75 protein-coding genes and 1 pseudogene (3 of these 76 cut by a window edge) are annotated in these 51,832 nt (G+C 58.9%); 55 read left to right on the plus strand and 21 right to left on the minus strand.

Going from position 1 to position 51,832, the window contains the following annotated elements; genetic code table 11:
• The 5 genes in view from EC919_RS08210 to EC919_RS08230 are tightly spaced (at most 54 nt apart) and all read right to left on the minus strand, a layout consistent with a single transcriptional unit that may run on beyond the window.
• On the minus strand, nt 1-270 hold the 5' portion of the coding sequence (locus tag EC919_RS08210; RefSeq protein WP_133772879.1) for a hypothetical protein. 312 nt of this gene lie to the left of the window's left edge; the window shows 270 of its 582 coding nt (coding positions 1-270); the start codon lies at nt 268-270; the stop codon falls past the left edge of the window.
• Entirely contained in the window at nt 267-1,244 is a 978-nt protein-coding gene (locus tag EC919_RS08215; RefSeq protein ID WP_243842222.1) for a DUF4406 domain-containing protein, read from the minus strand. The genes EC919_RS08210 and EC919_RS08215 overlap by 4 nt, the downstream gene beginning before the upstream one ends.
• 46 nt (nt 1,245-1,290) lie before the next feature.
• Nucleotides 1,291-2,064 (minus strand): hypothetical protein, encoded by a 774-nt coding sequence (locus EC919_RS08220; RefSeq protein WP_133772881.1) that lies wholly within the window; start codon nt 2,062-2,064, stop codon nt 1,291-1,293.
• Nucleotides 2,065-2,118: 54 nt separating this feature from the next.
• Complete coding sequence (locus tag EC919_RS08225; RefSeq protein ID WP_133772882.1) at nt 2,119-4,377, minus strand: DNA cytosine methyltransferase; 2,259 nt, start codon at nt 4,375-4,377, stop codon at nt 2,119-2,121.
• A 46-nt stretch (nt 4,378-4,423) separates the two neighbouring features.
• Entirely contained in the window at nt 4,424-5,278 is an 855-nt protein-coding gene (locus tag EC919_RS08230; RefSeq protein WP_133772884.1) for a DNA adenine methylase, read from the minus strand.
• Between the two features lie 54 nt (nt 5,279-5,332).
• Between EC919_RS08230 and EC919_RS08235 the strand changes: the two genes are divergently transcribed.
• The gene (locus EC919_RS08235) at nt 5,333-5,530 is read left to right on the plus strand and encodes a hypothetical protein (RefSeq protein ID WP_133772887.1); all 198 of its coding nucleotides are present in this window, start codon (nt 5,333-5,335) and stop codon (nt 5,528-5,530) included.
• A 4-nt stretch (nt 5,531-5,534) separates the two neighbouring features.
• On the opposite strand, the gene EC919_RS08240 is transcribed toward EC919_RS08235, so the two are convergent.
• From EC919_RS08240 to EC919_RS27580, 10 genes are all read right to left on the minus strand, one after another.
• The gene (locus tag EC919_RS08240; RefSeq protein WP_133772889.1) at nt 5,535-6,287 is read right to left on the minus strand and encodes a hypothetical protein; all 753 of its coding nucleotides are present in this window, start codon (nt 6,285-6,287) and stop codon (nt 5,535-5,537) included.
• Between the two features lie 494 nt (nt 6,288-6,781).
• Nucleotides 6,782-7,006 (minus strand): LexA family protein, encoded by a 225-nt coding sequence (locus tag EC919_RS08245; protein WP_133772891.1) that lies wholly within the window; start codon nt 7,004-7,006, stop codon nt 6,782-6,784.
• Nucleotides 6,990-7,319: a hypothetical protein gene (locus EC919_RS08250; RefSeq protein WP_133772893.1), complete on the minus strand. Its 330-nt coding sequence runs from the start codon at nt 7,317-7,319 to the stop codon at nt 6,990-6,992. Before EC919_RS08250 ends, EC919_RS08245 begins: the two co-directional genes overlap by 17 nt.
• Nucleotides 7,320-7,403: 84 nt before the next feature.
• Nucleotides 7,404-7,718 (minus strand): hypothetical protein, encoded by a 315-nt coding sequence (locus EC919_RS08255; RefSeq protein ID WP_133772896.1) that lies wholly within the window; start codon nt 7,716-7,718, stop codon nt 7,404-7,406.
• Nucleotides 7,715-7,981: a hypothetical protein gene (locus EC919_RS08260; protein WP_133772898.1), complete on the minus strand. Its 267-nt coding sequence runs from the start codon at nt 7,979-7,981 to the stop codon at nt 7,715-7,717. The genes EC919_RS08255 and EC919_RS08260 overlap by 4 nt, the downstream gene beginning before the upstream one ends.
• An 885-nt stretch (nt 7,982-8,866) precedes the next feature.
• The gene (locus EC919_RS27100; protein ID WP_166650508.1) at nt 8,867-9,043 is read right to left on the minus strand and encodes a hypothetical protein; all 177 of its coding nucleotides are present in this window, start codon (nt 9,041-9,043) and stop codon (nt 8,867-8,869) included.
• Nucleotides 9,040-9,213, minus strand: a complete 174-nt coding sequence (locus EC919_RS27105) for a DUF3927 family protein (RefSeq protein ID WP_208294958.1) — start codon at nt 9,211-9,213, stop codon at nt 9,040-9,042. The genes EC919_RS27100 and EC919_RS27105 overlap by 4 nt, the downstream gene beginning before the upstream one ends.
• Nucleotides 9,213-9,650, minus strand: coding sequence for a tellurite resistance TerB family protein (locus EC919_RS08265; RefSeq protein ID WP_133772900.1), 438 nt, complete (start codon nt 9,648-9,650; stop codon nt 9,213-9,215). Before EC919_RS08265 ends, EC919_RS27105 begins: the two co-directional genes overlap by 1 nt.
• A 697-nt stretch (nt 9,651-10,347) precedes the next feature.
• Nucleotides 10,348-10,650, minus strand: coding sequence for a Rap1a/Tai family immunity protein (locus EC919_RS27805; RefSeq protein WP_432213804.1), 303 nt, complete (start codon nt 10,648-10,650; stop codon nt 10,348-10,350).
• A 37-nt stretch (nt 10,651-10,687) separates the two neighbouring features.
• Nucleotides 10,688-11,458 (minus strand): LexA family transcriptional regulator, encoded by a 771-nt coding sequence (locus EC919_RS27580; protein ID WP_133773455.1) that lies wholly within the window; start codon nt 11,456-11,458, stop codon nt 10,688-10,690.
• 84 nt (nt 11,459-11,542) lie between these two features.
• Here EC919_RS27580 and EC919_RS08275 point away from each other — a divergent pair, with 84 nt between their 5' ends.
• Together EC919_RS08275 and EC919_RS08280 are read left to right on the plus strand one after the other, a co-directional pair.
• Nucleotides 11,543-11,743 (plus strand): transcriptional regulator, encoded by a 201-nt coding sequence (locus EC919_RS08275; protein ID WP_133772902.1) that lies wholly within the window; start codon nt 11,543-11,545, stop codon nt 11,741-11,743.
• A 71-nt stretch (nt 11,744-11,814) separates the two neighbouring features.
• Nucleotides 11,815-12,237: a phage regulatory CII family protein gene (locus EC919_RS08280; RefSeq protein WP_133772904.1), complete on the plus strand. Its 423-nt coding sequence runs from the start codon at nt 11,815-11,817 to the stop codon at nt 12,235-12,237.
• Nucleotides 12,238-12,434: 197 nt separating this feature from the next.
• Here EC919_RS08280 and EC919_RS08285 read toward each other — a convergent pair whose 3' ends face one another.
• Entirely contained in the window at nt 12,435-12,845 is a 411-nt protein-coding gene (locus EC919_RS08285; RefSeq protein WP_133772906.1) for a hypothetical protein, read from the minus strand.
• A gap of 139 nt (nt 12,846-12,984) precedes the next feature.
• On the opposite strand from EC919_RS08285, the gene EC919_RS08290 reads away from it, so the two are divergent.
• The 36 genes and pseudogenes from EC919_RS08290 to EC919_RS08465 all read left to right on the plus strand — a co-directional run bounded on the left by EC919_RS08290 (nt 12,985) and on the right by EC919_RS08465 (nt 37,699).
• On the plus strand, nt 12,985-13,743 hold the full coding sequence (locus tag EC919_RS08290) for a phage antirepressor KilAC domain-containing protein (RefSeq protein WP_432213800.1): 759 nt from the start codon (nt 12,985-12,987) through the stop codon (nt 13,741-13,743).
• 1 nt (nt 13,744) lies between these two features.
• Nucleotides 13,745-14,707 (plus strand): phage replication protein, encoded by a 963-nt coding sequence (locus EC919_RS08295; RefSeq protein WP_133772908.1) that lies wholly within the window; start codon nt 13,745-13,747, stop codon nt 14,705-14,707.
• Between the two features lie 46 nt (nt 14,708-14,753).
• Nucleotides 14,754-15,488: a hypothetical protein gene (locus tag EC919_RS08300; protein ID WP_243842223.1), complete on the plus strand. Its 735-nt coding sequence runs from the start codon at nt 14,754-14,756 to the stop codon at nt 15,486-15,488.
• Entirely contained in the window at nt 15,488-16,000 is a 513-nt protein-coding gene (locus tag EC919_RS08305) for a hypothetical protein (protein WP_133772912.1), read from the plus strand. The genes EC919_RS08300 and EC919_RS08305 overlap by 1 nt, the downstream gene beginning before the upstream one ends.
• Before the next feature lie 309 nt (nt 16,001-16,309).
• On the plus strand, nt 16,310-16,615 hold the full coding sequence (locus EC919_RS08315) for a DUF1364 domain-containing protein (RefSeq protein ID WP_133772917.1): 306 nt from the start codon (nt 16,310-16,312) through the stop codon (nt 16,613-16,615).
• 339 nt (nt 16,616-16,954) lie between these two features.
• Nucleotides 16,955-17,320, plus strand: a complete 366-nt coding sequence (locus EC919_RS08325; protein WP_133772921.1) for an endodeoxyribonuclease RusA — start codon at nt 16,955-16,957, stop codon at nt 17,318-17,320.
• Nucleotides 17,317-18,618 (plus strand): tyrosine-type recombinase/integrase, encoded by a 1,302-nt coding sequence (locus EC919_RS08330; RefSeq protein WP_133772923.1) that lies wholly within the window; start codon nt 17,317-17,319, stop codon nt 18,616-18,618. Before EC919_RS08325 ends, EC919_RS08330 begins: the two co-directional genes overlap by 4 nt.
• Nucleotides 18,612-18,818 (plus strand): hypothetical protein, encoded by a 207-nt coding sequence (locus tag EC919_RS08335; protein ID WP_133772926.1) that lies wholly within the window; start codon nt 18,612-18,614, stop codon nt 18,816-18,818. Before EC919_RS08330 ends, EC919_RS08335 begins: the two co-directional genes overlap by 7 nt.
• Nucleotides 18,815-19,129 carry a hypothetical protein gene (locus tag EC919_RS08340; protein WP_133772928.1) on the plus strand — a complete coding sequence of 105 codons (315 nt, stop codon included), beginning with the start codon at nt 18,815-18,817 and terminating at the stop codon, nt 19,127-19,129. Before EC919_RS08335 ends, EC919_RS08340 begins: the two co-directional genes overlap by 4 nt.
• Nucleotides 19,130-19,132: 3 nt before the next feature.
• The gene (locus EC919_RS08345) at nt 19,133-19,696 is read left to right on the plus strand and encodes a hypothetical protein (RefSeq protein WP_133772930.1); all 564 of its coding nucleotides are present in this window, start codon (nt 19,133-19,135) and stop codon (nt 19,694-19,696) included.
• Between the two features lie 183 nt (nt 19,697-19,879).
• Entirely contained in the window at nt 19,880-20,428 is a 549-nt protein-coding gene (locus EC919_RS08350) for a YfbU family protein (RefSeq protein ID WP_133772932.1), read from the plus strand.
• Between the two features lie 303 nt (nt 20,429-20,731).
• Nucleotides 20,732-20,874: pseudogene (locus EC919_RS27640) on the plus strand (chemotaxis protein); the annotation flags it as partial.
• Between the two features lie 110 nt (nt 20,875-20,984).
• Nucleotides 20,985-21,326, plus strand: a complete 342-nt coding sequence (locus EC919_RS08355) for a hypothetical protein (protein WP_133772935.1) — start codon at nt 20,985-20,987, stop codon at nt 21,324-21,326.
• 136 nt (nt 21,327-21,462) lie between these two features.
• Nucleotides 21,463-21,786 carry a phage holin, lambda family gene (locus EC919_RS08360; RefSeq protein WP_133772937.1) on the plus strand — a complete coding sequence of 108 codons (324 nt, stop codon included), beginning with the start codon at nt 21,463-21,465 and terminating at the stop codon, nt 21,784-21,786.
• Nucleotides 21,783-22,169: a hypothetical protein gene (locus EC919_RS08365; RefSeq protein ID WP_133772939.1), complete on the plus strand. Its 387-nt coding sequence runs from the start codon at nt 21,783-21,785 to the stop codon at nt 22,167-22,169. The genes EC919_RS08360 and EC919_RS08365 overlap by 4 nt, the downstream gene beginning before the upstream one ends.
• The gene (locus EC919_RS27385; protein WP_243842224.1) at nt 22,129-22,317 is read left to right on the plus strand and encodes a hypothetical protein; all 189 of its coding nucleotides are present in this window, start codon (nt 22,129-22,131) and stop codon (nt 22,315-22,317) included. Before EC919_RS08365 ends, EC919_RS27385 begins: the two co-directional genes overlap by 41 nt.
• 445 nt (nt 22,318-22,762) lie before the next feature.
• Nucleotides 22,763-23,086: a hypothetical protein gene (locus EC919_RS08375; protein WP_133772941.1), complete on the plus strand. Its 324-nt coding sequence runs from the start codon at nt 22,763-22,765 to the stop codon at nt 23,084-23,086.
• Nucleotides 23,087-23,108: 22 nt separating this feature from the next.
• Nucleotides 23,109-23,402 (plus strand): HNH endonuclease, encoded by a 294-nt coding sequence (locus tag EC919_RS08380; RefSeq protein ID WP_133772943.1) that lies wholly within the window; start codon nt 23,109-23,111, stop codon nt 23,400-23,402.
• A 239-nt stretch (nt 23,403-23,641) separates the two neighbouring features.
• A complete protein-coding gene (locus tag EC919_RS08385) occupies nt 23,642-24,157 on the plus strand; it encodes a terminase small subunit (protein WP_133772945.1) in 516 nt (171 codons plus the stop codon).
• A complete protein-coding gene (locus EC919_RS08390) occupies nt 24,158-25,846 on the plus strand; it encodes a terminase large subunit (protein ID WP_133772947.1) in 1,689 nt (562 codons plus the stop codon).
• Entirely contained in the window at nt 25,843-26,004 is a 162-nt protein-coding gene (locus EC919_RS27115) for a hypothetical protein (RefSeq protein ID WP_166650510.1), read from the plus strand. The genes EC919_RS08390 and EC919_RS27115 overlap by 4 nt, the downstream gene beginning before the upstream one ends.
• Complete coding sequence (locus tag EC919_RS08395; protein WP_133772949.1) at nt 25,997-27,298, plus strand: phage portal protein; 1,302 nt, start codon at nt 25,997-25,999, stop codon at nt 27,296-27,298. Before EC919_RS27115 ends, EC919_RS08395 begins: the two co-directional genes overlap by 8 nt.
• A 2-nt stretch (nt 27,299-27,300) precedes the next feature.
• The gene (locus tag EC919_RS08400) at nt 27,301-28,164 is read left to right on the plus strand and encodes a head maturation protease, ClpP-related (protein ID WP_133772951.1); all 864 of its coding nucleotides are present in this window, start codon (nt 27,301-27,303) and stop codon (nt 28,162-28,164) included.
• 70 nt (nt 28,165-28,234) lie between these two features.
• Nucleotides 28,235-29,431: a phage major capsid protein gene (locus EC919_RS08405; RefSeq protein ID WP_133772953.1), complete on the plus strand. Its 1,197-nt coding sequence runs from the start codon at nt 28,235-28,237 to the stop codon at nt 29,429-29,431.
• Nucleotides 29,432-29,486: 55 nt separating this feature from the next.
• The gene (locus EC919_RS08410; RefSeq protein WP_133772955.1) at nt 29,487-29,990 is read left to right on the plus strand and encodes a hypothetical protein; all 504 of its coding nucleotides are present in this window, start codon (nt 29,487-29,489) and stop codon (nt 29,988-29,990) included.
• 1 nt (nt 29,991) lies between these two features.
• On the plus strand, nt 29,992-30,333 hold the full coding sequence (locus EC919_RS08415) for a head-tail connector protein (RefSeq protein WP_133772957.1): 342 nt from the start codon (nt 29,992-29,994) through the stop codon (nt 30,331-30,333).
• Nucleotides 30,333-30,671, plus strand: coding sequence for a phage head closure protein (locus tag EC919_RS08420; protein WP_133772959.1), 339 nt, complete (start codon nt 30,333-30,335; stop codon nt 30,669-30,671). Before EC919_RS08415 ends, EC919_RS08420 begins: the two co-directional genes overlap by 1 nt.
• Nucleotides 30,664-31,107, plus strand: a complete 444-nt coding sequence (locus EC919_RS08425; RefSeq protein WP_133772961.1) for an HK97-gp10 family putative phage morphogenesis protein — start codon at nt 30,664-30,666, stop codon at nt 31,105-31,107. The genes EC919_RS08420 and EC919_RS08425 overlap by 8 nt, the downstream gene beginning before the upstream one ends.
• A complete protein-coding gene (locus tag EC919_RS08430) occupies nt 31,107-31,472 on the plus strand; it encodes a DUF3168 domain-containing protein (RefSeq protein ID WP_133772963.1) in 366 nt (121 codons plus the stop codon). The genes EC919_RS08425 and EC919_RS08430 overlap by 1 nt, the downstream gene beginning before the upstream one ends.
• 53 nt (nt 31,473-31,525) lie before the next feature.
• Complete coding sequence (locus EC919_RS08435) at nt 31,526-32,284, plus strand: phage tail tube protein (protein ID WP_133772965.1); 759 nt, start codon at nt 31,526-31,528, stop codon at nt 32,282-32,284.
• A 9-nt stretch (nt 32,285-32,293) separates the two neighbouring features.
• Nucleotides 32,294-32,728, plus strand: coding sequence for a phage tail assembly chaperone family protein, TAC (locus EC919_RS08440; protein ID WP_133772967.1), 435 nt, complete (start codon nt 32,294-32,296; stop codon nt 32,726-32,728).
• Nucleotides 32,725-32,955: a phage tail assembly protein T gene (locus EC919_RS08445; RefSeq protein ID WP_133772969.1), complete on the plus strand. Its 231-nt coding sequence runs from the start codon at nt 32,725-32,727 to the stop codon at nt 32,953-32,955. The genes EC919_RS08440 and EC919_RS08445 overlap by 4 nt, the downstream gene beginning before the upstream one ends.
• Nucleotides 32,956-32,958: 3 nt before the next feature.
• Nucleotides 32,959-35,826, plus strand: coding sequence for a phage tail tape measure protein (locus EC919_RS08450; RefSeq protein ID WP_133772971.1), 2,868 nt, complete (start codon nt 32,959-32,961; stop codon nt 35,824-35,826).
• Nucleotides 35,816-36,154 (plus strand): phage tail protein, encoded by a 339-nt coding sequence (locus tag EC919_RS08455; RefSeq protein WP_133772973.1) that lies wholly within the window; start codon nt 35,816-35,818, stop codon nt 36,152-36,154. Before EC919_RS08450 ends, EC919_RS08455 begins: the two co-directional genes overlap by 11 nt.
• Nucleotides 36,155-36,161: 7 nt before the next feature.
• A complete protein-coding gene (locus EC919_RS08460; protein ID WP_133772975.1) occupies nt 36,162-36,911 on the plus strand; it encodes a phage minor tail protein L in 750 nt (249 codons plus the stop codon).
• 2 nt (nt 36,912-36,913) lie between these two features.
• Nucleotides 36,914-37,699 carry a C40 family peptidase gene (locus EC919_RS08465; protein ID WP_133772977.1) on the plus strand — a complete coding sequence of 262 codons (786 nt, stop codon included), beginning with the start codon at nt 36,914-36,916 and terminating at the stop codon, nt 37,697-37,699.
• A 1-nt stretch (nt 37,700) separates the two neighbouring features.
• Here the strand turns inward: EC919_RS08465 and EC919_RS08470 are convergent, their stop codons facing one another.
• Nucleotides 37,701-38,090 carry an Imm41 family immunity protein gene (locus EC919_RS08470; RefSeq protein WP_133772979.1) on the minus strand — a complete coding sequence of 130 codons (390 nt, stop codon included), beginning with the start codon at nt 38,088-38,090 and terminating at the stop codon, nt 37,701-37,703.
• Nucleotides 38,091-38,138: 48 nt separating this feature from the next.
• A complete protein-coding gene (locus EC919_RS27120; RefSeq protein WP_166650511.1) occupies nt 38,139-38,339 on the minus strand; it encodes a hypothetical protein in 201 nt (66 codons plus the stop codon).
• A 484-nt stretch (nt 38,340-38,823) separates the two neighbouring features.
• On the opposite strand from EC919_RS27120, the gene EC919_RS08485 reads away from it, so the two are divergent.
• The 13 genes from EC919_RS08485 (at nt 38,824) to EC919_RS08545 (ending at nt 48,915) form a co-directional block, all read left to right on the plus strand.
• Entirely contained in the window at nt 38,824-39,003 is a 180-nt protein-coding gene (locus tag EC919_RS08485; RefSeq protein ID WP_133772982.1) for a hypothetical protein, read from the plus strand.
• A 79-nt stretch (nt 39,004-39,082) separates the two neighbouring features.
• Nucleotides 39,083-39,505 (plus strand): hypothetical protein, encoded by a 423-nt coding sequence (locus EC919_RS08490; RefSeq protein WP_133772984.1) that lies wholly within the window; start codon nt 39,083-39,085, stop codon nt 39,503-39,505.
• Nucleotides 39,506-39,553: 48 nt separating this feature from the next.
• Nucleotides 39,554-40,159: a tail assembly protein gene (locus EC919_RS08495; protein ID WP_133772986.1), complete on the plus strand. Its 606-nt coding sequence runs from the start codon at nt 39,554-39,556 to the stop codon at nt 40,157-40,159.
• A 57-nt stretch (nt 40,160-40,216) separates the two neighbouring features.
• Nucleotides 40,217-43,822 carry a TipJ family phage tail tip protein gene (gene gpJ / locus EC919_RS08500; protein ID WP_133772989.1) on the plus strand — a complete coding sequence of 1,202 codons (3,606 nt, stop codon included), beginning with the start codon at nt 40,217-40,219 and terminating at the stop codon, nt 43,820-43,822.
• Nucleotides 43,822-44,118 (plus strand): hypothetical protein, encoded by a 297-nt coding sequence (locus tag EC919_RS08505; RefSeq protein ID WP_133772991.1) that lies wholly within the window; start codon nt 43,822-43,824, stop codon nt 44,116-44,118. The genes gpJ and EC919_RS08505 overlap by 1 nt, the downstream gene beginning before the upstream one ends.
• 101 nt (nt 44,119-44,219) lie before the next feature.
• Complete coding sequence (locus EC919_RS08510; protein ID WP_133772993.1) at nt 44,220-44,849, plus strand: hypothetical protein; 630 nt, start codon at nt 44,220-44,222, stop codon at nt 44,847-44,849.
• Nucleotides 44,850-44,895: 46 nt separating this feature from the next.
• The gene (locus EC919_RS08515) at nt 44,896-45,921 is read left to right on the plus strand and encodes a phage tail protein (protein WP_133772995.1); all 1,026 of its coding nucleotides are present in this window, start codon (nt 44,896-44,898) and stop codon (nt 45,919-45,921) included.
• Nucleotides 45,921-46,250: a hypothetical protein gene (locus tag EC919_RS08520; RefSeq protein WP_133772997.1), complete on the plus strand. Its 330-nt coding sequence runs from the start codon at nt 45,921-45,923 to the stop codon at nt 46,248-46,250. Before EC919_RS08515 ends, EC919_RS08520 begins: the two co-directional genes overlap by 1 nt.
• Entirely contained in the window at nt 46,247-46,525 is a 279-nt protein-coding gene (locus EC919_RS08525) for a tail fiber assembly protein (RefSeq protein ID WP_133772999.1), read from the plus strand. The genes EC919_RS08520 and EC919_RS08525 overlap by 4 nt, the downstream gene beginning before the upstream one ends.
• A 62-nt stretch (nt 46,526-46,587) precedes the next feature.
• A complete protein-coding gene (locus tag EC919_RS08530; RefSeq protein WP_133773001.1) occupies nt 46,588-47,013 on the plus strand; it encodes a cell wall hydrolase in 426 nt (141 codons plus the stop codon).
• Nucleotides 47,014-47,065: 52 nt separating this feature from the next.
• Nucleotides 47,066-47,281 carry a hypothetical protein gene (locus EC919_RS08535; RefSeq protein WP_133773003.1) on the plus strand — a complete coding sequence of 72 codons (216 nt, stop codon included), beginning with the start codon at nt 47,066-47,068 and terminating at the stop codon, nt 47,279-47,281.
• Nucleotides 47,278-48,522 (plus strand): SGNH/GDSL hydrolase family protein, encoded by a 1,245-nt coding sequence (locus EC919_RS08540; RefSeq protein ID WP_133773005.1) that lies wholly within the window; start codon nt 47,278-47,280, stop codon nt 48,520-48,522. Before EC919_RS08535 ends, EC919_RS08540 begins: the two co-directional genes overlap by 4 nt.
• 96 nt (nt 48,523-48,618) lie before the next feature.
• Complete coding sequence (locus tag EC919_RS08545; RefSeq protein ID WP_133773007.1) at nt 48,619-48,915, plus strand: hypothetical protein; 297 nt, start codon at nt 48,619-48,621, stop codon at nt 48,913-48,915.
• Between the two features lie 29 nt (nt 48,916-48,944).
• Here EC919_RS08545 and EC919_RS08550 read toward each other — a convergent pair whose 3' ends face one another.
• Both EC919_RS08550 and EC919_RS08555 read right to left on the minus strand, forming a co-directional pair.
• Nucleotides 48,945-49,133, minus strand: a complete 189-nt coding sequence (locus EC919_RS08550; protein WP_133773009.1) for a DUF3606 domain-containing protein — start codon at nt 49,131-49,133, stop codon at nt 48,945-48,947.
• Nucleotides 49,134-49,571: 438 nt separating this feature from the next.
• On the minus strand, nt 49,572-49,793 hold the full coding sequence (locus EC919_RS08555) for a hypothetical protein (RefSeq protein WP_133773011.1): 222 nt from the start codon (nt 49,791-49,793) through the stop codon (nt 49,572-49,574).
• 186 nt (nt 49,794-49,979) lie between these two features.
• On the opposite strand from EC919_RS08555, the gene EC919_RS08560 reads away from it, so the two are divergent.
• Nucleotides 49,980-50,750 (plus strand): DNA adenine methylase, encoded by a 771-nt coding sequence (locus EC919_RS08560; protein ID WP_133773013.1) that lies wholly within the window; start codon nt 49,980-49,982, stop codon nt 50,748-50,750.
• Here EC919_RS08560 and EC919_RS08565 read toward each other — a convergent pair.
• Nucleotides 50,734-51,444, minus strand: coding sequence for an SOS response-associated peptidase (locus tag EC919_RS08565; RefSeq protein ID WP_133773015.1), 711 nt, complete (start codon nt 51,442-51,444; stop codon nt 50,734-50,736). The genes EC919_RS08560 and EC919_RS08565 overlap by 17 nt on opposite strands.
• Nucleotides 51,445-51,542: 98 nt before the next feature.
• On the opposite strand from EC919_RS08565, the gene EC919_RS08570 reads away from it, so the two are divergent.
• Nucleotides 51,543-51,832, plus strand: partial view of a hypothetical protein gene (locus EC919_RS08570; protein ID WP_133773017.1) — the 5' portion only. Its footprint extends 7 nt past the window's final position; only the first 290 of its 297 coding nucleotides appear in the window; its start codon is at nt 51,543-51,545; its stop codon lies off the right edge, out of view.
• Nucleotide 51,832: a 1-nt sliver of a LexA family protein gene (locus EC919_RS08575; protein WP_243842225.1), read on the plus strand. It continues 350 nt past the right edge of the window; just 1 of its 351 coding nucleotides falls inside the window; only part of the start codon is in view: it crosses the right edge, with 1 base visible at nt 51,832; its stop codon lies off the right edge, out of view. Before EC919_RS08570 ends, EC919_RS08575 begins: the two co-directional genes overlap by 8 nt.

Raw genomic sequence — 51,832 nt, forward strand, 5'->3', positions numbered from 1 at the left:
CTGATCAGCGATGTTCAGGCGCTGCTGTAGGGCTGACACCTCAGCCTGGAGGCGACTGGCGTGGGCGCGGTCGACCAAGTATCTAACCGGCTCGATGTCTTCTGCCCACCTTGCGTGGTCGAGTGCAAACTGCTCGGTGTTGAAGTTGTAGCCCAGGACCCGCCACGCCAGCACTTCCAGCTCTCCGCCAACAGGCGGCACCAGCCCACCGCGACATTGCGCCAAGCGCTCCGCAGGACAATCGCTCAACCTCTTTGCTTGATTGCTCATAACCCCTCCTGCGGCGAAACGATGTCGATCATGCTGGCGTCGAGCTTCACGGCTTGTGGGTCTGGCGCGTATACCCAGTCGTTGTATTCGCGCAGCAGTTGATCAATCGGATTGTCGGGGATCCCGCGGCAAGCCTGAATCTCGCGTATTTCGTGCGGTGCCCCAGTCACGGCAATAAGCAATGCTCGGAGCGAGGTCGGGTTGACCTCTAGGCACTGGCCGCGAGCATGTTCAAGATCATTGATCTTCTGATCGGCCATGTTCAGGCGCTGCTGCAGGGCTGACACCTCAGCCAGGAGGCGGGTGACGTGGGTGTGAGCCACCAGCTCGACGGGGGTCTTCCATTTGCTTCCCGGAATTACAGGCGGATGATCTTTGTCAGTAACCACCTGAAGGCCTGTGAAAGTGACGTGCTCGTAACCGACGATTTCCACATTATCCGAGCCTTGCTCGGCGTTCGGATCAAAGCGGATGTCCATGCCCAGCTCCGCAGCAAGGTTCTTCTCGATCGTGGCGCCTCTGGACTTGCTCCAACCCGGGAGAAGGTAGATTGCCCCACACAGCCCCAAACGCGTCAGGTCGTATGCCATGTAATCAGCCCATTCCAAATTTTCAGCCAGGGTATGCTCAGCGGGGTTTTCGACTGTCCAGCCCAAGCAGCGCAGCATCGCCGCCGCTGCATTGAAAACTGGGAAGTTGAAGTCCGCGATGCCGCTCATGGGCCCAGCAACGTAGATCCGCCCAGCACGCTCAGACGCGGTTGGCACCACGGCGCCGAATCCGATTTCTCCAACGTTGGCTTGCTCTGGCCGGGAGTAGACGGGCCGCTCGAACCGTCCAGTATGCTCGCGCATCACCAGCATACAGTCGGCGGTTCCGGCTTCCAGGTTTCGGGCGTCTTCGCGGTTCACGTACCCCATCGGCGGGGGCGTTGCATTCGTACTGGACGACTGGTTCTTCTGATGTGCAGGCATGGGGGATCCTCGCCGTTGGCGTGATGGGTTGGAAAGTGGGGGTGTGTTACGCGCTGGCGATAATGTCCGCTTCGGCGATTTCACAGAAAAAGGAGCAGGCGGGGATCTTCTCGTTTCGTCGCACCGGCCCATCGCCGAGGTCTCTCAGCGAGAAACGCTCGTTGGTGGTGCGATTCCTGTGAAGGTACGAGCCTGGGCCCAGCAGGTCCTGAACTTGGCAAAGCGATTCGAACTGTGCGGGGAAGTCTTCGCGGATGGCCCGGAAGTATCCCTCACCGCCTTTCACACAACCGATGCAGTTGGCGTTGTCGTACCCAAGTCGGTACATGAAGGGGAGTTCGATGCCTGCTCGTTCGACCATCGCCTTGCAGTCTTCCTTGCCCAAGCCGCGCTCAATCAGCGGCGCGATTACCGGGCGATCAGGATTGCGCTCCCGGAAAGTGTCCAGCCGATCCTGCTCTTCGGCGGTATAGCCAAAGACCATGACGTCACCTGGTTGCTTCCAGGTATCCAACAGCCGGCGCTTGAGCAGCTTGGTGCAGGGGGCGCCATATTGATTTTTCATATACCGCTCGCGCCGGAAGACCTCGATGATGTCTGCGCCGTACTTGGTGTCGCGCAGCTCGGTCACCGACCTGCCGAACCACGCTTCGCAGTCTGCGAGAAAGCGCCGGCTGTCTTCGTGCTCGTTGGTGAGGAATGCGTTGATGATCTGCACGTCGTGAGTGCTACCGTATTCGGCAAGCGCCAGCTTGGTTGCCACTGCAGAAGCGGCGCCGCAGCTGAACTGGCATACGATGCGAGGTTTGTCTGATGGCATGGCTGATCCTCGCCAGTGGCGTGATTCATGATTGGGAAGAAGAGGGGGCGGAGGTCAGGCCGCCTGAGCTTGCCGTTGCGCCGCGCGCCATGGATCGTTGGCCCGGGCCAGCGCGGCCATCGGCGGAGGGCTGACGCTGTTACCGCACATGTGGACCTGCTCGGTCTTCGTGAACGGCTTGCCGTCGGCGCCGTGCGTGATGATGTAGTCCGTCGGGAAGCCCTGCGCCCGGTACAGCTCGGTCGGTTGCAACATCCGCAGCCGGATGTCGACGATCACGTACGGCGTGCCCTTAACCATCACGGTGACCAGGCCGAGACGATCCTTTGTGGTGATCGTCGGCGCGGGCTGGTCGCAGCCGCTCGTGTTCTCGGTGCCGTAGTAGCTGATCAGGAACGCGGCAACGCGCAGCGCGCCTTCCTCGTGCTCGGGCGAAAGCTCGAAGCTGACCAACGAGCTCTTGCCTCCACCGCCCGCGGTAATGGTCGGCGCTGGCTCATCCAGGTGCTGGCCGACGCTGGCGCCAAATTGGCGCTCCATGAAAGCGGTGACCAACCCGTGGTGTGTTCCGCCGGCGCTGACCGTGTGGAGCGGGTCGGCGGAATCGCGGGCGTCGCAGTTGCCCCGCAGGTGCAGAAGATGCGCCGTGGCGAGCATGTGATGCTGCCCAGTCGTAAGCGTCGGAACCGGTCCCTCGATATCGGAAGGGGCGTGGCCGGTCGTGTTGGTGACCAGAGTTGCTGTCACCAGCTGCTGCTGACTGCCGGTGTTCGTCACCGTGGTCATCGGCTCGTCGGCGCCTTTGGCGTGGGTGGTGTTGAAGCCTCCGTTCATCTGGGCCATGAAGGCCGTGGCGATGCCCATGGCGTGCGCCGCTCCTGCCGGGCGCTGGTAATTACCGCCGCTTGTGATCGTCGGCAGCGGTTCGTCCAGCGGTTTGCCTTCATCGTCAAACCGGAACTTCACCAGGTGCGCCGCGGCGATCGCGCGATGGCTCTGCGTCATGAGTGTTCCGACTGGATGGTCCGCCGCCGCTGGTTTGCCGGCATACTCCGGACCCCCAGCACCTACCAGAACAGCGCTGGTCAATGCGTGCTTAACGCCGCCTGCGACCACGGTGCCAAGGGGTTGATCCAATCCCGGTACCCGCGGCTCTTGACCGTCCCGTTCGCCGTAACCGGTCTGAACGAGCGTAGGGCTGATCAATGTCAGCTCGCCGCGGTTGGCGCACGTTACCGTCGGGAGCGGCTCAAGTGGATCGTTTATGCGGTCACTGCCCTGATGCGTGGCTGGCGCAATCACCGGGCTGACAACTGAGAAGGCCCCGCCTCTAGGATAGGAGGTGACAGTGCGCAGCGGCTGATTGGCTGACTGCACCGTTTCGCCTGACCAGTTGGCAATCGGCACGATGAAGGGTGTCGCGTTGTCGATGACAAATTTCTTCATGCCTTTCGCTACGCGCCGCAGCGTGGCGGGGGCCAAGTCTTTCTTGCGGCCGAAAATGCTTTTTCCCAGGTCGGAGAAATCGATGCACTCCGCCGCGGTGCGCCAGGGCTTTTGGCCCTTGGCCGGCTTCTTAGCGTGGGTCGGTTCTGGCCAGACAATCGGCTGCCCATCGCAGCGGGCAAGCATGAACAACCGTTCGCGGCTGGTTGGCGCGCCGAAGTCGCAGGCCTTGATCACCTTCCATTCCACGACGTAGCCCATGCCTTCAAGCAGGGCCACGAACCGGCGCCACGTGCGCCCGCGCTGCTTCGGATCTGGAATCAGGAACTGCTGGTCTACCGGCACGACCTCACCAGGTGCGGCGATCGCGCCGCCCAGCTTGATGACACGCCCGGTCGCCTTGTCGCGCTTCGCAATCAGCCGGCCCCATTGCAGGATCTGCTTCACGTTTTCCAGGCTGATGACTCGAGGCTTCTTCTTGCCTGCCCACTTCAGGCCTATCCATGACAGGTTGCGGATCTCGCGCTTGCGCGGCTGTCCGCCGGCAGCCTGGCTGTGGTGGGTGCAGTCCGGCGACATATGGAACCAGCCCACTGCCTTGCCGCCACACTCGGTATCCGGATCACCGTCGAACACATCGGTGGTGAAGTGCTTGGCGCCCGGGTGGTTGATGGTGTGCATGCTGATCGCTTTGGCGCTGTGGTTCTTCGCCACGCTGACCTTGCGACCGAGGCCCATTTCCAGCCCGGTACCGGCGCCGCCACCGCCGCAGAAGAAGTCCACGACGATCTCATCGTCTTGCGGGTCGAAGCCAAGGCCGTACTGAGTTTTGAAGTCGAAGGGGTGTTTCTTCTTACTTGCGGACATAGGGGATCCTCGCCAGGTGGCGTGATTCAAAGTTGGGAAAGGGGATTTAGGCGCGTTCGCCCAGGTCCAGGCCGATCTGACTTACTCGATCGACACAGGCGGGGTTCAGCCAGATGCATTCGGTGCGGTTCGCAGTGCCGCGCGCTGCACAGATGCGTGCCGACGTGCTGTAACAGCTCCAGTCCGGAAGCAGCTCGCTGTAAAGCTCGCTCGGGTACCCGGAAAGGACGACCATTCCTTCTAGCTCGAGCAAAACGCTAAGCAGCTTTCGGTGTTCGGCGTCGTCCATCTCGTGCCTGTAATAACGCCCATTCGATGCGCCCCTGTACCTGGTGTCATGCACGTAGGGCGGATCAACGTAATGAAGCGTGGTCGGTGCATCATGTGCGGTGATGACCTCGATCGCCGGCCGGTTCTCAATCAACACGCCCGCCAGCCGCCGACCCACTTCCGCGATCGAGTCGGGATATTCGGCCCATAGTGACTGGGCCGTGCCGTACTGACGCTTCGTGTCGATGCGAAATCCTGTGACTCCCTTCGTCGCTCCTGCAGAGCCGAACCCCATCTGTGCCCGCATGATCGTGCGCCTGGCGCGCTCAACAGGATCATCAGTCGACTCCCAAGAAAGCTCGAACTCCGCCCGCGAGTAAGGCGTCAGCAGCAGGCGCTCGGTCAGCGCTGCCCGCGTGGTTGTGTCCTGCAGCGTGCGGAACAAGTTCACGATGTCGCCATCGAGGTCGTTGTAGACCTCCGCATACGATCGCGGCTTCTGCATGAGCACGCCGGCGGCGCCGCCGAACGATTCGACATAGCAGGTGTGGGGCGGAAAGTGCTGTAGCACCCACGGCGCCAGCCTGAACTTGGCGCCGTGGTAGCGGATCACCGGAGCGGAGATAGTCATGGGGGTCCTTCGGGGAATGGGCTACGCTTACCGCTCCTTAGAAAGGGATACGGCATGTACGAAGATAGAGAGAAGGGTTTGTATCTTGCGCTCAAGGCAGTGCTAAGCGTTGCGCAGAAGAGGGGGTTGAACTTAGATGATCTTACAGAGGCGGTAGCTGATGAGCTGCTGCAGTACAAGTCTTATGATTCGCAGCATGTGCCGACTGCCATCAAGGAGATCGAGCTTGCGGTTGACGCGCTGTTGGTCTGATTGATTAGGCTGCTGCGGCCTGGGCCTTCTGCGCCGTGATCGCCTTGGCGGCATGGTTGATCATGTACAGGCACTGCACCAGTCCTTGTGATGGCTCATCTACGCGGTTTTCGTACCACTCATCACCCAGGCAAAGCGGCTCGTTGTTATCGCGCATGAACATCATGGCTTCTTCAGTAAAGGCGACGTCATGCGCTGCATCGAGGGCATCATCCCAGTGCATCCAGCGGTCATCGGTGTGGCTCATGTCCCGCCGCTTCGCCAGGACAAGCTGTCGAAATTCAGGCCACTGGACCGCGTCAACTTGATCAGGATCCTGTAGCCACTCAGGAAGCGATTCGAACATCTCTTCCTCGCACTCTTCACGCAGGGCCTGGGCGATGTTGCGCATCAACACTTCGCGGAATAGGCGCTCGCTGAAACTGCGCTTCTTGCACACCTCACTCAGTTTCGCGTGCAGGTAGTAGGTCACGTCGTCACCAGCCAAAAACTCAATGCCGTAGCCCAGGCCCACGCTGAAGGTCAGGTTGTCGATGTCACCGACTACGGCGATACCGAAGCGCGTCATAAGGATGTCGAAGGCGTAGAAGGTGTTTTTTTCAGCTTTGCAGCGCCAGATCACTGCGTCTTTTTGATCCACGATGCAGGTGTATTCGTGATCGACCATGTTTTCTGCGGCGCGGGCCCGATAGTCCTGCTCAGTTTTCTTGCGCTTCGCGATCGCTGCTCGGCGTTGAGCTTCGTATTTGTCGCTCATGGTGATCTCCATCTGTGTGCCACCCTCCGAAAGTTCGGTGGCGAATAGGTTGGTGGTGGGCTATAGGTGGTGACCGGCATAGGGCCGGCTCGAGGAGCGAAGAATGGATATTCCGGTTGATAGACCTCGCAACATCACTTGGACCGGGCCGAACGATGAAGTAGGTCGCATCGAATTTAAGTGGGGGTTATCCACTGACCCAGCGCCGAGAGGCTTCCGTATCTTTGTAGAGACAACGGATGGTAGGGGCTCGAAGCACGACGACAACACCCGGGATTCTTCATTCGAAGCAAGCCGCGACCGCGCGATAGCTTTGGTGAAGGACATGATGAGGTCGCTGGAGTAGAAAACTTAATCATCCCGGCCTGTCCTCAACTCTTCTCGCTGACTCGCTGATAGGCAATGTCGAGCCTCCGCGCCACGACTGACGGTACCTTTACTTCGTGGCGCAGCCCGGACAGATGTTCTGTTTGCGTAACATCTAGTGCTGAGCGTTATGCCTGCGTGACGGGACGTATGCTGCGAGCGATGCCGTCAGCTTTGGTCACGGCGCCTTTTTTGACTAGCTGAGCGATGCGACCGCCGATAGCATTCACGTTAACCTTCTGAGCCCTAGCTATTTCTGCGAAGGTCGGCGAGTAGCCGTGCTGGGCGATATACCCGGCGATGAACGCCAAGGTGTCTGCCTGCACTGGGGTTAGTTCATTGTTCGTCTGCATCGGGGTCCACCTGGGCCATGCCGGCCGCTTTCAACTTACGCGCGAGGCTTGGGGTAACTACAAAATCTGACGCGCTAGGTTTGCGTAACCGCCGCGCCTGCTCTTCGCGAGGTGCTGCAAGAAATGACAGCGCCAGATCCTGCCACAGCTCTTGAATCTGCTTGTAGCCGTGATCCTTCATCGCAAGCGTCATGCCCGACCGAGTGCCCAGTGGAACATCGACCTCCAGAGTTTCGATCCCGAGCTTTTCCTTCTCCTCTTTTTGGCGCCGACGGTAGTCCGCCGAGTGCTTGGCCGCTGCTGTCTTTTCCATCTGGTGGATCTCCGATCTGATGCGCTGGCAGGTTGAGCCAGGTCTGGCGCCGGCGCTGATTGGCGCACTTGAATAGACGCCGCATCAGGTGGCCGCGGTGAATGCGATGCCGTGCTCTCGGGCAGTGAGTGCGACGGTGCGGGTATCGACGCCGATCTTCATGCCGATCTGGCGGGCGTTAAGACCGGCCTCGGCAAGCGCCCGAATCCGCGGCGCACGCTTAGCGCGCTTGGCCTTGAGCGTTTCCAGATGATTCGTGGTGCCCAGCAGCGGCGCGTTGGCGCTGACGCCCTGGTCGATGTGCTGGATCCGGTGGCCAGTGGCGAGGAATTGATCGATCTGTGCGGACAGCTGCGCGATCGCCTGCTTGTGCTGGTCCGGTACGCTTTCGCCGATCATTGCAGCAACCTCAGAACAGGCTGTGCCTCAAGGTGCTGCGCGAAGTTCACAGCCTCCTTCCAGTTGTTGAACCCGCCGCGCAGTGCGCCGGTTGCGAGCTCAACGACGCTGTACGAGTTGCGCGCTTTGCTCAGTACCTGAAAGCGGACCCTGCTACCGGGCATTGCCCGGTCCGTGCGTTTGCTGAACTCGCCGCGGGCGGCGCTTGAGCGTTGGAGCAAGGCCCCCAGCTCGACGATACGGTCTTGAAATGCCTGATGCATGGCGATTCCTCATGTGGTTGTGCGTGTATTCGTCAGCACTCTGGCCGCCTGACGAAGGCCGATTGGGCGCAGGGGAGAGTGCTGGCGGGTAAACGCTGGGTGAAAAAAAGCCCCATCAACGTGGGGCTTTCATGTTGCTGGTTCACAAGGCCTCCCTACGTGAACGTTGCTTGCCGGCGCCGCCTGACGCGGTAGGCCGGTATCTATTTGTTATTTCATGGCGGTCATCTCCGTTGTTCGCTCACTGGGAAGGCAGTGGCTACCTGTCTAATGGGGGGCAGATGCCCGGTGCTGATCTCCGGGTTAATGGCCTAACTCATCTAGGACTCAGTAGCTCATCAGCGAGCCTCGGCTTGCCCGTCAGCCCGGGCATTCATCTGCATCGGGGTGCGATCTTCCGTCCGGGGTAGCCTGTCCGGATTACCGGTAAACCCTGCTAAATCACCTGCCTCGCCGCAGAAGGCATATGTCTTGAGGTGCAGGAAGATCACACTCCGATGCAGCCTCGCGTTCGCAGATAAAAAGCTCCAGCAAGGTGATCGGGCCAGTTACGTCATCTGGCGCCGAGTTCCACGGCCGTCACCATTTCCTCCCAACTTAAGAGCTCCCTCGGTTGGGCGATTGACGCAGGTGGGCGGTTATAGGCCGCAGTTTCGTCTGCATCGGAGAGTGATCGAAACACCAGGTCGCTACGCCTGCTTGTTTCCCGCCGCGTTTTTGGTATTGGCCGTCTAGATCGTACCGGCCCAGGACATTCACGGGGCTTTGCGATCCTAGCGCTGCAGCCCGCTCGGGCACGCTTCGGTCACTCTCCGAGGCGGCCTGGTGCTGGGGAATACCAGGGCATCGGGCAGTTTTCGTCAGGCTGACGCTGGCGATGGTTGTCTATCGATTGGTACCTTCGATTTCGGTGTGAGCCGCCCGCAGGTTTTCGATGAACCTCAGCCGTTCCTCGCTGCTCAAGTGGCGCACTGCATGTAGCAGGCCCTCGTAGAGCTCGCCGTCGAATTCGGCGCCGCTGTCGTCGGCCGTGATGGTGTAGCTGATGGTGGCTGGCTTCACTTCTTGCCCCGAATCAGCGGCCAGACCAGCAGCAGGACCAGCGCAGCTAGAAAACCGTCGGCGCAGATGCTGATCACCCGGGATACGGAGTCGATCAACACCACGCCGATCAGCAAGGCCACGATGAGAAACGCACGAAGGCGCTTCACCATCTCGCTGAGCAGGGGCATTACAGATAGTCTTTCAGCGAAAGGCCCATCAGCTTGGCGGCTTTTTCCAGCACTGCCATTTCCTTGTCGTCGATGTCACCGGACGCTTCCGCGATGGTGAGCATGACGTTAATGACGACCTGAGCTTCTTCTGGCGAGTGAGCCAGATCCTTCAGCTCCTTCTCGGCGTTCATGCGCAGGATGCGATGGCCGCCGTCGTGGAAGTCTTTCTCGGCGCGGTCCATGGTGTTGGAAAGCTCCGGTCCGAAGCCTTTGAGCTGCGGGGTGTTGGCGATGAGCTTCTCAGCTTTCTTCAGCTCGTCTTCGCTGACCTCGCCATCAGCGGCGGCGACGTAGAAGGCGCCGTACACAATCGCCTGCATCAGGTCGCGGTTCTGGATAACGCCCATTGCGGCGCGCGCTTCACGACCTTTCTTGCCAAACAGTTTGCCGAACATATCGATACCTCGGGTTTGGGTGATTTCCCGTCTGGCCCTGTTGCCAAGGCCAATCGGTGAAATCCCGGCCTCGCTACTGGCGACAGGCCGGGGTAAAGCGTCAGCGGTGTGGTTACATCTGGTTCCTAATCCCCGCTCACTGATTGCAGGTTTCGGCATCGTGGGTTGGCGGCGGGCTTCCCTGTTCACGTCAGCTCGATCAGCGTTGCTGGCGTGGTCATCGGGTACTTACAACATGCGACGTGCAGCCCTGTGCCCGGTTGGTTTTTGGCACATCACATGAGGTCCGGCACTCCTCACAGCCGAAGCTCGGAGCGCTAATTCAATTCGGTGTCTCTCCCTTCTGCCGCTGGGATTGGCGGTTTGCATTGCTTGCCCGGGTCGTTCACGCGGTTCTGACGTTTCGTCATCGATCAGCCGTCCAGGGTTCTCCCTGTCGTTGGCAGGCTTTCCTCGTTCGCCTGTCTGATCGCCGGTCGCCGGTAGAGGCAATGCTGTCTGTTGATTTGTTGCGGCTGGTTTTTAAAGAGCGGCGGGGCGCCGCCCCTTCGCCGTGTTGTCGCTGGCGATGGGATTAGTAAACAACACGTTTATAAACGAGTCAACACAAAATGTTTATCTTGTTTATTGGATTTGCTACGAAACTTTCGTTGGACGAAAAAAAACCCGCTCATGGCGGGTCGATTTAAAGTGTTCTTTACTTTTTCTGGCAGGGGAAAGCGTCAGATAGAGCCGCGAGGATCAAGCCGCTTGCCGGTCCGGCCCAGTCTTTAGGGTGGTCCGAGAGCCACTTCCAAACGATCGCTGCATTCTGTCCATTGGTGACATTCGACGGCGGACAGAAACCTAAGCCGGAAAATGATTCGGCAACACCAACAACGAAGCCCATATATAGGCCGTTCGCAAAGGTCCCAGTATTTTTTTCGTACCCTTCCCCCCAGGCACGAAGGTCGTTCCCGGTGGCGCACCATGCCGTCATGGGGGCAAAGGCCAGAACCATTGCCGTCAGTATTCTTCCGTGTATCAAGGTCTGCTCCTTACCAGAGTACTGATGACCAAAAAACTTTCCCCAGAATAATGATCTCTTTATCGATCATTTCCTGTGGGCCGTATTCCTCATCAGGATGTTCCTCGCGATTATAGCTGCGCATACGAACACCACCACCGGGTAAGCGATAGAGAGTTTTCACGCGAAGCTGGCCTCCATGATTTATCGCATACATCTTGCCGTCGGTGACGGCCGTGCAGCCCTGATCAACGCCGACAGTACTGCCATGGGGAAGAACCGGTTCCATGCTGTTGCCGCTTACCGTTACGCAAACTGCCTCGCTCGGCTGAACGTTCTGGCGCCGCAGTGTCAGCTTGCCAAACCTGAGCTTCTGCCTGTGCGACTGCTCGACAACTGTGCGACCGCTACCTGCAGATAGTTCTACTTCCTTGAGAAACGGCACGTAAACCTCATCTGCATCGAGCGGTGTATCGTCATCCCACACGTCGATAGGTCCAGCGAAGGAGGCGTTAGAAAGCCCCTCTCGTACTTCCAGTTTTCTTTGGTGCGCTTCGAATCCAGGGTCGTCCCCCCAAGGATATGGGTCTACATCAGGCAGGCCATCCCCACCAACTAACCAATCTCGTCGGAGATGGTAAGTATCAAGGGCCTTCTGAATCTCGCGCGCAGGTACGCCACGCTTGAACCAGTTGTTCAAAACCTGAGGCGTAACGCCCAATTCCTCAGCCATTTTTTTGAAAGAGATGTCCCGCTTTGCGGCAATCAGCCGTAAGCGATCCCCTGAATGCTCAGTAGTCATAAACACAAAGTTTACTCGTCTTGCGTTGTTTATTAAATAAACGTATCGTTGACGAATGTTTATTCGCCAGCGGCGGAATTGTTTATGAAACCCACAGCTCTTGAGCGCGCAATCCTCGCCGCTGGCTCGGCGAAAGCCTTGGCCAAAACCCTTGGCGTAACGCCGATGACTGTCTCCCACTGGAAGGTTAGGGGCGTACCTGCAGAACGGGCAGTGATGATCGAGAAGGCTACCGGCGTTTCTCGTCAAGATCTTCGACCAGACCTTTATTGCAGCGCCGCCTGATCGCGCTGGACTGAAATATTTTGCAACGCGTGCTGGCACGCAGCCACTGAAACAAATTAGAGGGTTTACGAATGGAAGATTTCTTGCGGGCCTGCCACACGACCGTGAAGGAAAGCGGTGCCGAGGAGCTGGCGGGGAAGATGTGCCTTGCGCATGTGAGCCTGCTGCAGCGCTCCAACCCGGACAACGCTGCCCATCATCTGACCATTGAGCATCTGTTCGGGATTCTTCTGCACAGCCAGGACATGCGCCCCTTGATGGCGCTCGCTGAATCTTTCGGCTTCGAGCTCATTGCGAAGACGGCGCCGAACCCACAAGCACTCACATCTTCGATGATCAGCGTGGGCAAAGAGGTGGCTGATCTGACGATCGCCGTGCACCAGGCGCTTGAGGACAACCACGTCAGTCAATTCGAGAAGTCGCAGATCAAGGTCGAGATCAATCACGTCCGGCAGAGCCTTGATGTGATGGAAGCCTCTGTGAAGGCGGCTTGAGATGGCTCAGCGAGTGAACATCAAGCGCAGGCTGATCAGTTACGAGCGATCAGCCTTGCTCAGATGCGATGAAAAGATCCGGCGCGCCTTCTACTGCGCAACCCTTCTCAACTGGTCGTTCCTTGGCAAATCTCCAGTCGAAGAAGATCGGGTTTCGCAATCTTTTCTCGAGGACGTTCCAGGGCGAATCCTACCGGTTACTTCGGAAGGTTCGCCGATGCGAGCAGCTCGGGATAGCAGCTCTGATGCATGCCCCAGTCATGCACCGGCTGAAACTCTTCACGCGTCAGAGAAAGCTCTGCCAGCTCTTCGTGCAGAAGCGCGATCAGATCGTTCTTCTCAACCATCTTCAGCACCTCAAGGGTCCAGTGATGCTTGTTAAGCAGATACAGGCGACCTGCCTCCAGGCTGCTGAGATTCAGCCAGGGAGTCGAGTACTTAACGCAAATCCGCTCAAGAAAGCATTCCAGCTTGTACGAGCCGAATGCGATGCGCATCAGTCTGGAGTCGCTCGACTCGCTATAGGAAACGGTCTTTCGTGCCGTAGCGTCATTGTCGTCTACAGCCTTGGCCCAAGCAGCAACGTAATTCAGTTCAATCCGTTTCATATGTCCGGCCTCCGAGGCCTTTTCGTGTAGAAGCCAAAAGCTACCACGGATGCGCCGGACACCTACACCGCCTGAATTTCGGGCACAAAAAAGCCGACGGTCGAGGTCGGCTCTTTGTACAGCGTTAGCGAGGTCGATTATGCACACCACGAACACCCAGAGCAATAGGCCCGCTGATTCGTCAGTTTTCCCAATTCGGCAGAACATGACGCGTCATTCCATGTCGTCGCGGGAGATATCGGACCTGCTCAATTCACGCCACGACAAGGTCAAGCAATCCATCGAACGGCTTGTTCAGCGCGGCACCATCGTCCAACCCCCACTGGGGGACGAACACATCAAAGACTCGCTGGGCCGTCCTCGCACCGAGTCCGTATACCACCTGTGCAAGCGCGACAGTTTCGTCGTTGTCGCCCAGCTCAGCCCTGAATTCACCGCTCGGCTGGTTGACCGCTGGCAGGAGCTGGAATACCAAGCGGCTGGCGTCCATCGGATACCGGCGGATTATGCAGAGGCCTTGCAGCTGGCGGCGGATCAAGCTCGTGAGAACAGCCGTCTCTTGGGCGTGATTCAGCTTCAGGCGCCGAAAGTCGCGGCTATTCATCGTCTTGCAGCCGCAGAGGGCGCGATCTGCATTACTGACGCCGCGAAGCAACTCGGGCTCACGCCCTCCAAGCTTTTCGACTGGCTCCAGGCGAACCGCTGGATCTACCGACGCGGTGGTTCCACGCGTTGGATTGCGATGCAGCCCCGAATCCGGTCTGGGTTCCTCAAGCACAAAGTGACAGCCCTCAAGCCCGATTCTGAGACTGGGATCGAGCGTGCTGCCTTCCAGCCATTGGTAACCCCCAAAGGCCTGACTCGTCTGGCTGAAATCTTCCAGAGCGAGAAGTTCTGACATGCAGTTCACAGTGACCGTAAACCAGGTGAAGGCTTTGGAATGGGGGCTTAACTCCCAGCAAGCCCTTCTGTTTGCATTCGTCTATGGCTGCCCGAGCTGGGCCAAGCCGGTGAAGACTGATGCCGGTATTTTCTTTGCCCTCAGCAAGGCCAAAATCGTCGAAGAGCTGCCGTTGCTCACCGACAAACCAGACACCGCTTACAGGATGCTGAAGGCTCTGGACGAGGCAGGACTCATTGAGCTCTCCAGCACTTCCAACATCACGTTGTTCCGCCTGACCGAAAAAGGCACCGAGTGGAACAGGAAGCTTGATGGGTCGGAAAAATATCCGACCCAAGAGCGAGCAAAGGGTCGGAAAAATATCCGAGCTACCTCGGACAAATCTCCGAGCAAGGTCGGAAAAAAATCCGAACAAGGGTCGGAAAAATCTCCGACAAATCAGGATACCAATAATCAGGATACCAATCAGGGTACCAGTCAGGGTTTGCAACTCGCCCCGGCTGCGCCGTCGCAAGCCGCCACTTTGGCTCTGATTTCCAACGAGGCACCTCGCTGCGTAATTCCCGATGACATGCCAGGCCCGAAAGATCAGGCGTGCAAAACTTTCAAGGCTTGGGCGAATTACGCCATGGCCTACCGCAAGCGCCATAACGCATGGCCGGTATGGAACGCCAAAGTTGCCAAGCAGGTGTCGCTGCTGGTCGACCGTCTGGGCATCGATGTTGCTCACCACGTCTCTGCGTTCTTCCTGACCATCAACGATGCCCGCGTCGTGGGGAACATGCACAGCATCGGCGACCTACTGGCCAAGGCCGAGTCCTACCACACGCAGTGGACGACCAATCGCCAGATGAATGCGACCACGGCGCGCCAGATCGAGCAGACCCAAGCGAACATCAACGCCGCGCAACAGGCTGCCGAGAATATCCGCCAAGGAGGTCGCCGTAATGCTTTCCTATGACGAAATCGCCGAACTGTCAGGGGCAATCTGCGCCACTGCTGAGGCGATGGGCCAGACGATCAGCGCCGCCGGTGCCCAAGTCATTGCCGAGGATCTGGCCGGTTATGAGGCTGCGGTGATTATCGCCGGGCTTCGGGCCTGCCGACGCGAGCCGAGTGGGAAGCTTTGTCTCGGCATGGTGTTGAAGAACATACACGCCGCTGACGGCCGCCCGGGCAAAGATGAGGCCTGGTCGATTGCCCTTTCGGCAAGTGACGAGTACGAGACCGTCGTACTTACCGCTGAAATCCGCCAAGCCATGTCTGCTTCAACACCGATTCTGCAAGCTGGCGACAAGGTGGGCGCACGCATGGCTTTCATGAGCGCGTATGAGCGCCTCGTCGCATTTGCCCGCGCCGAAGATCGCCCAGCGAAATGGGAAGTGTCGCTGGGCTACGACTCGGCCCGTCGCCTGGTCGCCATTGAGTCCGCCGTACGCTCCCAACTCATCACCCACGAGACTGGCAGCAAATACCTTGCTGACTTGCGCATTTCGCCCATCACTGAGGAAGGCCAAGCCATTGCAGGTTTGCTCACCGGCAATCAGCCGACTCATGTTGCCCCACATGTTCGGGCCAAGCTCGACGAAGTACGTCAGATTCTCAAAGAGAGCAAACGGGTGAAAGAGCGCGATCGCCTGAAGCAAGCGCAGCGTCGCCGAGTAGATAGTTATCTCCGCAAGCGCCATGCCCGGGCCGCACTGGAGGACCTCAAAATTGCCGCCAGCCAGGAGCGTTTCTGATGGCCTTTACCGATTCCGGAATCCAACAGCTCCTTGCCGGCCAGTCCTCCACCGCCCGAAAGATCTTCGAGCACGTGCCCATCCAGCAACCGTGGAGCGCCCACGACATTCATTGCGCCGCGCTGGCAGCGAACGCCACTTCTGTTGCCGTGCACGCGGTCCGCCGCGCGCTTGGGGAGTTAAAGGACGCCGGGATTATCCGCGAGCCAGTCGGCAGCAAGTTTCAGCGCGACGCCGTAACCACAAAATTGAGGATTGAAAAACCCATGCCGATGCCTGCCAACCAGACCCACGTTCCACTCAAGAAGGCAGATGTCCAGGCGCTGGATGCGCTGGTGGGGCTCTCCGCAGAAGTCGTCAGTCTGGCAGACGATATCAGCGCGCGCCTGAAAGGACTGGCGTCACGCATCGAGGAGGTTGCCCTGTCGGTTGAAGTTGAGCGCGATACCAACGCCGAGGCGCTGGGCAAGCTTAAGCAGCTCCAGACCTTGCTGAAGGGGATCGCACAGTGAGCGCCGAGAACAGACTTGCTCGACCAGACCCCGCAGCTTTTCGGTATGCGGTCTACGCGTGCTCCTCGAAGATCGATCTGTCGACTCCACCGGATCCTGCGATTGCGTTGTTCGATAACAAGGGCATTGCCGAGTCGTTTGGTCGGTCGATGTGGCCCAGCACCTTTGAAGTCGTCGATTTGATTGGTGCCGCACGATGAGAACGATCAAGGCACTCGCCAGCGTCGCCAGGTGCTTCATCGCTTTCATGGTGACCGGCTACGACGGCTCTGTCCCTCCAATTGAATCGCAGTTCGGGGAATGGCTGTTATGACCAAACAGACGAAGTTCACCAAGGCCGCGCGCGGCCGCGACTGCCAGATCCGTGTGCCGGGCGTGTGCAACGGCAATCCTGAAACTACGGTGCTGGCCCACCTGCGAATGGCGGGCACTCGCTGCGGCACCGGACTCAAACCGCACGATCTTCAGGCCGCCTGGGCGTGCTCTGCATGCCACGACGCCGTCGACGCGCGGCGCAAGACAGAATTCAGCCGTGAACAACTCCGCACGATGCACATGGAAGGCATGGTGCGGACCATCGACATTCTGGTCAGCGAAGGGAAGGTGGCAGCGTGACTTGGTCTCAACTTAAAACCCTGCTGAAGGAAAAGACAGTTCACACCGACGGCCGTGAGACGTACTGGTTTGGGGGGGCGCGATGACCGACCTGAACGAAATGTCGCCGGCCGCGCGATCTGCTGCCATGCGTGGCGGAATGGCTGGCTGGGGACAGGTCGGAGGCGTTGCCGAACACATCCTGTACATGGAGGCTCGGCCAAAGCGCCCCGGACGTCAGCCCAAGTGTCACTGTGGCTGCGAAATGCCGAAAACACATATCGGCAAGGCCAATGGCGTCGCCTTAACAGGCGGTTGCGAGCTCTACGTGCGGCGCTGGGTGAAAACTGGAGGTCGTCCATGACCGAGACGTTGATTCTGCCGTGGCCACCGAAGGTGCTCAGTCCGAATGCGCGCTCGCACTGGGCAACCAAGAGCAAGGCGGCCAAGGCCTACCGCGCAACCTGTTTTCTGCTGTGTCTCAAAGCGGCCTTGCCTGTGCCTACCGGCCGGGCGCTGCTGTCCCTTGAGTTTGTCCCGCCTGATCGGCGGCGCCGTGACGATGACAACTGCATCGCTGCATTCAAATCCGGGCGTGACGGCGTGGCGCAGGCCTTGGGCATTGACGACAGCAGGTTCGTAACCCAGCTCCAGATCAGCGAAGAGACGATCAAGGGCGGCTCGGTGCGCGTGCGGATTACCGACTATATCGAGACATCCGCATGAGCAAGACCCGCGCTGTGAAGCTCAGCGACGCAGAGATCCGCCGGCAGTCGGCCGACGTCGCCGTGCACGACCTTCGTGACCCTCGTCATCCGGGCCTGTACCTGCGCTTCGGCAAAGATCGGCAGCGCGGCTCCTGGTATCTGGTCAAAGGCAAGGCGTGGAAGCGCCTCGCGCGCTGGCCCGAACTGAGTGCGGCCGCCATTGTTGCGGAGTTGCCTGCGCTCCGTCAGCGCCTGCTTCACGATCCAGAAGCCGCCGTAGCGGTGGGGCAGCTCGCCACGTGCGGGCAACTGATCGACTGGTACGGCGAGCGAATGAGCCTGGACCGGTCGCTGTCGGCGAAGCGCAAGGCAGGTGCGAAGTCGGCCATCAAGTGTCACCTCAAGCCCAGGCTGGAGCACGTGCCCCTGCGTGACCTGACCGCCGCCGTGTTGGACCGTGAGCTGATGTGGCCATGCCAGCAAGAGCTGTCGCTGTCGTACGTGCACCAGTTGTTCGTGCTGCTGGTGGTAGCGTTCCTGCAGGCATCCAAGCTGGGCCTGATTGATAGAAACCCGATGGCCGAAATGAAGTTCGTGGACTTCACGAAGGCTCGCATCATGCCGAAGGCGGCCCGGTTGCGCGGCGGGCACCTGGCGGAGGTGGTGCCCATGCTGGCCGGCCTGTTCGAGATCCAGCCCGGCGAGGCCATGTTGGCGCTGATGATGCTGTGCCATGGCACTCGTGTCGGTGAAACCCGAATGGCGCGCTGGTCAGACATCTCCATCCCGGACGGCGAGTGGTTCATTCCCGCCGAGAACACCAAGACCCGGACTGAGCACCGCGTGCCGTTGACCGCTCAGGCCAAGGCGCTGCTGACCCGGTACAGGGCCATCCAGCTGGCTCGTGGTTACGAGGGCATTTACCTGTTCCCGTCACGTCGCGGCCGTGTGCTGAGCGAAGGGCAGGCGAGCGCCGTGTTTACCCGCATCGGCCAAGGTGAGTGGACCAGTCACGACCTGCGCAAGGTTGCCCGCACAGCGTGGACTGACCTCGGCATCGACGGGCACATCGGCGAGATGCTGCTCAACCACTCGCTGGGCAAGATCGCGAGCACCTACATCAACACTCAGGCCCGGGCACAGCGTCTGGCGGCGCTGGAGAAGTGGCACAACTGGTTAGATGAGCGCGGCCTTAACGCGATTCACAACCTGACAGACACCCAATATGAAGATTCGCAAAACCCCGCGCACGCCGCGAACGGCGAGGTCTGCGAGCCTGTTTCCAACATTGTGAATGGCGAGGTTTCAAAATGCTGAACCAAGGCCTTTTTAAGCCAAGCGTCAGCCTCTGGCAGCACTACGTCACCGTCCTCAGTGTTGCTGGGATGGGCGTGGCGGTCCTGTTAGATTCGGGATGGGTCGCAACTATCGTCGTCGCTATGTTCTTGGTCGGTGCGGCTGTTGAGGGCTACGCCGAAGGCTTTATCGGTGCGAGCGAGGATGATGAACGCCTATGAAAAAGAGCCATGGACCTGCATTCCGCAAGGAATTGAAGCCGCTGATGGAGTGCGGCTGGTGTCGCGGCACAGGTGTCGTTGCGGGCGTGTTTCACCAGCTCGACTGCGCCGCGTGCCGCGGATCGGGCTGGGTGTGCCAAGTGACCGGCGAGGCGCTGCCGCTGGAAGACCTGGTGCCGCAACTGAACATGAAGCTGCGCAACGTCACCGCCGAGCTGAACCGGGCACGGCACAGCCAGGGCGGCGCACACGAACAATACGAACAGAACAACCGCCGCGGTGCCGGCGGCACGAACTTCACAGGGGATTGATCGATGGGCATGTACAAAGATGTGATGGGTACCCTGGTGCGCGTGCTGGCCGCTGACAACATCGACAACAGCACGAAGCAGTCCTGGCAGAAGCTGATCGATGCCGATCTGCGCCAAGGTGGCAATGGCAGCACCCTGTCGCCTCGTGACAAGTTCGATTACGACTGCTGCCTGTACGCGCTGCTGCACCGTCAGTTGGAGCCGGCACAGTGGGACGTGCTTGTCGCGAAGTACTCCACGCATAAGGCGAACAAGGTGGCCGCTATTGGGCGGCTGGTGAGTCGCATCTCATCGCCCGCTCCGCAGCTCTTCATCTATAAGGCGCTCACGGCTTGGGCAATCCCGAAGCTCAAGGGCGTCCAGTCCGACAAGCGCTCGACTGACATGATCGTGCTACCCGCCGAGTTCTACGACATGAACACATGGGACGTGAATGCTTCACCAGAGCGTACCCGCCGCAACTGGAGAGCGGGCGCCCATAAACGTCTTGAACAACTGGAGGAGGCCGCCGTTATCCATGCGACCCACATCTTCGATGACGAACAAATTTTCACCGATGCCGCTTGACCATGATGGCCGTTTGGCCGTAAATTAACCCCATCATGTCAATTTTGCGTGTGGTGATACGAGCACACGGCGAATCCAAAAACCCGGCCGAGCGCCGGGTTTTTCGTCTCTGCTCTCAAGCTCTGTGGTCTACGCTTTCGGTTCCGGTGATGGCAACCGTCACCGCGATAATGAGAGCGTAAAATGGCCTTCAGCGACGAACAAAAACTCATCGTAGCCTTGCTAACCGAAATCCACGAAAAGCTTGGAATCCAAGACGGACTTGATGCGCCGTTCGTTCAATCCATAGTGTCAAGTGACAACACGTGGGCCTTGCGGTGGCGTTATCAAGGAATGTTTAAGGACTCGGAAACTCCCCCCAACGTTAAGCGCGTAGCCGATGTGTTGGACATGTGTGAAGTGTTGGAGCGAACTGCGGACTCCCTTTCAGATGAGGAGCGTGCCCAGGTGGAAGCGGTGACAGGGCACTCGGTTTCAGGCGCCCGCTTCGTAGGTTATAGCGGGAATGACGAGGACGAGTTTCATATCGTTCAAATCCTTGTAGATGACCTTGGCAAGTGGGGCTCGTTTAAAGGGCGGGACTTCAATGCCCACATGCCAATGGTCGATGTCTACGACAGAATGCTGAATGTGTATTCGGGCCTGAATTCTCTGCATAACTATTCTGCAACCCTATCGGTTGAAGATTTGACCGCTGTTTTGGATGCTCGAACTCATCCAGATCACCGTTAAGCACATTGCTTCAACGACCCCGCTAAGTGCGGGGTTTTTTTGTTGCATGCATGACGCCATAGCCAGGTTGGTTCCTTCGGGAGTGGCCTGGACGTCGATAGCCTGAAGTGCGGTACGCAAACAACACCGGAGCCACTGAGCCTCCTTACCTCGATTGTTGCGGGGCGGCTCTGGCGGGGAGCGTGGGAAGACACGCAACTATCTCGAGCCACAGCATCTGCTGGGGCTTTTTCGTTTTCAGCCCCGCCACACCCATCGCTCCGAGCTGGGTGTGCTGCGGCGCTGATTAATTCTGGAGTAGAAATGGACCCAACCGACCTTGGCACAGGCACACCTACCTGGCTGGGCGTGGCAGGAACTGTCTTACTCAGAAGGTCCCCTGTGGTGAAGATATTTCTCGCAAGATAGCGACCGAAGGGGCGATGGACAGCGCTGAAATCGGCACGTCTGTGTAGAGGTCGCACTGTGGGCATACAGGTTTCCAAAGCCAAGGGACTATAGGTCAAAATTTGGATCCAACGTGATAGCATTCGCGGAATCATTCGCGAGGATTGTCATGGAAAATATTACGTTGGCTGCAGCTGTACTCTCTTCTCTATTTGGACAGTTGCTCACAGGGGTGGTGGCCGCCTGCGCGACCTACTTCGCTTTTTGGGGTCGCAACCAGACATACTCCAGACACGCCGGCTGGCTCATCAGCTTGGCGGTGTTCTTGGCGTTATGGGCCATTTTTCCCAACGGGTTCCACACGGTCTTCCCGCCCGAGACGATGAGACAGTTCGGTGGCCTAGCCCCGGAAGCACCTAACTACAAAGCGTTGTTCATAGCCGATTCGGTTTGGACAGTTGTCGGTTGGGGCTTCGGTCTATGGCTCTGGAGCTACGGCCGCAATGACTGAAGCAGTTCAATGAACACGTCCCCAAGGAGGACGTCGCTCTAGGACAGCTCGTTAAGGCGAGGTTGTTAGTGATTATTGAGGCTCGCCACATCGGCGGGCCTTTTTCGTTTATAGACCCCGAAAGGGCCAACACCGGATGCGCACTATGCCCGACAAGCCAGATACCTGGGCCAAGCTCTGGATGGCCCTGTCAAATCCACTATGGCAGGGCGCGATCATGGCCATCATCGTCTCTCTAATGCGCATCCTTTACGACGCAAAAGAAACCAGCAAACGCCGGATCTTCTTCGAGGCGTTGATCTGTGGTGCGCTGAGCCTGGTGGCTTCCAGCCTGATCGAGTGGATGGCCTGGCCGCCCAGCCTATCAGTCGCTGCCGGTGGAACGATCGGCTTTCTCGGCGTCACAGCCATTCGCGAACTGGTCACGCGGTTCATTGGCCGAAAGGTGGACATCACATGAAGGCAATTGCTGCTGCAATCATCATCGGTTTGGTGGGCTTGCTGCTCGTCGGTATTCAGCAATACCGCTTTTTCGCCCTCAGTGGCGCTATGCAGCTTGAGACGAAGAGCAAGAACGAAGCCATCGCCGCCAACACCGAAAGCCAGGCCACCATTACCACGCTGCGAGCAGAAGCCCAGCGCAACGCGGCCTACTTGAAAGATCTGAACCAGCGGATCAAGGCCAGCGAAGACAAGGCCAAAAAGGCCAAGAAGGATTTCGATGATCTCAAGCTCAACAGCAAACCGGTTCGCGATTGGGCTGCTCAGCCTTTGCCTGACGGCCTGCGCGGCAAAGCCGCAAGTGGTAACAAAGACCACGGCAATAAGACTGGAAGCCCCTGAGCTGGTCCCCTGCGAGCGGGTCAATACAGTTGACACCGATCTGCGTGATAACGGCGATGTGTGGGAACTGAAGGATCAGGCCATCAAGCTGCTCGACACATGTGCCGATCAGGTAGACGCCCAGATCCTGCGCAGCCAGAGCAAATAGGCGAGGAGTTGACGTCATTCACGCAGAAGCTGAGCTCTTAGCGAATCCTCGTAAAGCGTCAGCTGTGAATAGTCTAGTTGGTGATTCGGACCCCATTCACTCACAGGCAAAGCTAAAAGTTCGGTGAGTTGAATCTGAACGGCTTGGAGTGTGGCGATTACCACAGATTCGGGCATCGAAGCAGGTATTAGTGGGACCGAGTGTGATGACATGACCTGCGACTCCGAGCAACTGCATAGCAGCATTAAGAATGCATGCTTCGGCTTTAACAACAGCGGTTCGTCGCTTAGCCGTTTCCCATAATCATGCCGGTCGGACACGACTATGTAAGCGCTCTCAGTTCGCGTGCTGCAAGTGGCCGACCTGCACAGTTGAGTAAAGACCATGGCCTGTACGACATGCTCGGCTGTACGCACTCGAGCCCTGAAATTTATGAGGATCGCCAGTGAGCGAATCAACCAACTACGTCAGCGTGGCGACGATCATCCCGTCAGCCAGCCTGAGCCTGAACAGCGCGCTGCCGACGATGGGCACGCGGGTGATGCTGAGCGACGGTAGTGAACTGACAGGCATCACGTCCATCACCATGACGGCAGAGCCAAGTGGTGTGTGGAAGGCGACCATCACGGTGATGCCGCACCACATCGAGCCCATCACGGCCGAGGTCATTGTGATCGAGTCGGCCGAGGCGTCCGGTCCGGATGATCGTCTCGTCGAGATCACAAGCTGCGGGGATTCCATCCGCCGGCTTGTGAAATCTATTGAGTAGGCTCTCCACTCTTCCGTCGCGGATGGCTGAGCCCGAGGGAAGGAAGTTTGCTCAGCCGATCCCTGAGTCAGGTAATGAGGGATGGGGATCGGGTCGAGGTGGCCGGCCATGGCGCCGCAAGCGCGCGGCGATCCTCGTGCGTGACCAGTACACGTGCCAGTCGTGCGGAACGGTCACGCTTGACCTTGAGGTCGACCACATCATCAACATCGCCCAAGGTGGTAGTGATGATGATGCGAATTTGCAAGCGCTGTGTGTGCCCTGCCACAAGGTGAAGACGGCACAAGAGTCCGCGCACGGCGCGGGCCGCAGCTGATCTGGCCTCCGATCATGCAGAACGCACGACGCGCAAGATCTGAATGAGATTAATTATCGCTTAGCGCGGCCCATCACTCGGGTACGGCCGTGATTTCGTGCGAAATGCACGGTTTTGCGCCGAAATGATACGAATTCCCATTCGCGGGAGGGGCGGGTCCAAACCATGGGGCTTTTTGCCTCGGACACCGCGCCCGACCGCACGCAGAGATTTTTTCCCCCTCACAGGTTTTTTGTTAAATGGCACTGACCCCAAAAAAGCAGGCATTCGTCGCTGCGAAGAGGGAAGGTGCGTCTAATAAAGATGCAGCGATAGCCGCAGGTTACGCGGCCTCCAGCGCTGCACAGGCTGGCGCACGCCTGGCAAAGGATCAGTTCGTTATCGCTGCTTTGGCCGGCCCAACCGTTAACAAAAAAGTTAACAAATTTGTTAAAGGGGACGCGCCACCAAAGTCGAGCGGCACCGCGTCTCGCGAGGAGCTGTCCGCTGACGCCGACCCTGGTGATGAAAGCTTCGACTTGGTCAAGGCCATGCGCTTCTCAGACCCCAAGGAGTTCCTGCTCGCGACGATGAACGATTTTGAGACCGACTCGAAGTTGCGCGTCGACGCCGCGAAGGCCCTGATGCCGTTCATTCATCCCCGCAAGGGCGAGGGCGGCAAGAAGGAGGAGAAAGAGAACGCCGCCAAGATCGCTGCCAAGGGCAGGTTTGGTGCCGCACCTCCACCCCCAGGACATTTGCGAGCGGTGAAATAAATGAACGTACCCGTCTGGGACACTTCGTGCCCAGACTGGGAAACGAAGATTGTAAATCGCCAGTCACTTGTACCATTTGCCCCGCTATTCCCGGACGAGGCGCGGGCGTGCATGGAGGTCCTGAACAACCTCCGGATCGTGGACGCACCAGGTAGCCCGCTGATAGGCGAGTCTTGCGCCCCGTGGATTGATGATCTTGCGAGCGCCATTTTCGGTGCTTACAACTCAAACACCGGTGAGAGGCTGATTCAGGAATTCTTCCTCCTGATCAGCAAGAAAAACGCAAAAAGCACGATCGCCGCCGCGATCATGTTGACGGTGCTGATCCGCAACTGGCGGCAGTCAGCTGAGTTCATCATCCTGGCCCCGACCATTGAGGTTGCAAACAACGCCTACGCGCCGGCCCGTGACATGGTGAAGCACGACGAAGAACTGTCGGCGTTGCTGCACGTGCAGGACCACCTCCGCACGATCACGCATCGCGAGTCCGGCGCCACCCTGAAGGTGGTGGCCGCTGACCAGAACACAGTAGGGGGCAAGAAGGCTGCGGTCGTGCTGGTGGACGAGCTTCACCTGTTCGGCAAGAACCCGCATGCAGCGAATATGCTGCGTGAGGCTACGGGTGGCTTGGCTTCGCGGCCGGAAGGCTTCGTTATCTACCTGACCACGCAGTCGGATCAGCCGCCGGCGGGGGTGTTTCGCGAGAAGCTCCAATATGCCCGCGGCGTGAGAGACGGGACGATCCTGGACCCCAACTTCTTGCCAGTGATCTACGAGTTTCCTGAACGGATCCTCAAGGCACAGGAACACCGAAATCCCGAGAACTTCTATATCACCAACCCGAACATGGGGTACTCGGTCAGCGAGAAGTTTCTGATTCGAGAGATGAAGAAAGCCGAGGAGGCCGGGGAAGCCGAGGTTCTCGGTTTCATGTCCAAGCACCTCAACGTCGAGATTGGTTTGGCGCTGCGGTCAGATCGCTGGGCTGGGGCTGACTTTTGGTCAGCCGCCGCGGTACCAGTGTTGACGTTGGACATGCTGCTGTCGATGTCCGAAGTGATTGACGTCGGTATTGACGGGGGCGGGCTTGACGACTTGTTGGGCTTCGCTGCTGTAGGGCGCGATAAGCGGACACGGGACTGGCTCATCTGGACTCATGCATGGGCCCATCCCTCAGTTCTCGAACGCCGAAAGGCAGAAGCCCCTCGGTTTCACGACTTCCAAAAGCAGGGAAATCTGACACTTTCAGCGCGTATCGGTGATGACGTAAACGACGTCGCTGATTTGGTGGAGCAGATTGAAGAGTCTGGCCTTTTGGACAAGGTAGGTGTGGACCCGGTAGGCATCGGCGCCATCTACGACGCAATGATCGAACGCGACATCCCTCCAGAGAAGATCGTCGCTATCAGCCAGGGCTGGAAACTGGGCGGTGCGATCAAGACCGCAGAGCGAAAGCTTGCAGAGGGCGGCATGAAGCATGGGGGGCAACCCATGATGTCGTGGTGTGTGGGCAACGCCAAGGTTGAGCCTCGCGCGAACTCTATCCTGATCACCAAGCAAGCCAGTGGGTCGGCCAAGATTGACCCACTCATGGCCTTATTCAACGCTGTGACGCTGATTTCTTTGAACCCGGAAGGCCGGGGGAATGACGACTTCATGGCCGCCATTCGAGATCCGATAATCGTATGAATCCACTGAACGTATACATCCTGCTCGCCCTGTGCGGCTTTGCCTCGGCAGTTGCTGGGGTATACGTGCTGCAGGGGCTGGGCTGGGCGCTGATCGCCGGCGGACTTTCGCTACTTTCAATTGCTGGTTTTGTGCGCAAGGGGCTGATCGGTGAGTAAATCCTTATCGGCGGTGCTCGGCCGCGCCGCGCGTAAGCCGAGTGCATCGCTTAGCGAGTGGCTGGGCAGGCCTATAGGTCTGAGCGACGGCGGCTTCTGGAGCCAGTTTCGCGGTGGCCAGTCCAGCTCGGGCAAGACGGTCACCGTCGACAACGCCATGCAACTTTCAGCCGTGTGGTCCTGCGTTCGGATCGTCTCCACTTCGGTTGCAGGTCTGCCGATGGGCGTGTATCGCCGCCAGCAGAACGGTGACCGTGAGGATGCTCGGCAGTTCGCCCTCTATGACGTGATCCATACGAGCCCAAATGAGGACATGACGGCTTTCCAATTCTGGCAGGCCATGGTCGCTTCGATGCTGCTGCGGGGAAATGCGTACGCGGAAATTCATCGTGCTGGCTCGCGCGTTGTTGCTCTGGACTTCCTGCTACCGGGGCGCGTCGATCTTGACCTTGACGATGACGGCAGGGTGACCTACTGGTTCCGACCACGTAAAGGTGCTCGGCGCCAGATTGAACGCGAGAACATGTTGCACATCCCGGCGTTCAGCCTGGACGGCCGCGTAGGGCTGTCGGCGATCCGCTATGGTGCGGACGTGTTCGGCGCAGCGATGTCGGCCGACGATGCTGCGAACGGCACGTTCAAAAATGGCTTGCTTCCGGCCGTGGCGTTCAAGGTCGATCGAGTGCTCAAGCCTGAGCAACGCGAGGAGTTTCGCGACTATGTGAAGCAGGTTTCCGGCGCACTGAACGCGGGCCGGTCGCCAGTGCTGGAGCAGGGCATCACGCCAGAGTCCATCGGCATCAACCCGGTGGATGCCCAGTTGCTTGAGTCCAGGGCCTACAGCATCGAAGAGGTCTGTCGTTGGTTTGGCGTGCCGCCATGGATGGTCGGCAAGACTGACGCGGGAAGCAACTGGGGAACCGGGCTTGAACAGCAGATGATTGCGTTTCTGACCTTCAGCATTAGCTCCATCACCACGCAGATTCAGCAGTGCGTGAATAAGCGGCTGCTGACCCCGGTGGACCGCCAGTCTTATTACGCAGAGTTCTCGCTCGAGGCCTTCCTCAAGGCTGACAGCGCGGGCAGGGCAGAGTGGTACAGCAAGATGACGCAGAACGGGATCATGACCCGGGACGAATGCCGGGTTAAAGAAAACCTCCCACGCCATGGCGGCAATGCTGCGGTGCTCACCGTTCAGACCAACCTGGCGCCAATCGACAAGCTCGGGCAGTCCACCGACGGGCAAACCGCTCAAAGCGCTTTGAAAAACTGGCTCGGCCAGGCTCAGGAGTAACCATGCCATTGAATGTAAATGCTCGCAGTTTCAACTGCGAGCTGAGCCCGCGCGCGCTCGATTTGTGGAATCCAGATCTGCGCGCCGCGCTGGAAGCCGGCACTGACACCATCACCATGTACGGCATCATCGGTGAAGACTGGTACGGCGAGGGTGTCACGCTCAAGCGCGTGGATGCCGCGCTGCGCTCCATCGGTGACAAGCCGGTCACTGTCTATATCAACTCGCCTGGCGGTGACATGTTCGAGGGGATCGCGATCTACAACCGGCTGCTGGAGCATTCGCAGGAGGTCACGATCAAGGTTCTCGGCCTTGCCGCCTCGGCGGCGTCGGTCATCGCGATGGCTGGCGCCAAGCGTGAAGTCGCGAAGACAGCTTTCCTGATGATCCACAACTGCTGGACCTACTTCGCCGGAAACCGCCACGCCATTCGCGAGCTCGCCGATACGATGGAGGAGTTCGACCGCGCGATGATCAGCCTGTACGCCGACACCAGCGGCCAGGATGAGGCAGCGGTGGAGAAGATGCTCGATGCCGAGACCTACATGAACGGCTCGAACGCCGTCGATAAGGGTTTCGCGACCGGACTGATCTCTGCGGCCGAAGTGGAGCAAGCCCCCAGCGAAGAAGGTAATCAGGCGCACTCGGCCCGCAGGCTCGACGCTGCGCTCGCCAAATCAGGGATGCCGCGCAGCGAGCGCCGCAAGCTCATTTCAGAAATCAAGACCAGCACGTCTAGCGCTGCTGGCGGCGACACGCTTCGCGCTGTCGTGCCGGGCAAGCCTAGCGCTGCCCTTGATGTATCCGCGTTTGAAGAAACCGCAAATCAGGCGTCGGCACTTCGGGGGCTCATCCCCGCCTGCTGATCGACTGGCGCTGCAACCCATTTGATAACCGCCCTGGAGGCGGTTTTTTCATTTCTGAAAGGACAAAATCATGGCTGTAGATCTTTCTGCAATTGAAGCTTCCCAAAAGCAAACCCAGGCCGACCTGAAAGCAGTTGGCGACCAGATCAAGACTTATGCCGAGCGCACCGAGAAGGAAATCAAAGCTTCCGGTGAAATGCAGGCTGAGACCCGTGGCAAGGTTGACGAGCTGCTGCTGAAGCAGGGCGAGCTTCAGGCTCGCATGCAGGACGCTGAGCAAAAGCTGGTCAATGCCAACAAGCGTCATGACCCGGAAGTTCAGCAGTCTGCCGGTCAGCTCGTCGCCGCGAAAATGGCAGAAGAAGGCGTCAACAGCTCTTTCCGCGGCTCTCGCCGTGTGACCGTGCCACGAGCCGCAATCACCTCCGTGCCGACCTCCGGCGGCGCGTTGGTGCAGACCGAGCGCGTCGGCATCGTTCTCGCGCCGCAGCGCCGCTTGACCATTCGCGATCTGGTTGCGCCTGGCACCACCGACAGCAACGCTATCGAGTACGTGCGTGAAACCGGCTTCACGAATAACGCCGCCATCGTCGGCGAGGGCCTGGCCAAGCCATACAGCGACCTGAAATTCGAACTGCAGAACGCGAACGTGCGAACCATCGCACACCTGTTCAAAGGCAGCCGCCAGATCCTGGATGACGCTTCGGCGTTGCAGAGCTACATCGACGCCCGAGCTCGCTACGGCCTGTTGATGGCCGAGGAAGCGCAGCTGCTGTACGGCAACGGCACGGGCAACAACGTGAAAGGGATCATCCCCCAGGCCCAGATTTACGCAGCGCCTGCTGGTATCCAAGTGCAGGCGATTCAGCGTATCGACCGCATCCGTCTGGCCCTGCTGCAGGCGCAGCTGGCCGAGTTCCCGTCCACCGGCATCGTGCTGAACCCGATCGACTGGGCGGCCATCGAGCTGCTCAAGGACGGCGAGGGTCGCTACATCATCGGCAAGCCGCAAGAAGGCACCGCGGCGCGCTTGTGGAACCTGCCGGTCGTTGAAACCCAAGCCATTGTTCAGGACCAGTTCCTGGTGGGCGCATTCAGCCTGGCTGCGCAGATCTTTGACCGGATGGGTATCGAAGTGCTGGTCTCGACTGAGAACGCCGACGACTTCGAGAAAAACATGGTGACCATCCGCGCTGAAGAGCGCTTGGCCTTCTCTGTGTACCGCCCGGAAGCTTTCGTGACTGGTCCTCTGACCCCGGCGGCGTAACCCTTCCCACAGTGCGCCGTCCGCGGGCGGCCTCACTGATTCAGGAGAGACGAACATGGCACGTGCAAGCGCAAGCGATGCAACCAAGGGGGCTGCTACAGCCGCAAATACGACTGCTGCCTCGTCTGGTCAACAGACTTCAGCGGAAGGCACCACCGCCACGGCCGCTGCGGCCGGCGTACAAAGTGGGACCGCGGTAGGCGATAGCGCTTCCGTGGCAGGAGCGGGGACCGGTCCGCTACAGCCCACTGACCCAGCCAATGGCATCGGTAACACCGTGCAGGCCGGGCAACCGTCAGAGATCGCGCGCATCGACGCGGATTCGGCAACAGCCGGAACTGCGACGATTTCGTTCGACACTCAACCCGGTACCGGTGACCAGGTGCAGGCCGATAGTGTTGCTGAGGACAGCAACGAGATCATGATTTACCCGGTGCGTAGCTACCTGGACGGAAAAGAGATTCGCCGTGCTGGTGGCGAAGGCTACAAGTCGCCCAAGCATGACGCGGTGTCGCTGGTCGCTGCCGGCCTTGCCACCGACAAAAAGCCAAAGGCCTGACATGAACGCCATACCGACCGATCAAGCGATGCAGCATTTACGCGCCGAAGAGCAAGATCGCGCGCACGTGGAGCTGTTACTCGCCGCGGCAGAGGACAGCGCTGCCCAGTTCATGAACCGGCGTTTTTACGGTGATTTGGACTCTCTGGGCGCTGCGGTGCTGGATGGGTCGGGGGGCCGGGACCCGGTGCTGATAAATCCGTCCATTCGCGCTGCATGCTTGCTGATCTTGGGCTCGCTGTTCGAGAACCGTGAAGACGTCGTGATCGGAACGATCCCCAACGAACTGCCAATGGGGTCGCGCGCACTACTGACGCCATATCGTGTGGGCTGGGGGATCTGATGCGCTCAGGCAAGCTACGTCACCGAATCGATATCGAATCACCGAGCTTGGTCCAGGATCCGGCCACTGGGGAGATGTTGCCCGGCTGGACCAGAACGTGGGAGAACGTCCCGGCATCGTTTGAGCCGCTGAGTGCTCGCGATTTAATCGCTGCGCAAGCTGCTCAGTCAGCCGCCACTGCGCGAGTGGTGATTCGTTACAGGTCCGGTGTTGTGCCCACCATGCGGATCATTCATCGAAACGAGATCTACGAACTCAAAGGGCCGGCTTTGCCGGACCCTGGCTCCGGATTGGAGTACCTCACCATCATGGTGGGGAAGGGGCTCAACAATGGCTGACACCATTTCCGTCAGGTTTACCGGAACGGACCAGCTATCCGCCAAATTTCGCGAGCTGAGCGGTGCAGTGCGTACCAAGGTGGCCGCGCCCGCAGCGAAGGACGCCATGCAGATTGTTCTGGCTGATGCAAAGGACAGGGCTTCCCGGGTGGATGATCCCGAGACCAGCAACTATCTACCTGCGAACATCGCGTTGGTTGAGCGAAAAAAGCTGGGCGAGGAGATCGGAGCTGTAGTGGTATCAGTTGGCGTGCGCAAGACTAAGGCTGGCCAGCGTGGCGGCAACACGTTTTATTGGTGGTGGGTGGAGCTGGGCACGGAACACTCCCGAGCTCGACCAATGTTGCGGCCAGCGCTGGCGAACAACCGCGAAGCTGTCTTCAAGGAGTTCCTCAGTTCGGCCAAGTATCAGCTCATCAAGCTTGGGATCAACTAATGGTCGCTCCGATCTTCAGAACGTGCGTCGCCGATCCCGCTGTGACACAGCTGCTTGGTGTGAGCCCTACCCGACTCTATCCGCATGGAGAAGCGCCGGAGGGAGTGGCCAAGCCCTACGCGGTGTGGCAGGTGGTCAGTGGCTCCCCGATAAACTATGTGAATGGTCTGCCTGATACCGACCGCTACGGCCTGCAGGTAGACGTTTATGCTGATACGGCTAGCAGCGCAGACGCGGTCGTCGTCGCAATCCGTCGCGCCGTCGGCAGGCACGCCTACGTGACCGGGTTTAGTGTCGATAGTCGCGACACGGACACCAAAAGCTACCGGAAAGGTTTCGATGTTGCCTGGCTCGTGAGGCTGTAATCAGAACAGAAAGAACGACCCGCTCAGGCGGGTTTTTTTATGCCCGCTAATAAGTGATTTCGCAGGAAATCGGGAGTAACAAATTGACTATTCCAACCCAAGGCACGGAGCTTTTCGCGATTGATCCGGCTGACAACAGCATCCTCGATGTTGGCTGTTTCACGTCTCTTGACGGCATCGATACCTCTATTGCGCAGGTTGACGTGACATGCACGAAGTCTAGGGCGCGTGAGTACGAAGCTGGCTTGGCTGAACCTGGCTCTGCATCGTTCGGCTTGAACATCGACCCCCAAAGCCCTGCGCATTTGCGCCTGCACCAGCTGAAAAAGGCCGGCACGAAACTGAAATGGGCAGTGGGCTGGTCGGACGGCTACAACTTCGACACCGAGGAAGGTGTCCAGCCTCTAATTGGCACTCCGGGCGGTCTGGCTGCGCTGGTGCTGAATTCGGCGGGCACCGGTTACACCACTGCTCCCACGGTCGCCATTACTGGTGGCGGTGGCACCGGCGCGACAGCGACTGCTCAGATCGCAAACGGCAAAGTCACTGGCTTCACTGTCACGAACGAGGGCGCCGGTTACACCAGCGCACCGACCGTGGCCCTCACAGGCGGTGCTGGTAACGGCGCGACGGCTCGCGCGGTGGTGGAGACGGAGATCGATTTCGACCTGCCAGACAACCGCACCTGGCTCACCTTCGAAGGGTACATGAACAGCTTCCCGTTCACCTTCGGCCTGGGCGACGTCGTGAAATCCACCGTTGGCATTCAGGTGTCTGGCGATCCCGTGCTGATCGCCAAGACCGCGCCGTAAGGAACACCCATGGATCTGAACATTGCTTCGCTCAAAGCTGCCGGGGCTTTCATCTCGGCACCGCAGAAAAAGGAAGTCAGCTGGCACGCGAACGGGAGGCCGCAGAAGGCCACTGTGTACGTGCTGCAGGAGTCTTTCATTTCGCTGACCCAGCGCTGGGATGCGCAGGACCGCGGCGGTGACTTGGCCGCCCAGCGCATCGCCTCCTGCATCACCGACAAAGACGGTGTGCCGGTGTTCACCGTCGAGGACGTGGTCGGCGGGCCAGAAACAGGTCATGGCCCGCTTTGCGCGGAGCTGGCGATCGTATTGCTCGCCGCGATCGGTGAGGTCAACAAAGTGCCAGAGGGCACCCTCGAAAAAAAATCCAACCCGAGGAAGAGCTCTGGCACGAGCTCGCCATCGTCCTCGGCACCACGATCGCGGAAGCAAAACAAAGGATGACCTACGTCGAGGCGATGGACTGGATGCGGTACCGGCTTCAAACCGGTTCGCTGAATCTGGGCCTTCGCCTCGATGAAGGTTTTGCGTTGCTGGCCACTGTGTTCAACAACGTCATGGGCGGTAAAGCCAAGTTTTCGGATTTTATGCCGGATCGCGGTTTTCAAGACGCCCCGAAAGCTGCCACGCCGCAGGATCTGTTGGCGCTCTTGCAACGCGTGAAGGGGTGATTTATGGCTGTTGATTCGCTCGGCCAGTTGACGGTCGATCTGGTGGCGAACACCGGCGGCTTCGAAAAGGGGATGGACCGGGCAGAACGCAAGCTCAAGTCCACGACCCGCGAGGCAAAGTACCAAGCCGATCAAATGGGCAAGCTGGTTGGACAGATTGATCCGGTAGTGGGTGCATACGGCCGGCTCGATAAAATGGAAGAGCAGTTGCGTAAGCATCGCGCTGCCGGCCGGCTCGACGAGCCGGACTTCAAGGACTACCTCTCAAAGCTAAACGACCAGCGTGCTGCATTGGGCAAGAGCAGCAACGACATGGACAAGGGCGCGATGTCCGCGAAAGCATACGCCGCAGCACTGCGCGGTGTTCCCGCTCAGTTCACCGATATCGCCACATCCATTCAGGCAGGGCAAAACCCGCTTACCGTGCTGTTGCAGCAGGGTGGTCAGCTCAAGGATTCGTTCGGCGGCGTCGGCCCTGCTGCGAAAGCGCTGGGCGGGTACGTGCTGGGATTGGTGAATCCGTTCACCGTCGCCGCTGCTGCGGCTGCAACGTTGGCTCTGGCTTACTATCAGGGCTCGAAGGAGGCTACGGCGTATCAGGTGGCGCTGATAACCACCGGCAACGTCGCTGGTACCAGCGCAAACCAACTGGCGGGAATGGCTGAGCGGATTGGTTCGACCGTTTCCACCACGGGCAAGGCGGCTGAGGTGCTGGCGCAACTTGCCGGCGCCGGAGACATCACCAGCGCGAGCTTTGAGCAGATCGCGTCGGCTGCCATCAACTGGGAGAAAGCGACCGGGACCGCCACTGAGCAAACCATCGCCGAGTTTGAAAAGATCGCGAAGGACCCCGTGAAAACCCTCGGTGATCTGGACGATAAGTACCATTTCCTCACCGCTTCGGTTTACGAGCAGGTTCGAGCGTTGCAGGAAAACGGCGATAAGCAGGGCGCTGCCGCCGTGGCAGAGGACGCATACGCACGAGCGCTCGAAGCGCGCGCTGCAAACATCAAAGCGAATCTCGGCACGCTGGAAACTGCTTGGGCTTCTCTCGCGGGTACCGCGAAAAAGGCGTGGGACGAGATAGTCGGGGTTGGTCGTGAAAGCTCGCTTGACGCTCAGATCAAAAATACCCAGAAGCTGCTCGATGACCGCAAGGGCGGTGTCCTGGCCAAGATGTTTCCCGACTCGCTCGGCGAGGGTAGCGACTCCACGCGGTTTTTGAAATCACGCCTCGACCTGCTCATCAAACAACGAGACGCGCTGACCAAGTCGAGCAAGGCTGAGGGTGACAACGCAGTCGCCCAGACCGAGGGCCGCAAGGCATTCGAGGAATATCAGAAGGCGCGAGAAGCGAACTTCACCAAAACGCAGAAGATGAACAAGGCGCTCGAGGATGAGCAGCGCCGTATCACCAAGGCTCGTGCTGCGGGATACAAGATTTCGGCAGAGGACGAAACTGCAGCCTACAAGGCAATCCGCGATAACCCCTCTTACAAAGACGCCGATCCGAAAAAGCCGAAGGCGTATCAGGAAGACGCTGGCACCAAAGCGCTGGATTCTGCGCGGCAACAATACGCGGTGCTGCAGCAGCAGAACTCGCTGATTGGCGACCAGTCGGCGGCAAGCCAGCAACTCGGCTCGAACGCGAAAAAGCTGATCGAGTGGGAGCAACAGCTCGCCGATATCAAAGGTAAGAAGACGCTCACTGCTGATCAGAAATCGCTGCTGGCCAGTCAGGACCTCATCACCGCGCAGCTCAAGCGCAACGCGGCGCTGGAAACCCAGAACACGCTGTCGGAAAAGGCGCTCGAAACACGCCGCAAGCTGGCCGCGTTTGATGAAAATCTTCAGAGCCAGCTTTCGAGCGCCAAGCAAGGGCTCGACAACAATCTCGCTGGCGCGGGCCTCGGCGATGTGCAAAAGCAGCGCCTCCAAGAACAGCGAAACATCCAGCAGTCCTATCAGTCGCAACTGGACAAGTTGACCTCCGACTACAACAAGAGCAACAAGGACCAGTTCAGCACCGAGCTCTACGACAAGGAAACAGCATCGCTGAAAAGCGCGCTGGATCAGCGCCTGGCGATGCAGCGGCAATATTACGTCGACGTGGACAAGGCCCAAAGCGATTGGACCGTCGGAGCCTCAGCGGCCTATCAGGACTATCTGCAAAGCGCGAAGGATGTCGCTGGGCAGACGAAGAGCCTGTTCTCTGGCGTGTTCAGCGGTCTTGAAGATTCGGTCGTGAATTTCGCCATGACCGGCAAAGCCTCGATCGCCGATTTCACCAAGTCGGTTCTCGCTGACTTGGCCCGGATCGCCGCGCGGCAGGCCATCACATCGGGAGGCACCGCCCTTCTAGGGCTGGCCACCACTGCTGCTGGCGCCTACTTCGGCGGAGCGTCCGCCGGCACCGGGGCCGCCGCTTCTGATTATTCGGGGGCTGCTTATCAAAGCTGGCTTTCCTCGCAGCACTGGGACGGCGGCTACACCGGAGACGGCGGCAAATACGAGCCGATGGGCGTCGTTCACGGCGGCGAGGTGGTGATCCGCAAGGAAGTGGTTCAGCAGCCGGGAATGCGTCAGTACCTGGAGCGTTTGAATAAGTCCGGGAAGCCAGGTTATGCAGACGGTGGTTACGTAGGGCTGGCGTCGGGCGGGGCTGCGTCCACTGCCACCGCCAATACCGCCGGATCTGTCGTCATTCAACAGAACTTCACAGTGCCCAGCGCGGCAAACGACTCGTCGGCGGAAGACATGCAGGCGGTCGGGCAGGCTTATGCCGATACCGCGAAACGCGGCGCTCAGCAGGCGATCGCTGAAGAGCTTCGGCCAGGCGGGGCAATTTGGAGGACCATCAATGGCCGTTGAGACATTCACCTGGTGTCCGAAGCTGGAGACGACCAGCACACCCGAGTACCGGACCCGATCGAGCAAATTCGGGAACGGTTACGAGCAGGTGGTGGGCGATGGCCCTAACAACAAAGTGGATGTTTGGCCGGTGTCTTTTGTAGTCCGTGAGTCTGTAGCGCTCGAGATCAAGGCTTTTCTTGATCGTCACGCCGGGTTCAAGTCGTTCATGTGGACGCCCCCGCTCGGCGAACTGAGCTTCTACCGCGCTACGGCGCCGACCGTATCCCCCAACGGTGCTGGCTTTTACACCCTGACCTCCACGTTCACCCAGTCATTCATTCCATAGGTAAGACATGCCGCTGATCAAAGATATCCAGGTGCTCGAGCCTGGCAGCGAAGTGCTGCTGTTTGAATTGGATGGGTCGGATTATGGCGCGGACGTGTTGCGCTTCCATGGCCACGCCATTCCCTACACCGCGGCGGAGTTGATGGCCGCTGGCGCCGATGCCGACCAGCTACCGGCCAAGGCGATCTGGTGGCAGGGGGAGGAATACGGCGCCTGGCCAATGCAGATAGACGGTATCGAGGCGAATGGCGACGGCACGGCAGTGCGTCCGACGCTTTCAGTGGGCAACGTCAACGGGCGCATCACCGCGTTGTGCTTGGCGTTTGAGGATCTGCTGGACTTCAAGTTGACGATGCGGCACACGCTGGGCACGTATCTGGATGCCGAGAACTTTCCCGGCGGAAACCCCGACGCGGACGCCTCTCAGGAGACCATCGAGGTCTGGTATCTGGACCAGAAGACCTCTGAAAACGGGTCGAGCGTGTCGTGGGAGTTGGCGAGCCCGGGCGACGTCGGCGGTGAATCCATCGGCCGGCAGATGACGACGCTGTGCCATTGGTGCCTCACCGGCGGGTACCGCGGACCTAACTGCAATTACACCGGGCCATACCGCGACAAGGACGGAAACCTCACCGACGATCCCGAAAAGGACGAGTGCGACGCGACTCTGGGGCGTGGTTGTGTTCCTCGATTCGGTGAAGGCAACTCACTGCCCTTTGGCGGCTTCCCTGCCGTTTCCCTGATTGCCAGGAGCTGACCATGCTGAAACATATTCTCAAGGCGGTTCAGGCGCACGCTGCCGAGCAGTACCCGCGCGAATGCTGCGGGCTTCTGATCAGCATCGGCCGAAAGCAGCAGTACATCCCGTGCACGAATACCGCGGCCGATCCCAACGAAGAATTCCGCATTGCGCCGGAGGATTACGCCGCTGCCGAAGACCTGGGCGAAGTGATCGGCATCGTCCACTCGCACCCGGACGCCACGAGCAGGCCGTCTCCGCGTGACTTGGCAATGTGCGAAGCGACGGAATTGCCGTGGCACATCCTCAGCTGGCCGGAGGGCGATCTGCGAACGATCGTTCCCACCGGCAACACGCCGCTGCTGGGCCGGTCGTTCGTGCATGGCGCCTGGGATTGCTGGCAGGTCTGCGCTGACTGGTACAAGCGCGAGTGGGGCCTAGAGTTCGACGCCTTCAAGCGCGAGGACGGCTGGTGGGAGCAGGCCGACGGCCCGAGCCTCTACGAGCAAGCCTACGAGGCGGCCGGGTTTGAACGTGTCAGCGCTCCGCAACGAGGCGACATGATTGTGATGGAAGTAGGGCGCACCAAGCACCCGAACCATGCTGGGATCTACCTCGGCGCAGATCCGAAGTTGCCGGGTGAAACGACTGCCGTTCACGGCGCCGGTCCTTTCCTGCTCCACCACCTCTATGGCAGGCCATCGGAGATCATCATCTTCGGCGGTCCGTGGCTGGACAGAACGCGCCTGATCCTCAGGCATAAAGACTCCCGCGAATCATCTGATACTAAAGAAACGCTTTCGTAAACTAATGGGAGGTGAGCAGTAATGGGTTGTCTTCTTCGAAGATGGTTTGCTCAGGCATATTTCTGGAAAAAAAGCCCTCAAATACCACTTGGAATCTCTCCCTGCAGTCGTATAGCTGTGCTTTCTTGAGTTTACGAATTTTGTAAACGTCATTCCGATCAAAGTGGCAGCCAAGAGATAGGAAGCAGTGGCTGAATATGCGAAAAACCTGCCAGTAGAGCTCGGGGTCGACTTCCTCTTCCGTCGCCAATTGGTAGAGAGCCCACTCTAAGAGCCAGTATTCATCTTTCGCCCAGCGCGCGTGCTCGTGGAGCTGGCCAATGAATGATTTTTCATCGTAGTCATCGCAGTGCGGAAAGTTTCTTTGAACTACAAATCGAGGATCGATCAAGTCGGTTCCTTACGTCTGCGCGGCAGACAGTCTGTTATCCACGAGAATTTAAGCTCTGAGGGCCATATGCAAATCATACAGCGCTACATGATGACAATTCACGACGTCTTCACCATCACTGATGTCGGTATCTGCGGCGCCGAAACCGAGATCAGAGTTTTGGACGGCGCCGCCGAGGTTGAACGAGTTAAATTCTCCGGCAAGTGCCAGAGTGAAGGCGGCTACAGCCGCAGCTACCATGGCACGCATGGGCTTACGGTCGTAGTCGTCAAAGGACCTGGCCGAGTTGTCTTGGAGCCATTTGCTGCCTGACTACCAAATAAAATCATCGGTGCCCAGCTTATGTGATCCGTATCTCACTTCATGGTCGTCTCCTGCGACTTTGGATTCAGCTATGGCTCCCGCCTCAGTCGCAAACACACCATGCAGAGACCAAGGCGCGCTGCCATAACACCCCAGCCCAAAACCCAGCCAGCACTGTCCGGATCCGCTTTCAATTCCTTACTCACATCGACCTCCTAGGTCATATCGCCCTGGTCCGCGGACTTGCAAGCAACGGACCGGAGCGATTCGTTGGAGGAGCGAAGCTACTACGCCAGGATCCAATTCCGTTACTGAGCGTTTGTCCAGCGCTGGGTAGATAGCCAGTTAGAGTAACCGAAGCGCGGTTTTGGAGGTCCAGAAGGCTTGTGCTAGCGTGGGCACGACCGTAAATCAAGGAGCGGATACGAGCATGAAGACGCAGAACGAAGACGAGTTGCGTGCCTGGGATCAGTATGTTGCTGCTGCGTTCGAATATGCTCTTAAAACGTCCACAGCAGGATCGAACGACGTGCATCTTCGACTCTCTGTAAAGCGGGCGGCGGACGTTGCAGATTTGCTAATCGTCGAGAGGCGGGCGCGTCAGGTTTGAAATAAAGCCCGGGCTCGCGCCGGGCTTTTTGCGTTGAGAGACCGGTGATACCCTCGGGTTTTCAATTTGAGGGATCATCATGCGAATTTTACTTGGAGCTCTGGTACTTGTTCTGTTGGCCGGTTGCTCGTCATATCCTATATCTCTAACTGATGCGAAGCAGGCTCCGCGCGACGAGGTTTACGCTTTCCAGTCCAACCCGGCTGGGTCGTATGGGCAGATCATCGTATTGCGCGACGGTGGAATAAATGCCTCTGGATGTGACTTCGTCGTTTACGTTGATGGGAAAAAGGCGGCGAAACTGGGGTCTGGAGAGAAAGCCTCGTTTCTGGTCTCTCCCGGGACCTATAACTTAGGCGTAGGATTGGCGGGTGTAGGACTATGCGCGGGCCAAGCGATCAGAACAATCAGCGTGAATGTCACCGATAAAAAAGACTCTATCTTCCGCTTAAGTTCAGACATGACTGGGATAGCGGTCGGGCCCTACGTCGAATATCAGTGATTGAAATATGTAAGCCGCCCAAGGGCGGCTTTTTAGTGCGAGGGATATATGCGTCCGGTAGAAAATTCACAAGGCCGAACTGCGATCTACTTATCAGGATCTCTGGCAAAGAGATTTTTTCGCCAAAGACACTATCAGCTGGATAAGGGTGATGCATGGGAGGCAATGCGCGCTCTAAAAGCAACACTTCCCGGGTGGGCCGCTGAAATATCGAGGCTGGCAAGACTCGGTATGCGTTTCGCGATATATCGCAACCGAAAGAATGTTGGCTCCAGAAACGCCAGCATGATGGAGCTTGGTGGAGCAAATGAGATCAGGGTCGTGCCTGTCATCCATGGTGGTAAGCGGGCCGGAGTACTGCAGACCATCGTGGGGATAGTTTTGATTGTTGCTTCATTCTTCGTTGCACCAGGATCACAGGCGGCTTTGTTCGCTGCGGGGGTAGGGACGACTGCTGGCGGGGTAATTCAAATGCTGAGCCCTCAGGCTTCTGGTTTGAAGCAAAGCGCTTCACCCGACAACCAGCCTTCCTACGCGTTTGGCAGTGCCAAGAACACGACCGCCAGCGGCAACCCGGTCGCTATTTGCATCGGCGAACGCAGGTGGGGCGGGGCGATTATTTCTGCATCGATTCTCGCGGAAGACAAAACCTGATTCCGAACTGGAACAACCGACCGCCGAGTGGCGGTTTTTTTATGCCTGGAGAAAAGCATGGGCGCAGCTGAGCAAATCGACATCCGTGGCGCCAAAGGCGGCAGCAGCACTCCAAAGACTCCAACAGAGGCAACGGATAGCCTGCGTTCCACGAACTTGGCGAAGATCCTGATTGCGGTGGGCGAGGGCGAGTTTGAAGGCGCGCCCACGGCCGCCGACATCTTCTTGGATAACACGCCGATCAACGACGCCAGCGGCAACGTCAATTTCCCGAATGTGAAGTGGGAGTGGCGCTCCGGCTCAGTTGAGCAGGACTACATCCCCGGTATCCCGTCGGTCGAGAACGAAACCACCATCAACGTCGAGCTGCGCAGCGACAGCCCGTGGATTCGCTCGATCACCAACGTCCAGCTTTCTGCTGTGCGTATTCGGCTCGCTTGGGTAGCGCTCCAGCGGCAGGATGATGAGGGCAACGTCGGCGGGTACCGGATCGAGTATGCCGTTGACCTGGCTACCGACGGCGGCGCTTACGTACAGGTGCTGGCTGAGGCCGTGGACGGAAAGACCACGACCCGGTATGAGCGCTCCCGCCGTATCGATTTGCCCCCGGCGACTTCCGGCTGGCAAATCCGCGTGCGCCGCCTGACAGCGAACCAGAACACCAACAAGATCGCTGACACGATGCTTGTCGCCGGTCTCACTGAGGTGATCGACGAGAAGCTCCGCTACCCGAACACCGCGCTGCTGTACGTCGAATTCGACGCCGAGCAGTTCAGCAACATTCCGGCCGTGACCATCAAGTGCAAAGGCCGCAAGTGGCAGGTCCCAAGCAACTACGACCCGGTCGCGCGCTCCTATACAGGCGTCTGGGACGGGACCTTTAAGCAGGCATGGACCAACAACCCTGCATGGGTCACCTACGGCATCTGCACGGTAGATCGCTTCGGACTTGGCAAGCGCATCAAGCCTTACATGGTCGACAAGTGGGAGCTGTACCGGATTGCTCAGTATTGCGATCAGTTGGTGTCGGACGGCATCGGCGGGCAGGAGCCCCGCTTTCTCTGCGACATGAACCTTCAGGGCAAGGCGGATGCCTGGACGCTGCTGCGCGACATCTCGGCAATTTACCGGGGTATGACTTACTGGGCGCAGGGCCAGCTCGTGATGCAGGCGGACATGCCGCGCGCGCAGGACTTCGACTACGTGTTCACCCGGGCCAACGTGATTGGCGGGGAAATGAACTACGGCAGCGCCTCGGCAAAGACGCGCTACACGCGCGCAATCGTCAGCTACGACAACCCGGCCAACAACTACGACACCGACGTGACTGCCTATTCGGACTTGGCACTGCAGCGACGTTTCGACGACAGACCCACCGAGATCAGCGCGATCGGCTGCACCCGCGCCTCCGAAGCTCAGCGCCGCGGGAAGTGGGTGGTGATGAGCAACAACCAGGACCGGACCGTCACGTTCAAGACCGGTATGGAGGGCGCGATACCGCTGCCGGGCTACATCATCCCGGTGGCTGACTCGCTGCTCGCCGGTCGCGAGGTCGGCGGCCGCATCTCCGCTGCCGCCGGGGGCGTGGTGACACTCGACCGGGACACTGCGGCGAAGGTTGGCGACCGCCTGATCATCAATCTCCCAAGCGGCCAGGCACAAGCGCGCACGGTTCAGTCTGTGAACGGTCGCGCAGTCACGGTCACCACGCCATATAGCGAAACGCCCAGCCCGCAGCTTCAGTGGGCGCTCGACGCTGATGATCTGGCCATTCCGCTGTTCCGGGTTTTGAGCACCAAACGGACTACAGAGGGCGATTACGAGATCTCGGCACTGCAATATGAGCCGAGCAAGTTCGCCTACATCGACACCGGCGCGCGCCTCGAGGAACGGCCGATCAGTGTGATTCCGCTCACTGTCGTTCCGGCGCCGGCGAGCGTGACATTGGCCTCGACCACTGCGATCGCGCAGGGCCTGGCCGTCACCACAATGACCATCACCTGGCCCGCGGTTAATGGCGCAGTGGGCTATGACGTCGAGTGGCGCAAGGACAATGGCAACTGGATAAAGGTGCAGCGCACCGGCGCTACCAGCGTCGATATCGTGGGCATCTATTCCGGCTCGTACCTGGCGCGCGTTCGGGCAGTCAGTGCCTACGACATCTCGTCGGTTTGGCGAAGCTCGGTGCTGACCCAGCTCAACGGCAAGGAGGGCTTGCCGCCGGCTGTGACTTCGCTGACAGCCACGCCGCTGGTCTACGGCATTCACCTTCAGTGGACTTTCCCACCAGGTGCAGAAGACACACAGCGGACCGAGATATGGAGCAACGGCACGAACAATCTGGCGGAAGCCACGAAGCTGTCTGATTTCGCTTATCCGCAAGCCGCCCACGAGATGCACAACCTGAACGTCGGGACCAGCCTGTTTTTCTGGGCGCGCCTCGTGGATCGAAGCGGGAATGTCGGGCCGTGGTATCCAGCCGTTAACGGCGTCAATGGCCAGGTCAGCACGGACCAGGCCGAATACGAAAAGTATTTCTTGGGGAAAATCCAGGCGTCCGCCCTGTCCGAGCAGCTGTTTTCCGAGATCGGCAAGATATCCGGGGATGGGGACGGCTCGGTCAATGAACGCATTGCTGAGCTTAAAAGCGAGATTGGTGCGATCACCGATGCACTGGCTTACGTGCCGACTGATCCCTACGTGCGCGATAACACGGTCAGGGTTGGCGACAACCTATGGACCGCGATCATCGACGTGCCGGCCAAAGCCGACGGCTCGAACGGGCCCCCTAACCCGACGTATTGGGTTAACAGCGGCCAGTCGATCCGAGCCGCGAACGGTTTGGCCGCGCAGGTCACGAAGAACACCACTGACATCACAACGATTGACGGCAAGACCACCTCTACAGCATCTCAGCTTCAGGCCCTTCAAGCTTCCTATCGGGAGGACAGCGGAGAAGGTGAGCTGGCCGATGCACTCAAAGGATGGGACAGCACCGCCAGTTACGCGCAAGAGGTCAAGGTCCGGACGGAGCAAGACTTTGCGCAGACACAGCGGGCCACCCTGCTGGATGCACGGGTTGGTGGAAATGAGTCGAAGATAAGCATTGTCGAAACGACGATGGCCACTGACAGGCAGGCCACTGCTCAGCAGATCACAACGCTTAATGCGACAGCCAATGGCGCTACAGCCAGCGCCGAAACAGCCACTAGGGCGGTCTCGGCACTTGGCGGCAAGGTTTCGTCGCTCACGACCATAAAAACATCCACCACGGTCGGCGGGCGAACGGTCATGGCGGGACTCGCCATAGGTGTCGAGGGCCAGCAGCAGGAGTCCCAGATTCTCGCTTTCGCTCAGCGGTTCGCGATTCTGGACGAGGCGAGCGGCACCATGATCGCGCCGTTCGTGGTGCAGGGAGGGCAAGTGTTCATCAACACCGCAATCATCAGTACGGCCTTCATCAAGGAGCTGATTCTCGGGATGACCTTGAAGTCCGCGGCGGTCGACAGCCAGGGCCTCCCATTGCTGGAGATCAATGTGCCGGCTGGAACGCTGAGCCTTCGTGGTCAGACCTCGGATGGGTCGCTGCTGCTGAACAACAACGGCATGTTCGCCTACGACGGCGCCGGGACAGAGCGCGCTGCGTTCGGGAAAATCGGCTGATGGCTTATTACGGCGCAAGGACACGCAATGCCCAGGGGGGCGTGACTCTGGACACGTCCGTCATGACGATTCGGTCGATAGTGACTAAACAGGTCACGGTCCCCCCGGTCACAAGCGACTTCACCAGCTTCATATCGATGCCGGAAATTACCGCGACCTCGTTCGTGTGCGTAACGCTTGCGAATCAGACGAACGAAGAGCAGACCCTGCCGTCGGTGTTTTGGTCGACCGGGCAGCTTCGCGTGAGGCGCGGTGCGGGAGTACTGCTGAACGTCTTTATTCTGACCTACCAATAAGGTGACGTATGTCTTATGGGTTTAGATCCCGGAACGGATCTAACCTGGTTCAAGTGACCAGCGAAAACCGAGTGCTGTCCGTTGTCGGGTCTGGCCGCTACATGATCGGAAAGCTGCCCGGAACGTCTACGATAGCCACCGCGGCTATCACCTATGCAGCACCGATAACAACTCTTGAGCCCCCTCACATCTTTCTCAACCCGACAGATCAGGGGATGTATCACACGCTGCTTCACTCCGGGAGCGCGGGCAACTGGACGGGCTTCGCTTTCAAGTTGATGTTGATGCCGCCCTTCAATAGCTCAGATTGCAGCGGTCGCTGGCTTGTCGCGACCTTCACGTCCAAATCCGTCCCAAATAAATACGATCTCCGGCTCAGGAACGCCGCCACTGAACAAATCTTTGTGGGCTCTGACAACCTGCTGATCATGACTGGTGTTCCTTCAAATGAGGGTTGGACTCAGGATGGCAGGGCCGGGTCTGTATCGGGGATTAACTGGACCGGTTATCAAACATCATGGACGGGCTCCTACGAGGACTACTTCTTGGCCTCGACATTGCTCGGCGGGAAAAACTACAACGGCAACACCAGTCGCGAAACGCCCTGCGGTTTTCATGCGGGTGTTCGCGGCACTTTGAATGGCTATATGGGTGCACTGGCCGGCACCGAGATAGGCACCGACAAAAACGGCAGAACTACTTTCGCGGCTCGCCCAATGCGGCCTGTTTAATCCCCCGGGGCCGCTTACAGGCCGCATCAACATTCAAGGACTCTTTATGCCCTGGTACAAAGCCGGGACGGTTTCCGTCGCCCAAAATTCGAACGCTGTCACGGGCAGCAATACCTCGTTCATCGCCAACAGCCGGGTAGGGGATGCGTTTCTCGGTCCGGATGGGCGCTGGTACGAAGTCACAAACATTGCCAGCGATACGGCGATGGCGATCTTCCCGAACTACCTTGGCGCCACAACCAACGCAGGCGCCTACGCGCTGGCGCCGATGCAGGGTTACGTCAAAGACTCGGCCGACGCATTGCGAGCCCTCGTGAACCAGTTCGGCACGAAGCTCGCAGCTCTGGGCACCACCGGCAATTACGACACCTTGCCGGTGACGAAGGGCGGCACCGGGATGACAACGGCTGCAGGTGCATTGGCGGCGCTCGGCGCAGCTGGCTTAGGAGTGAACAATAATTCCGCGGGTACGTTTTTCTCTTCTGGTGAGCCGCCAGGAATCGCAAACATAAGTTCATCCGGGAAAGATGGGAGAACAGCATTACGTATTTCTAACGGCGCAAATGCCGGCGCGTCCTCCGTCATTACCTTTATCAGAGATGCGTCATATGCGATTCACTTCGGACTGGATACCGACAACAAACTAAAAGTTGGAGGCTTCTCAATGGGGGCGGTTGCTCGCACCCTGTACCACGAAGGAAACGCGGTCGGTACTGTCTCGCAATCCGGCGGGATTCCTACCGGTGCAATCGTTGAAGAAGGCACAAACGGCAACGGTACCTTCACGAAATACCTTAACGGCACGATGATCTGCCGGCACGGGATTGCCTACCCGTCCTTGCCGCCGGGATCCGCGGCGGCAGCGGCGTGGTCCTTTCCGTCTCCGTTCACCGCCCAGCCCATCTGCGTTCCTGCCGCTGGGTCTGTAGGTGGCAATGGGGGGTTCCTAAACGCTGCCCAGGACAGCGCTGGTAGCGGGAGCAGCACGACAATTGCCGTCGGCAACTCACACCCCTCAGCGACTGTCGGCACCCCGTACGTCCATGTAATCGCTATAGGCAGGTGGTTCTAATGATTATCAAGCTTTCCCCCCAGCGCCGAGACGACTTGCTGGAAGTCGTCAAAACCGGGCAGGTCCTGAATATCAACGGCGAAGAATTCGATTTCTCCGCGATTCCTGATGGTGCCACCTTACCGCGCTCTGCGATCGATTCAGAATGGTTCGCGGGCGACGTGGAAATGATCGCCGGTGCTTTGGTGGTCACGCTGCTGTTTCCAAACCCGGCTAATTACAGCCCGGCGCAGGCATTCCCGGTCGATCTGGTCGGCGTGCCGGACGGACAAGTCGCATTCCCACAACCGCTTCCAGAGCCCACAGACCCAGAGGCATTCCCAGAATGAGCAATATCGACTGGTCCAAGCTCATCACCAAAGAGATGAAGGAAACGCAGCGGGTTATTGCGCTGATGGGCGAAGTGATCGCCGAGCAAAGCAGGCGCAAGAAGATCGCCGACGATGCCATTCAGCCGCTTCAGGATGATCACGATACCGGTGACGCGGACGATGACGGCGAGGCGCTTCTGATCGCCTGGAAAAGATACCGATCGGCGCTGGCAAAAATTCAGCTACAGCCCGGCTACCCCACGACTGTCGACTGGCCAGTGCCTCCGACCTAAGCAGCCCTCAGCTTCACCGCAACCCGCCATCGAGCGGGATTTTTTTTGTCTGGAGAAATGCGATGACCGTTACCGAAAAAGATCGCGACGTGCTGGCGCGCACCCTGTGGGGCGAAGCGCGCGGCGAGGGGCTGGCCGGAATGGTGGCCGTTGCATGGACGATCCGCAACCGGGTGGACGACGGGAAGGATAAATCGTGGTGGGGCGAAGGCTACGCCGGCGTCTGCCAGAAGCCGTACCAGTTCAGCTGCTGGAACCGCAACGACCCGAACTATCAATTCCTGAGCGGCGCGCGGCAGATCCCGTTCCGCGAGCTGGCGCAGTGCCGGATTGCTGCTGACCAGGTGATCGACGGCAAAGTGCAAGACCCCACCGGCGGGGCAACCCACTACTACGCGACCACCATGCCCAAGGCGCCGGGCTGGGCCGCTAAGGCAACGCGGACGCTGAAACTGGGTGACCACGTTTTCTTCCGCAACGTGCCTTGATCGCGCCGCTCACTAGGCTGCCCTCAGTACAGATTCAGATTAGGAGTAGAAAATGCAATCTCAACAATATATTGCCCCCGCGAGCCTGGCACCGGTGACACTCGCGGTCAAAGCAAACGGCGGAAGCGTGAAGGTCGAAAAGCAGGTGGGCGCTGATTGGGTTGTGTCTGATGTATTCGCCCAGGACGGCGCCTGGCGTCTCGATCTTGGGTATTCGCAAACACGCTTTACGCCATCTGCCGGAGCGGTATTCGAGATTTACTCATGAGCCTACTCATCAGCACCGCTGTACAACGCCGCCGCATCCGTCGCGGCCTAGGGTTGCTGGGCGACAGCTTCAGCGCGAACTGCCACACGATTGATCCGAAAGCCTTCGGTACCGAAGCGTATGGCTACGCGGGCGCAATTGCTGCGAAGACCGGCCTGTTTCCAAGCTACCTGGACAACCAAGGGAAGGTGGGCGACCACTCTGGGCAGTTCATGCCAAGGCTGCCGTCATGCCTGACTTCGCTCACGGCCGATCTGTGGATGCTGCTGTCACGTACCAACGACAGTACGACTCCAGGCATGACGCTGGCCGACAGCAAGGCGAACGTGATGAAGGCGATCATCGCGTTCCAGAACACGCCTGGCAAATACCTTATTGTCGGCACCGGCACGCCACGCTTCGGCACCAAGGCATTGACCGGCGCCGCGCTCACGGATGCGATCGCGTACAAGGACTGGGTGCTGGGCTACGTCCGGCAGTTCGTGCCGGTGGTCAACATCTGGGACGGCTTCACGCAGGATATGACTGTCGATGATCTGCACCCGAACCTGATCGGCGCCGACTTCATCCAATCCCGCTGCGTGCCGATCATCAATGCCAATTTCGAGTTCTTCGGCGTGCCGCTGCCGACGGACGCTGCCGATCTGTACTCGGCGATCCGCCCGTTCGGCTGCCTTAATGCAAATCCCCAGCTCGCCGGCACTGGTGGCGCAATCAACGCATCAGTGAACCCGGTAGCCGGTTCGTCGCTGGCGGACAGTTACAAAGCCTCGGGCTCCGGCTTGGCTGGTGTGGCGACGCGCTGGTACAAAGAGCCCGCCGCATATGGTGAGGCTCAGTGCATTGAGCTCAGCGGAACCATGGCAGCCGCTGGTGGATACATCTACGTTCAGCCCACAGCGAACGTGACCCTGAGCAATCTGGCGGTGGGTGATGTGATCGAGATGGTGGCCGCGCCGGAAATCGTGGGCACCACCCGGGGCATTTTGGGATGGGAAGCTGAGCTGATCATCACCAAGCCGGTCGGCGGAAGCTCGTCGCTCGTGTATTACCGCTCGATGGATAAATACCAGGAGCCGTTCACGCTGCCGGCGAACTGGAAGGGCGCGCTGGAGACTCAGCGCTGTAGTTTCGACGCCACCGAGACGGTGATCAGTTGGAGGATGGGCCTGTACCTGGCTGCTGGCATCGCGCTTGATTCGAGGGTTAAGGTCGGCCAGATCGGTATTCGAAAGGTCTGAACTTCCTTCACAGGCTGCTTTGGGGCAAGCTGGTTGCCGGTATTCCCTGACGCTGTGTAAACGCAGTTCCGACTTCACTGGCACAGGAAAAGCTTTATGGCCTACCGCCTGCTTAATTCGGCCTCTGATCCGCAACGTATCCTTCGGGCATTGCGGCTAAACCACTGCCTCGAACAGAGGCTACAAATGTGTCTGGAGCGCATCTGGGCTGCGGATACTCTCATTCATTTGACCCACGCCCATGGCCGCGCGCTCGGGGTGGGCACGGGCCTCGGGCTGGTGAACGCCATTAGCCCGGCGCAGTTCACTCTGCTGGCTGAAGCCTATAGGCGGGCTTTCGAAGACCGCCTTGCGGAATTAGTCGAGCAAGCGTTACCGGTAACGAAAGAGTGACGCGATTGCCTCATGCGAAAATACGAAGTTCAGCGACGGGGTTTAAAATAGTTCGTGACTGCGGTTGAGGAATCACCTACTTCGCCGACGGCGGTAAGGATTTCTTGTTTCGTCACTCCAAACTTATTTGACCAGTATTTCAACTCTGATCCATCGTCCGGGTTGATCCTAATACCATCCGTGCCGTTTGCTATTTTTGCTTTTCCATGCCAGCGCATCTGCTATTTACATTTTTTGAATCATCCAGCATGCCCAGAGCCGCGTTCGCTTCGTAGGTGGAAGAATGCCAAACGTTCGACCTCTACGGTAGATCACCCTGATGCGGTGCGTGTTCGTCGACCGATGGAGGGCGCCAGTCACGCAGACTCTCGCCTACAGCGCGGGAAAGTAGGTCAAACTCCTCCCTGCTGATAAGTCTGCCGGCCAGTGCTTGCGTCAGATGGGCGCCCGCGCGAAGGGTGTCCAGTTCGGCGGTCTCAAGCGAAGAAGCCGTCTGTATCTCATGGATGAAAAATTCGGCTTGGAGCATGACAGTTTCCGATCCAGTCTGCATATCACCTCGATAATCGGTGTTCTTGCTGAAAGAACTTCGTTCGCACAGCCGCCGACATCAGCGCTGGGCGGCAATTGTGCGGGTGGCAGGCCTGCACTGCAACCTAGCCGGTACGTGACTCGACGGACTGCTCAGTCACAAGGTAGAGCGTATCGATCGACGCTGGCTGCAGCGCTTTCAACCGCTCGCCTTCTGGCACGAAGCTTTCCGCCCGAATCCCGGCGCGCTCTGCATCATCGTAGGTACTGGCGCGGTTGAGGGTGGACAGCAGTTGATCGAGCTTCTGCCTTACAGCTGCGGGCATGTTGATGAGGTCGTGGTTCATGGATGGAATCACGACCGAGAATTAGTACTTCGCAACACACAAAGGAGCGGCCAGTAGGATGCGTCAACATCCAAGCTGGCCACCGAACCGCAGACTATCCCTGCAAGTCCAGCCAAGGCTCCCGCTCTGTGCACAAAGCGCGGCGAGCCTAGCACCTGTTTATCCATACAGTAAAGGCTTGCATAAATGACCAACCCGATTGTTCCGTGGATGGGCGGCAAACGTCGCCTTGCAAAATCGTTGCTCGCGCTGTTCCCAGCGCATGATTGCTACGTTGAAGTGTTCGCCGGCGGCGCAGCGCTTTATTTCAAAAGGCCGGAGCCAGCAAAGGTCGAGGTTTTGAATGATCTAAACGGTGAGTTGGTCAGCCTGTACCGGGTTGTGCAGAACCACCTTGAGGAGTTTGTCCGCCAGTTCAAGTGGGCGCTCAGCTCGCGGCAGATTTTCGAATGGCAAAAGATGACCCGGCCTGAAACGCTGACCGACATCCAGCGCGCCGCGCGGTTCTTCTACCTTCAGCACCATGCCTTCGGCGCAAAAGCGACCGGGCAGACATTTGGTACTGCCACCACCGGGCGTCCGATTAACCTCCTGCGCATAGAGGAAACGCTCTCCGATGCGTGGCAGCGCCTGGCCGGAACTTACGTGGAGAACTTGCCCTGGCTGAAGTGTGCTGAAAAATACGATCGGCCGCACACGTTCCATTACATGGATCCGCCATACTGGCAGACCCAAGGGTATGGGACGGATTTCGGGCTCGACGAGTATCAGGCGATGGCTGATTTCATGCGTCGGTGCCAGGGAAAGGTGATGGTCAGCATCAATGACCACCCCGACATCCGCGAGGTGTTCGGGGGCTTTCGGATGCAGGAGCTGAGTATCAGGTATAGCACTGCAAACCCTAGAACCGGAAAAGCCGCAGTGACAGGTGAGCTGGTGATCATGAACTGGGAGTAGGCTTTGACGGCTTTATCAGGTGCTCACCCTGATTCCGGACGTTTCCAACATCCCTGCCCACCTCAAACCAGGTGAATCCCTCAGTCGGCCTGCAGCACTCCTTTGCGATCTCGGCGGCGCGCTCTGGCGTCGTTTCGGGATCCACCCATTCCCGGGCGTGCTCTGGGCTCAGCACCACCGGCCGCCGATCGTGGATGTCGACCATGCCTTGATCGCTGTCGGCGGTGATGATCACGAAACCGTCCTGCGGGTCCGGCTCAAGCCCCTGATGCACCTCCGCCAGTGCGGCGAAAAACATCGGGCCTTCCTCTTTCAGCCTGATGGAGTAAGGCTGCTTCTTCTTCGGGTCGCTCGGATCTTTGACCCATTCAAACCAGCCGTTCGCCGGAGCGAGCGCCCGGCAGGTCGGCCAAAGCTGCTTGAAGTACTTCCCTGTCATCACCGTTTCGACCCTGGCATTGATCGGTGTCGGACGCTTCCCTTCACCTTTCGCCCAGAACGGCGACCATCCCCAACGCACCTTGTCCACGCTCAGGCCGTTCTCAGTTGGCCTGATGATCTCGACGCGAGTCGTCGGCGCGACGTTGTATCGCTCGATCGGCCAAAGGTCGTATCCATTGATGATCAACTGCTCTGGAGCAAGCGTCTTGAGGTAGTGGTCCATTGGCTCGTAGATCGAGTAGCGTCCGCACATAAGGTCACCTGTCGCAAATCGGCTTATACAGTGTTGACCACAATCCTCGCGCTTAGTTAACTGTACGCATATACAGTCATTTCAAGCGAAGACTTCCCATGTACGTCCTGATCACTCCGCGCCGCCAGATGGGCGTCGCCGTGCCGAAAGACCAGCTTAGCAAGCTCCCGCCGTTCAAAGGCGACGTGCAGATTGTTGAGTCTCAGTGCTCCGCCCTCGGCCGCATTACCCGGGAAGCCTTCATTTTGAACAGCGTCGGCCACGCGCGGGATGCTTTGCCAAGGCTTCTCGATGCCAGCGTGACGAGCATGGGTACCCAGGGCCTTATTATTTCCGGCATCGAGCAGATCGAAGAGGCGTTCTACTTCCAGTCGTGGTGGTGCCGCTT

It is taken from the genome of Pseudomonas graminis, assembly GCF_004364335.1.
Lineage (GTDB): Bacteria > Pseudomonadota > Gammaproteobacteria > Pseudomonadales > Pseudomonadaceae > Aquipseudomonas > Aquipseudomonas graminis_D.

Excerpts from the sequence above, each read along its gene's own strand:
- EC919_RS08450 (WP_133772971.1), top strand. The coding sequence starts at position 32,959 with ATGGCTGTTGATTCGCTCGGCCAGTTGACGGTCGATCTGGTGGCGAAC.
- EC919_RS08410 (WP_133772955.1), top strand. The coding sequence starts at position 29,487 with ATGGCACGTGCAAGCGCAAGCGATGCAACCAAGGGGGCTGCTACAGCC.
- EC919_RS08330 (WP_133772923.1), top strand. The coding sequence starts at position 17,317 with ATGAGCAAGACCCGCGCTGTGAAGCTCAGCGACGCAGAGATCCGCCGG.
- EC919_RS08460 (WP_133772975.1), top strand. The coding sequence starts at position 36,162 with ATGCCGCTGATCAAAGATATCCAGGTGCTCGAGCCTGGCAGCGAAGTG.
- EC919_RS08305 (WP_133772912.1), top strand. The coding sequence starts at position 15,488 with ATGGCCTTTACCGATTCCGGAATCCAACAGCTCCTTGCCGGCCAGTCC.
- EC919_RS08255 (WP_133772896.1), bottom strand. The coding sequence starts at position 7,718 with ATGATCGGCGAAAGCGTACCGGACCAGCACAAGCAGGCGATCGCGCAG.
- EC919_RS08390 (WP_133772947.1), top strand. The coding sequence starts at position 24,158 with ATGAACGTACCCGTCTGGGACACTTCGTGCCCAGACTGGGAAACGAAG.
- EC919_RS08540 (WP_133773005.1), top strand. The coding sequence starts at position 47,278 with ATGAGCCTACTCATCAGCACCGCTGTACAACGCCGCCGCATCCGTCGC.
- EC919_RS08290 (WP_432213800.1), top strand. The coding sequence starts at position 12,985 with ATGCACACCACGAACACCCAGAGCAATAGGCCCGCTGATTCGTCAGTT.
- EC919_RS08535 (WP_133773003.1), top strand. The coding sequence starts at position 47,066 with ATGCAATCTCAACAATATATTGCCCCCGCGAGCCTGGCACCGGTGACA.
- EC919_RS08465 (WP_133772977.1), top strand. The coding sequence starts at position 36,914 with ATGCTGAAACATATTCTCAAGGCGGTTCAGGCGCACGCTGCCGAGCAG.
- EC919_RS08380 (WP_133772943.1), top strand. The coding sequence starts at position 23,109 with ATGGCTGAGCCCGAGGGAAGGAAGTTTGCTCAGCCGATCCCTGAGTCA.
- EC919_RS08505 (WP_133772991.1), top strand. The coding sequence starts at position 43,822 with ATGGCTTATTACGGCGCAAGGACACGCAATGCCCAGGGGGGCGTGACT.
- EC919_RS08445 (WP_133772969.1), top strand. The coding sequence starts at position 32,725 with ATGACCTACGTCGAGGCGATGGACTGGATGCGGTACCGGCTTCAAACC.
- EC919_RS08420 (WP_133772959.1), top strand. The coding sequence starts at position 30,333 with ATGCGCTCAGGCAAGCTACGTCACCGAATCGATATCGAATCACCGAGC.
- EC919_RS27120 (WP_166650511.1), bottom strand. The coding sequence starts at position 38,339 with ATGCGTGCCATGGTAGCTGCGGCTGTAGCCGCCTTCACTCTGGCACTT.
- EC919_RS08485 (WP_133772982.1), top strand. The coding sequence starts at position 38,824 with ATGAAGACGCAGAACGAAGACGAGTTGCGTGCCTGGGATCAGTATGTT.
- EC919_RS08440 (WP_133772967.1), top strand. The coding sequence starts at position 32,294 with ATGGATCTGAACATTGCTTCGCTCAAAGCTGCCGGGGCTTTCATCTCG.
- EC919_RS08560 (WP_133773013.1), top strand. The coding sequence starts at position 49,980 with ATGACCAACCCGATTGTTCCGTGGATGGGCGGCAAACGTCGCCTTGCA.
- EC919_RS08335 (WP_133772926.1), top strand. The coding sequence starts at position 18,612 with ATGCTGAACCAAGGCCTTTTTAAGCCAAGCGTCAGCCTCTGGCAGCAC.
- EC919_RS27115 (WP_166650510.1), top strand. The coding sequence starts at position 25,843 with ATGAATCCACTGAACGTATACATCCTGCTCGCCCTGTGCGGCTTTGCC.
- EC919_RS08400 (WP_133772951.1), top strand. The coding sequence starts at position 27,301 with ATGCCATTGAATGTAAATGCTCGCAGTTTCAACTGCGAGCTGAGCCCG.
- EC919_RS08235 (WP_133772887.1), top strand. The coding sequence starts at position 5,333 with ATGTACGAAGATAGAGAGAAGGGTTTGTATCTTGCGCTCAAGGCAGTG.
- EC919_RS08215 (WP_243842222.1), bottom strand. The coding sequence starts at position 1,244 with ATGCCTGCACATCAGAAGAACCAGTCGTCCAGTACGAATGCAACGCCC.
- EC919_RS08490 (WP_133772984.1), top strand. The coding sequence starts at position 39,083 with ATGCGAATTTTACTTGGAGCTCTGGTACTTGTTCTGTTGGCCGGTTGC.
- EC919_RS08510 (WP_133772993.1), top strand. The coding sequence starts at position 44,220 with ATGATCGGAAAGCTGCCCGGAACGTCTACGATAGCCACCGCGGCTATC.
- EC919_RS08250 (WP_133772893.1), bottom strand. The coding sequence starts at position 7,319 with ATGGAAAAGACAGCAGCGGCCAAGCACTCGGCGGACTACCGTCGGCGC.
- EC919_RS08340 (WP_133772928.1), top strand. The coding sequence starts at position 18,815 with ATGAAAAAGAGCCATGGACCTGCATTCCGCAAGGAATTGAAGCCGCTG.
- EC919_RS08325 (WP_133772921.1), top strand. The coding sequence starts at position 16,955 with ATGACCGAGACGTTGATTCTGCCGTGGCCACCGAAGGTGCTCAGTCCG.
- EC919_RS08525 (WP_133772999.1), top strand. The coding sequence starts at position 46,247 with ATGAGCAATATCGACTGGTCCAAGCTCATCACCAAAGAGATGAAGGAA.
- EC919_RS08545 (WP_133773007.1), top strand. The coding sequence starts at position 48,619 with ATGGCCTACCGCCTGCTTAATTCGGCCTCTGATCCGCAACGTATCCTT.
- EC919_RS08280 (WP_133772904.1), top strand. The coding sequence starts at position 11,815 with ATGGAAGATTTCTTGCGGGCCTGCCACACGACCGTGAAGGAAAGCGGT.
- EC919_RS08455 (WP_133772973.1), top strand. The coding sequence starts at position 35,816 with ATGGCCGTTGAGACATTCACCTGGTGTCCGAAGCTGGAGACGACCAGC.
- EC919_RS27805 (WP_432213804.1), bottom strand. The coding sequence starts at position 10,650 with ATGGTTCTGGCCTTTGCCCCCATGACGGCATGGTGCGCCACCGGGAAC.
- EC919_RS08355 (WP_133772935.1), top strand. The coding sequence starts at position 20,985 with ATGGAAAATATTACGTTGGCTGCAGCTGTACTCTCTTCTCTATTTGGA.
- EC919_RS08415 (WP_133772957.1), top strand. The coding sequence starts at position 29,992 with ATGAACGCCATACCGACCGATCAAGCGATGCAGCATTTACGCGCCGAA.
- EC919_RS08425 (WP_133772961.1), top strand. The coding sequence starts at position 30,664 with ATGGCTGACACCATTTCCGTCAGGTTTACCGGAACGGACCAGCTATCC.
- EC919_RS08385 (WP_133772945.1), top strand. The coding sequence starts at position 23,642 with ATGGCACTGACCCCAAAAAAGCAGGCATTCGTCGCTGCGAAGAGGGAA.
- EC919_RS08265 (WP_133772900.1), bottom strand. The coding sequence starts at position 9,650 with ATGTTCGGCAAACTGTTTGGCAAGAAAGGTCGTGAAGCGCGCGCCGCA.
- EC919_RS08315 (WP_133772917.1), top strand. The coding sequence starts at position 16,310 with ATGACCAAACAGACGAAGTTCACCAAGGCCGCGCGCGGCCGCGACTGC.
- EC919_RS08220 (WP_133772881.1), bottom strand. The coding sequence starts at position 2,064 with ATGCCATCAGACAAACCTCGCATCGTATGCCAGTTCAGCTGCGGCGCC.
- EC919_RS08365 (WP_133772939.1), top strand. The coding sequence starts at position 21,783 with ATGAAGGCAATTGCTGCTGCAATCATCATCGGTTTGGTGGGCTTGCTG.
- EC919_RS08520 (WP_133772997.1), top strand. The coding sequence starts at position 45,921 with ATGATTATCAAGCTTTCCCCCCAGCGCCGAGACGACTTGCTGGAAGTC.
- EC919_RS08405 (WP_133772953.1), top strand. The coding sequence starts at position 28,235 with ATGGCTGTAGATCTTTCTGCAATTGAAGCTTCCCAAAAGCAAACCCAG.
- EC919_RS08350 (WP_133772932.1), top strand. The coding sequence starts at position 19,880 with ATGGCCTTCAGCGACGAACAAAAACTCATCGTAGCCTTGCTAACCGAA.
- gpJ (WP_133772989.1), top strand. The coding sequence starts at position 40,217 with ATGGGCGCAGCTGAGCAAATCGACATCCGTGGCGCCAAAGGCGGCAGC.
- EC919_RS08430 (WP_133772963.1), top strand. The coding sequence starts at position 31,107 with ATGGTCGCTCCGATCTTCAGAACGTGCGTCGCCGATCCCGCTGTGACA.
- EC919_RS08565 (WP_133773015.1), bottom strand. The coding sequence starts at position 51,444 with ATGTGCGGACGCTACTCGATCTACGAGCCAATGGACCACTACCTCAAG.
- EC919_RS27580 (WP_133773455.1), bottom strand. The coding sequence starts at position 11,458 with ATGACTACTGAGCATTCAGGGGATCGCTTACGGCTGATTGCCGCAAAG.
- EC919_RS08550 (WP_133773009.1), bottom strand. The coding sequence starts at position 49,133 with ATGCGCTGGCATGGAAAAGCAAAAATAGCAAACGGCACGGATGGTATT.
- EC919_RS08245 (WP_133772891.1), bottom strand. The coding sequence starts at position 7,006 with ATGCAGACGAACAATGAACTAACCCCAGTGCAGGCAGACACCTTGGCG.
- EC919_RS08345 (WP_133772930.1), top strand. The coding sequence starts at position 19,133 with ATGGGCATGTACAAAGATGTGATGGGTACCCTGGTGCGCGTGCTGGCC.
- EC919_RS08275 (WP_133772902.1), top strand. The coding sequence starts at position 11,543 with ATGAAACCCACAGCTCTTGAGCGCGCAATCCTCGCCGCTGGCTCGGCG.
- EC919_RS08240 (WP_133772889.1), bottom strand. The coding sequence starts at position 6,287 with ATGAGCGACAAATACGAAGCTCAACGCCGAGCAGCGATCGCGAAGCGC.
- EC919_RS08515 (WP_133772995.1), top strand. The coding sequence starts at position 44,896 with ATGCCCTGGTACAAAGCCGGGACGGTTTCCGTCGCCCAAAATTCGAAC.
- EC919_RS08285 (WP_133772906.1), bottom strand. The coding sequence starts at position 12,845 with ATGAAACGGATTGAACTGAATTACGTTGCTGCTTGGGCCAAGGCTGTA.
- EC919_RS08225 (WP_133772882.1), bottom strand. The coding sequence starts at position 4,377 with ATGTCCGCAAGTAAGAAGAAACACCCCTTCGACTTCAAAACTCAGTAC.
- EC919_RS08495 (WP_133772986.1), top strand. The coding sequence starts at position 39,554 with ATGCGTCCGGTAGAAAATTCACAAGGCCGAACTGCGATCTACTTATCA.
- EC919_RS08230 (WP_133772884.1), bottom strand. The coding sequence starts at position 5,278 with ATGACTATCTCCGCTCCGGTGATCCGCTACCACGGCGCCAAGTTCAGG.
- EC919_RS08530 (WP_133773001.1), top strand. The coding sequence starts at position 46,588 with ATGACCGTTACCGAAAAAGATCGCGACGTGCTGGCGCGCACCCTGTGG.
- EC919_RS08555 (WP_133773011.1), bottom strand. The coding sequence starts at position 49,793 with ATGAACCACGACCTCATCAACATGCCCGCAGCTGTAAGGCAGAAGCTC.
- EC919_RS08360 (WP_133772937.1), top strand. The coding sequence starts at position 21,463 with ATGCGCACTATGCCCGACAAGCCAGATACCTGGGCCAAGCTCTGGATG.
- EC919_RS08260 (WP_133772898.1), bottom strand. The coding sequence starts at position 7,981 with ATGCATCAGGCATTTCAAGACCGTATCGTCGAGCTGGGGGCCTTGCTC.
- EC919_RS08295 (WP_133772908.1), top strand. The coding sequence starts at position 13,745 with ATGCAGTTCACAGTGACCGTAAACCAGGTGAAGGCTTTGGAATGGGGG.
- EC919_RS27105 (WP_208294958.1), bottom strand. The coding sequence starts at position 9,213 with ATGCCCCTGCTCAGCGAGATGGTGAAGCGCCTTCGTGCGTTTCTCATC.
- EC919_RS08300 (WP_243842223.1), top strand. The coding sequence starts at position 14,754 with ATGGGCCAGACGATCAGCGCCGCCGGTGCCCAAGTCATTGCCGAGGAT.